Genomic DNA, 56,225 nt, shown 5'->3' on the forward strand with positions numbered 1-56,225 from the left:
AAATTAAAATAACGATGGTTCATAGGGTTATCCAATCAAAACCGGAAGGTTAAAACCCTAACTCTAATATACAAGGAAGCTTATGAAACGACTTGCGATTTTAGGTGCTGCTGGAACGATTGGGCAGCTGACACGCCAAACACTTTTAGAAAGAACCAATTTCTCCCTAGTACTCTATGCCCGCCAGGCAACGGAGCGATTGCAACAGATCGATGCTGCCCGTGAGACGATCATTGATGGTGACTTTCTCGATTTAGGACGACTCGTTCGGGCATTGCAAGGTTGCCAGTCGGTTTTTTTGACGGATATCCATGATCCTCGGGCAACGCTGCGGGTGATCGAGGCAATGAAATTAGCAGAGGTCAACCAATTGATCAGTGTCGCACCCGAAAAAAGACTTTGTACATCGGAGGCATTGAAGCAATTGGTGTCCGCAACTGATCTTTCCCTTTCCCCGAAAAAGCATCAGCTGCTCTTGCAGCAAAAAAATCGCTTGATGTCCTACCAATTGATTGTAGGCTCAGAGTTGGCTGTTCGCTTTGTTCATTTGCCATCAATGGAAGAATGCATGTTACAGCCAGGGGGATGGCAAGAAGCAGTCGCAGAAGAAATGCTTGCGATGTATCACTGCTATACAGCCTAAAGCCTGTGCATTTGTGATGAAAACCAACATGCTTTCTTGAAGTTCAGAATCATTTTTTTCATGTTTTCATGAAAAAAATGGTTCTTTCTTTTGAGCTTTTTTTGATAGAATAGACAGAAGCTTTTATCCATAAAATTAGTTGCCAGATTGAAAGGAGAACGTTGATGGAATCACTTATCAAAAAAAATCTTGCTTTATTGCTTGGGGTGCTGTGGATCTGCATCGCATTAAACTTTTTCCTTTTGCCTCACAGTATTGCTTCTGCTGGTGTCGGGTCGATCGGCTACCTGATCGAAACCGGCTGGTCGATCAATCGTCATATCGTTGTCTGGGGGATTAATTTGTTGATGCTGGCATTGGCATTTTTGCTTTTAAAGCGAGAGGTCTTTGTCAATACGGTTATCGGCAGTCTGGCATTTCCCGTTCTTCTGGCGCTTTTACCAGAGATCATGCTCTTGCGTTTTTATTCTGTTTCCTTGATTTTAGGTAGTTTCTTCTTTAGCTTCGGTATTTTTTCACTTTATAAAATCGGTGCTTCCAATGGTGGGGTCACGATTCCGCCGCTGATTTTGGAAAAATACTATGGCATTCGAAAGTCTAGTGGTGTCTTCTTAACCAATCTGATCATCATCTTGTTGAATCTCCTGATTTTTTCTTGGCAAGAAGCCCTCATTTCCGCTTTCTCTATCTATTTGATTGCCTTTTTCATGCGCTTCTTTATGCGGATCGAGCAAAAAACACAGGCAAAAAAAGCAGTGAACGTTCAAGAAACAGCAGAACTAGAATAAACTAGCAGAAGCAAACCATCGGTGCAACAGGTAGTGACCCCCACGAGTTAGACGAAACGTCTACCTACAGGAGGTCAGTACAACATTTGCACCGATGGTTTTTTAATAGTTTCTTTTTCTCAAAACAGCAATAGCCCCCGCTAGGCAGCTGATGATCAATAAGCAACTCAGCAGCAGCGCTGGCAGTAGTTCTCCTAGTTTGATTTGGTTGGTTAAGTAGTTAGGAAATTGGCTAGAAAGAGAATAAGGGTTCCAATTTGTTAATTGGCTCCACAAACTACCTAACAGTCCGATCAGATAACAGGCGCCAATAAACAACAGTCCTTGATAGATGCTTTTGGCAAAGCTGGAGCCTAGCAGCAGGATGCTGATTGCTAGTAAACCGAAAAGCCAATAGCTGACCAAAGCGCTAGGGACTTGAGCAGCGCTGGAATCATCGAAATAAATCATCGCATAAAAAGCACTGACACTGGCACTTATGAGGTAACTCAAAGACCAAAGAATCATTAAATAGCAAGCTTTTGCTATGACGATCGTGGTTTTTGGTAAGCCTCTGGTGATCAGCTGAATAAAGGTACCCTGATTTATTTCGGCTGAGAGCGTATCGGTAAAAAGAATCACAAATACTAGCAGGCCAATCGTGCCGATGTTGCTGTAAAACTGAAGCCACGCATCGATCGATGTCGGATCAGCAATCGTGATTTCAATCGATTCCGGCATCATACTGGCCATCAGTTCTGGCATGATTTTGGCAGTAAAGGGAGAAAGCATACCAATCAGGGCAAACAGGATCAAGCAAATCAGTAGTTTTTTGCTGCGAAGACCGCCGAGAAACTCTTTTTTTAAGAAAACAAGAAACGCATTCATTTAATCACCTCCAAATAAATCGACTCTAACGATGGTTCGATTCTTTGAAAGGATTCTGGGACAATGTGTTGTTCGTTCAGCAATTGTAGCAGCTGTGAACCGATATTGGTTCCAGTTTGTTCATCGATCAGTAATTGATTGTTCTTTCTTTTTGCCGATATGCCGTGGATTGCTAACACCTTGGCAAATTTTAAATGGTCACCTTCGTCGGTAAAGACAATCCCAAAGACGGTTTTTCGATAACGGTTTTTTAAGGAATCCATCGTTTCGAACGCACGGATCTGACCTTTGTGCAAAATCGCAATATAATCTGACAGCTGTTCGACATCTGCGAGAATATGAGAGGAAAAAAGCACTGTCGTTTCTTCTTTGATTTTTTCCAATACATCAAGAAATGCTTTGCGTCCTAGAGGGTCTAGTGCGGATGTTGGTTCATCACAAATCAAGATGGCGGGGCGGTTGATCAGAGCTTGGGCTAACCCTAGACGTTGCTTCATGCCGCGAGAAAAGCCAGCGATTTTTTGTTTCGAAGCTTTCAGGCCTACCAACTCTAAAACTTCCATCACTCGCTGAGGCTGAAAAGATTCTTTATTTGGCTGAATTTTTCCGCAGAAAGTCAAATATTCTACAGCTGTCATAAACGAGTAAAACTGCGGTACATCTGGTAAATAGCCGATCCAGCGATTGGTCTTGGCTGAGCCGAATTGCACCACTTCGCCGCAAACGGTGATTTCGCCTTCATCAATGGGGAGCAATCCTAAAATCGCCTTCATGGTCGTTGTTTTGCCAGCACCATTTTCCCCGACAAACCCCACAACGCTGCCCTTTGGAACCGAAAAGGTTAGGTCTTGCAGCACTTGTTTGCGCCCAAAACGCTTGGATAAATGGTTGATCTCGATCATCTTCATTGTTGGTCCTCTTTTCCGAAAGCAAAATAAAGGATAGGACCGATCAGGCTAACAAAACAGGCGATGAAAAGCCAAAGAATGCGGGAGCCGAATTTAAACTGTTCTTGTTTTAAAATATCGCGAACCGCCAAGACGATCAAGACCAATTGCAAAACAACCAAGGGGATCAGTACGGGCAAATAATCAGACATATTTTCTGGTATATTTAGTGAAACACTATTCATGTGAAGCCCTCCTTTGTGGCTCATTTTCTTGTTCGGACAGTTTTTGCAGCTGCTGAAATAATTCTTTAAATAGTGGTTGCTTCAGATAAGGTTCAAATAATGGTGTGAACTGCGCGATTTCGAGAAATTGTTTTTTGACATTGTCTGAGTTCCGCGGGATCTGACTACCTAATTCTAATTCGCTGATCCACTCATCGATGCTGTTGAAATAATCGTCTCCTTTCAAAACGATTTCCTCAGGCGTGTCTGCTAATGTTTTCACATACAGCGTTAATGCTTGCAGCAATAAGCTTTCTTTTCCCAAAGCGGCAAAAGAAACCATCCCAGCGGCTAGAAAATTCAGTAAAGAAAGGGGATGCAGCTGGGCCAGTTGGAAGCTCTCGCTGAGTGCCAGCCCACGTGCAAAGGTTTTTTCCAGTTGCTCCTCGTCTTGTGTGAGCATTGCCAAATAATTTGTCAGTAAGCTCATAAAAAGAATCAAGTATTGGTAAATCGCACTTTGCGTCACAATCTCAGCTTGTTGCAACTGATTTTTTTGCTGAAATGCGGCGGCAATCAACGGTTCGCTAGGTAAAAAAGAGAGAGTTTTCGTGCCAAGGATCGCCAAGACCTCATCGGGTTTGTTTCTCATCAGCAGACAATAGGCTTCGATTTGTTGCGCTTGTTGTGCCAACGCATTGTCACCATGCGCAATGATCCGTTGATAAAGGATTTCTGCTTCTTTCAAATAGGTAGTTTTCTTCGCTTCCATCAAGGCTTCTTCAGAGGGGTGCCCTTCTGTGCTATCTGCTACAGGGACATCTGGCAAAAGATCCCAATGATTTAAGTAAAAGGAGCCCATCTGTAACAAGAACGGGTAACAAGAGTAATACCGTTTGGTAAAACTTTGTGCCAGCGCGAGGACTTCGCTTGGTGTTTTTGTTTGAAAGGCGTCTTTTAGTAATTGATAGATGCGTTGGATCTCTTTAGGGGATAGCTGCGAGTCCAAAATCAATAATTCATCGACGCTGCAATCAAAATACGCTGCTAATAAGGGCAGCGAGGTGATATCTGGATAAGACTGTCCCGTTTCCCATTTCGAAACGGATGCTTTGGACACATTCATAAACACTGCTAATTCTTGCTGGGTAATACCTCGTTGTTTTCTTCTCCGAGCGATTTCCTCGCCAATTGGTAAGTCCATAGTGCACCTCCGATAGGTTTGTTTGGTATACTTCTATCATAAGAGGAGAAGAGATGACTTACAATGGATTGCTAGTTAATTTTTGGTTGATTTAATTAACTAAAAGTTGATTATAAGGCGAAGTATTCCAATCTTTGGGAAAGAGATGATCGTAAATGAGAGGTAGAAAAATGAAAGTTGTAGCAGCGATCGATTCCTTCAAAGGAAGTGCCACTTCCGCAGAACTAAATCAAGCGGTCTTAAGCGGGTTTTCAGACCAGTGGGAAACACGCAGTATCCCAATCGCTGATGGGGGAGAAGGGTCAATGGCAGCAGTCATTGCTGCGCTGGGAGGCAATTACGAAACGGTTTCAGTGACCGCTCCATTAGGCGGTAAGTTGCAAGCCCGTATGTTGGTCACAAAAATCAAAGAAGAAAAAATTGCCCTGATTGAATCTGCAGAAGTGATTGGGTTGCAACTCGTGGAACCTAGTGACGAGACCACCCGCAATAGCTCTTCTTTTGGTTTAGGCCAAATGGTCTTAGCAGCTTGCAGGCAAGGTGTGAAAAAAATTTACCTGACCCTTGGCGGTAGCGGCACTTCTGATGGGGGCGTAGGCTTTTTACTTGCGCTAGGAGCAACCATTCAAAGAAACGAGCGAATGGAAAACAATCCTTTGCTGCAGGCAGAATCTCTGGCGCTCAGCCAGTTGAACCCTCTGCTGGCACAAATTGCCCTGTTTGCTTTAACCGATGTAACAAATCCCTATTTTGGCAATCAGGGATTTGCGCCAGTTTTTGGTCCGCAAAAAGGGGCATCCCAAGAAACGATCCAGCAGTTGGATCAGCAGGCAAAGCGCTTGGCTGAGCACATCAAGCGGACCACAGGGATCGATCTGGAAGTCCCTGGCGCTGGTGCGGCAGGTGGGATTGGTGGTGCTGTTCATTTGGCAGGTGGTCAATTGGTTCTAGGATTTGCGACGATCGCTTCATTGATTGGATTTGAGGAAAAAATCAAAGAAGCAGATTTGTTGATCACGGGTGAAGGACGCATCGATGGGCAAACCGCTGGGGGAAAAGTACCCTATGGCGTCGCGTTGCTCGCCCACAAACATCAGGTCCCGGTCGTTGCCATCTGCGGCTCCCGAAGCGACGATCTAGGAAAACTGCCGCAACTACTATCTGCCGTCTTTTGTATCCAGCAAGGTCCGGTTTCGTTGACAGAAGCGATGGAGAAAAAGCGAACCTTAGTGAATGCTCAACAGACTGCTCAAGCCATCGCTGGTTTTGTGGAGCAGTGGCAAAAAAAAGACTGAATAAGAAGATAACACCAAAAAAACTTCGAATTGGCTACTGCCTTTTGTACGAAGTTTTTTTGGTGTTTTTCTCTGTGCTTAAGCCATGGTAGCTTGTGCTTCAATCTCTACTTTAAATTCAGGGGCAACCAAGCCGGCAACGATGACGAGACTCATGGCTGGTTTGTTTTCTGCCAAAATAACTGTAAACGCCGTACGGACAGCAGCTAAGTAGGCAGCATCTGTTAAAAAGACGGTCATTTTGACCACTGATGACCAGGACAGTTGATTGGCTGATAGAAGCTGTTCGATCTTTTTCAAAACGATGGTTGTTTGCTCTTGCGGGTCCTCAGGTGTGGCTCCGTCTTGCGAAGGCGTTTGACCAGAAATGAAAAGAAAAGGTCCTTGAGCGATTTTTGTATCGGTATAGATTGCCATTTCTTTGGCTCCTTTCGTCTATCTTGCCTTTGGATGATGGGACAGATAGAAATTGGTTGGGTGTGTCCTAGTTTACTTGATTCCACCTGCAAAAACAATCAACTTACGTTTTCATTTAGTTGTATGAAACCGCGCGACCAAGCCGCTCTTCCCCTTTAATAAAAACACTCATTTTTTTCAGGCTCGGCTGAAATTATCGCCAGAATTTTATGGTTTTAATGTCTTATACTATGTTCAGATCAAATAAATAAACAAGGAGGAAAAAAATATGAATTGGTACAAAAACACAACAGAAGAACTATTACACACGTTGCAAACATCACGGCAGGGCCTTTCCTCCGAAGAACGCAACCAGCGTTTAGCAAAGCAAGGTGAAAATAAAATTACTGAGGCAGCGCAGATCCCCACATGGAAGAAAGTCGGCAAGCATTTTACCGACTTACTGATGTTGGTCTTGATCGTCGCAGCCGTCTTAAAAGGGATTTCTGGTGATTATATCGAAAGCGGCATTATTATGGCGGTCGTCGTCATCAATGGATTCGTCGGCTACTGGCAAGAGCGCAAAGCCCAAGAATCACTGGATGGATTGAAGCAGTTCATGGGGCAAGAAGCAACGATTTATGTTCACGGCCGCAAGAAGAAAATTGCTGTTTCTTCCTTAGTATATGGAGATTTAGTCGTTTTAGGACCAGGAGATGTTGTACCAGCAGATATGCGCTTGATCGAAACCCATGATCTTGTGATTGAAGAGTCGATTTTAACTGGCGAATCTGAGCCTGTTCAAAAAATGACCGAGCCTATTACTCAAGAAAGTACAATTGGTGACCAGCGGAACATGGCGTTTTCTGGTACCCATGTAGAAAGCGGAACTGCCAGCGGGATCGTCGTTGAAACAGGCGACGATACACAAATCGGCCAGATCAATCAAGCAATTCAGTCTGTGAAAGCGCAAGAAACCCCGTTGATCAAAAAAATGAAGCAATTGAATCACCAAATCTTTAAAGGCATTATCGGATTAGTGATTTTCTTGATCTTCTTTACTACCTTCCGCTACGGCTTTGATCTTGATCTCTTGTTCTCATCAGGGATCGCCTTAGTGGTAGCAATGATTCCTGAGGGTTTGCCAGCCGTGCTGACCATGATTTTATCGATGGGTGTCAAGGAAATGTCCGAGGAGCAAGTAATCATCAAAACGATGCCATCAGTGGAGACACTAGGTGCCATGACGGTGATTTGTTCAGATAAAACAGGAACCTTGACCAAAAATGAAATGACGGTCGTCGATGTTTTAGTTGAGTCAAACGTGGATAAAGCAACGGTGCTTGATATCATGGCAAATTGTCAAGACTTGAAGCAAGACGAAGGACAAAAGGCTGCGGATCTCGTTGGGAACCCAACCGAAAAAGCCTTGTTACAATACGCAGAATCAGCGCAGCAACCATTGCGTAAAACAGTCGATAAGATTCCTTTTAGTTCCTCTTACAAGTACATGGCAACACGCCATCAAAATCAAGAAGAGCCGAATGCCTCGGTAGTTTTTGTCAAAGGTGCGCCCGAAGTGTTGCTTGAGAAAAGCCAACTGACTTCAGATCAAAAGCAATGGTGGTTAGATGAAAGTGCAAAATTAGCAGCGAAAGGGCAGCGGCTGATCGGCTTTGCGCATCTGACGCTGTCGGCACAGGAGTCCTTGTCCCACGAAGGGCTAACCAATTTAACCTTTGTCGGGATCGCTGGTATCATTGATCCTCCGAAAGACAGTGCCATCAAAGCGGTAAAAGAGTGCTTGCAAGCGGGCATCCAAGTCAAAATAATCACAGGAGACCATGGCAAGACTGCTCAAGCCATCGGCAAGCAAATTGGCTTGAAGCACACGAATCACGTGTTGGAAGGGTTAGAAATCGATCTGCTGTCGGAGGAAGAATTGCAGCAAGCCGTCCAAAAGACAGATATCTTTGCTCGAACGACCCCAGAGCATAAATTACGGATCGTTAGTGCCTTGCAGGCCAATGAAGAGATCGTCGGAATGACCGGTGATGGCGTCAACGATGCACCAGCGCTGAAAAAAGCCGATATTGGGATCGCTATGGGGATCAAAGGCAGTGAAGTAACCAAGCAAGCAGCCGATATGGTTTTGGCAGACGATAATTTTCATACGATCGCCAATGCCGTCCGAGTGGGTCGTCGAATCTACGATAATTTGAAGAAAACCATCAACTTCTTCTTACCAACTGCGGTTGCCCAAGGATTGATCGTTATTGCGGCACTCTTGTTGAACCGACCACTGCCACTAACACCTGTCCAAATTTTATGGGTAAATATGGTGACAACCATCACGCTTTCTTACGCACTCGGTTTTGAAAAGGCAAGTGCGGATGTCATGAATCGACCACCACGGCCAATCAAAGAAGGTATCTTATCTTGGTACAGTCTGTTCCGCATCTTCTACGTCTCGCTGTTGATCATGATTCCTTCCTACGTCTTAGCGATTCAGTTTGAAGGAACGGTCCTTCAGCAAAGCATGCTACTGCAAAGTATCGTCTTTGCCCAAGCGGTCTACTTGTTGAACTGTCGTGAGCTGGTCAAGCCAGCCTTGAATCGCCAACTGTTTGCCAACCGAGCGCTATTCGTTTCTCTTTCACTGCTGATCGTATTACAGGCAGCGATTTTCCTAACCCCTCTAGGACACCAGCTTTTAGGGATCGGTTCTTTGACCTTGATGCAGCAGTTGAGTATCGCTGCTAACGGCGCACTCCTTTTCGCAGTCGTTGAGGGTGAGAAATTTATTACGAATAAGCTGCAAGGACGGCAAAAAGCCGCTCCAGTGAAGCAGTAGCGGCAGCTTGATGATTCTAGCGATAGCTTAAATAATAGGTTTGGATGAGCTCAGTCACTTGATTGAGCTCATTTTTCGTTGGTACCATCGATAAGTAAAAAACTGGAGCAGATACTTCCTCTAAAGGGAAATTTGAGAGAATAAAATCAACCTCGATTTTCGCCAACGCTTCAAGTTGACCAGGCTCGATCGCCGATAAAAGGATGCGGGCACCGAGGAAGTCATTCAATTCTTGCAGGAGATAAGCTTTCCAGGCAGGCTCACCTTGGAAAACAAAATACCCTTTTGCGCGAATGGGATTGATTTGTAAAATCGCTTGTTGGATCAGTAAGGTGGTGGTTGACCATAATGGAAAACTCATTTCCGATTGACTGGCTGTTTGCTCTTCTAAAAAGTCATGGATCGTCGCTTCGATCGGTAGCGAATAGGGTTGATTTAACCGTTGGATCTCGTGAAATTCGAGCCCGAACAATTCTGAGAGCTTGGCTGACTCTTGCGATTTGATCAAAAGCAACAGTAGATTCTCAATCAGTTGTGTATCACTAGCTAAAGACAACTGCAACAAGCGGTCTAGTTTTCCAACAAAATGGGTCGTTTTCTGATAAATGGTTTGGTAGGATTCAAGGGTTGCTTGGATCGTTGCGGACCAGTCGTTATTGTAGTTCCAACTTTCTAAGAAGCAGTAGAAGCTAAAGAAGTGTTCGCTGCGTTCTAAATAAACGCCTTCTTTTTGATACAGCTGACTTAATGGCTGTTGGAAAAGGCGATAAAGGGGATCGTCCCCCTGAAATTCAAAGGAATCGATACGGCAATTGGCTTTGATGCGAATCGTATTGATAAAAAACCAGCAGGTACCGTAGATTTGTTCCACTTCGATCTGCAGCTTGGCTTTTGCTAAGCGATCCAAGAAATGATAATAGTGGGACTCATGAATCGTATATTCCTCAAAAAAGTAATTGTTATGGGTGTATGGCAGTAACAGGCGATGAAAAAAAACACGGATGTTGATCTCACTTCCTTCAAAGCGGATCATGCGATTGGTGATCCGAATCCGCAACGAAAAATCAGTGAGACTTTTGTTCAATTTTGTCACATGTCGTCGCAAGGTCTCATAGGATGTCCCTGTTTGGCTAAGAATATCTTGCGTACGGAGTTCGCTGGAAAAAAGCAATGCTTTCATCAAAGAAACACCGATCGATTGAGGGAAAAACGTTTCCCAGAGCTGACTCATCAACAATGGCCCATCATGGGTCAGAGCAAAGCCGCTACTGGCAGCTTCGATCTGCCAACCATCAGGCAATTGTTGGCGAATATAGGTTAGATCGGAAAAAACGGTTCGCTCCGTCGTATCGATCAATTTTGCTAGTTGCTTGGCAGTGATCATTTTGTGATTCGCCAGTTGTTCCAAGAGAAGGATCTGACGTAATAAATCCTTCTCCGTAATGATTTTTTTCATCATCCCATCCATGACAAAAACTTCCTTTCCGAGTCTTGAAGGTCAAAAGAGTCACATTGACTGTTTTGATGAATGACAACTCTTTCGTGTTCTTTTTGATTTTATACGAAAAAGGCAAGTTTTGCTATTTCCAATTCACTGGATGATGTTTTTTTTATTAAAAAAGATGGGATCGACAACCTTCTGAGTAACTGTCTAAAGGAATGCGTTTGTTTTATGTGTTTTAACGGTTAGAGGTCTATCATGTGTTCGTATTTCTTCATTCGCAAATACATAGAATAACTTTCTTTCGACAATTTTATTTTTGAGGAAAAAAGACTCTTTTTGCGAGAGGCGTAGAGTTTTCGATGGAGCGCAGAATTGATGATCCATTCAATTTCGGCTTGTTCTTCCTCGGATAATTCGACTTTTTTCTCATTGGATTGAATGAGAGAGTAAGTAAATTCTAAGCAGCTCATTTTATAAATAAAGGTGGAAAAATATAATTTGTCTATGTGCATTTAATCACCCTTTCTTACATTCGGTTCAATCATATAGAAGAATATTTCAAATAACAATTCTGTTTTTTCATGATGTTATGAAAATTTTGGAAAAATGTCGATTTTTTGGCAAAATTATAGCAAAGTTTTCACTCTTTGATCTTCACGTAAGGGTTATAAAAAAACAAATATTATTTAAATAGAGTAGCAGCTATAATTAAGTACGCTGAAAGAAGTGAAGGAGATTTTTGTCCTAAAGAATGTCTTTTTATTTTGGTTAAGGCAACCCATTGTAGGTTGTTTTCTTGTATTGTCAAAAGGAGACAAAAATAGAAAATTCGCTTTTTTCTGTTGACAGATCAGCAAAAGCCACGTAATATAGCTACCAATAACTAGTAAAGACCAAACAAAAGAGAAGTATGAGGACGTTCGTCTTGCAGAGAGCTGATGGTGGTGTAAATCAGCAGATTGACGCTTCAGAAATGGACTTTTGTGTCGAAAGGCTGAAATCAGTAGGCTTTTTTCGGGATCTCCCGTTACAGAGAACGATCGTTGATAGACGATCTAGAGAACCAATTGAGGTGGCACCGTGAGTAATCGCCCTCATGCAGACGAGTTTGTTTGCATGAGGGCTTTTTTGTTTTTCTTGCCCTTCAACCAATAGAAAAATAAACGTAAAATCAAACTAAGAGAAGTACTTGAGTCTTTTTTGGTTACAGAAAGTCGGCGGTGATGAGAGTCCGATACCAAGAAATCAAGGAAATGGCCTTAGCCGATCATTTTTTGAACCCTTTTTTTGGCAGTAGGAAAATGCGGGAACTCCCGTTATAGAGGAAGACCGTTGTTAGACGGTTGATAGAGAAGAAGTTGTTTTTTTAGGCAACTTTCAATTGAGGTGGTACCGCGGTCATTCGCCCTCAAGCAGACGTTTTTATGATGTTTGCTTGAGGGCTTTTTGTTTACAAAGAAAGGAGCAGCTTATGTATCGAATGGAACGAATCAACAGCGATTGTTTGACACCTGTCTCAGTGTTTTTACGGATTCAAGGGGCGCATAAATGTTTACTGGAAAGTATTCCCAGAGAAGAAGATACGGGACGCTATTCGATCCTCACCTTTGATCCTGTTCAGAAACTGACCTTTAAGGATGGTGTTTTTCAAGTGGAGGATATTTTGGAAAAAACGGTCAACAAGTATCCCTGTCAGGACCCTTTAAAAGAAATGGAACGGTATGTAGTCAAAAAAGAAACCACCGCTTTACCGAATCTGCCGTTGCAAAGTGGGGCGATCGGGTATGCGGGCTATGATATCGCAGCTTGCTATGAAGATATTGGACAACTGCCCGCAGATGAATTGCAGGTGCCTGATATGGCCTTTTGGCTTTTTGAAACCTTTCTCGTTCTGGACCATCAAAGGGAAACCTTGACGATCATCCTTGAAAATTGCTACAGCCAAAGGGGGGCCGCCGAGATGGAGCAGGTACTCCAAGCGGTGCAGCAGCAATTAAGGACACCGGTCGCAGCTGAGACCCGTGGGTTATCGAATGAAAAGCTGCATTTTATAAGTAATGTTACTCAACATGCCTATGAAACGATCGTTCGTGAGGCAAAAGCCCGAATTACGGCAGGGGATATGTTTCAAGTTGTTCCTTCCCAACGTCTGCAAGCAGCATTTACGCAAGATCCTTTTGACTATTACCGAAAACTGCGAGTGACGAATCCGTCTGCCTACCTCTATTATCTTGATTTCGATCACGGATTCAAAGTGATCGGCAGTTCACCTGAAAGCTTGATTCGGGTTCAAGGAACAACGATCACCACAAATCCAATCGCTGGTACCCGTAAACGAGGGGCAACCAAAGCAGAAGACGAAGCTTTGGCGGCGGAACTATTAGCAGATGAAAAAGAACGTGCAGAGCACCAAATGCTGATCGATCTGGGGCGCAATGATTTGGGTCGAATCGCTGAACATGGCACGGTTCATGTTCCTTTATACATGGTGATTGAGAAATACCGCTATGTCATGCATATCGTTTCGGTGGTGGCTGCCAAGCGCAGAGCAGGTGTGACGGCAATGGATGCCTTGAAAGCAACCCTGCCAGCAGGCACGGTCAGCGGGGCACCAAAGATTCGTGCCATGACTCGCATCTATCAATGGGAAGCTGTTCGAAGAGGGGTCTATGCGGGAGCCGTTGGGTATTTTTCTCGAAACGATCAAGCGGATTTTGCCATCGGGATTCGGACAATGGTTTTGAAAGACGCGATCGTTTATGTCCAGGCAGGGGCGGGTGTCGTTTATGATTCTGATTCCTCATCTGAATACCACGAAACCTTACACAAAGCCAAAGCACTATTGGAGGTGTCAGCCAATGATTTTAATCGTCGATAACTATGATTCGTTTACTTACAATCTTCTCCAGCTCTGTCCAGAAGAAACAGTCGTCTTGCGAAATGATGATCCAGACCTTTTCCTTGTTGCTGAAGAAGCAGATGCCATCATTTTTTCTCCAGGACCAGGACGTCCCGCAGAGGCAGGATTCATGATTCCTTTGATCAAAACATATCACAATAGCAAGCCGCTTCTAGGGATCTGCTTAGGTCATCAAGCCATTGGAGAAGCGTTTGGTGCCAAAGTGGTCCAAGCACCAGCCATTATGCACGGCAAGCAATCGAGCCTTACGTATCAGAAAAAAGGCGTATTCGAAACCTACCTAGGAGACATGACTGTCATGCGCTATCACTCGCTGGTCATTGAGCCAGCGACCCTTCCTGCACAATTTGAGGTATTGGCTGAAACAAAAGGGATCATCATGGCGATCCAGCATCGACAAAAGCCGATCGTAGGCCTTCAATTCCACCCTGAATCAATGGGGACAAACGAAGGGGCGTTTTTTATCCAGCGGTTTCTTGAACTCATTTCAGAGAAATCAGCAAAAAGCAGCAAATGAAAAAGGAGGAACATTTATGGAAGCAGTCAAAATACAGCAGCCGCAGCAAATCACCCAGCAGCTTTTTAATGGCAGTCATTTAAGTTATCAGGAGATGCGCCACTTTGCTCAAGGAATTTTAAGCGGGATGTTTTCAGAAAGTCAATTGGGGGCAGCGTTAGTTGCGATGAAGATCAACGGCATCACAGCCGCCGAATTGACCGCTTTAGCGGAAATCATGTTAGAGCATGCCGTGACCATTCCTTATGAAGGAGGAGACGCCATGGACAATTGCGGTACTGGCGGCGACCACTCCAATAGTTTTAATGTCTCCACTACGGCGGCTTTCGTGTTAGCAGCCGGGGGAATCACGATGGCAAAACACGGCAATCGCAGTATCTCTAGTCGTTCAGGCAGTGCCGATGTCTTAGCCTGCTTGGGGGTATCGATCCAAGCATCACCAGAAAAAATCGCTGAGCTATTAACGACTGTCGGCATCGCGTTTCTCTTCGCTCCCTCGTTGCATCCAGGCATGAAAGCAGTGATGAAGATACGGCAAGAATTAGCAACGCCAACGATTTTTAATCTATTAGGCCCCTTGATCAATCCTGTTCCGTTGACTACGCAACTGATTGGGACTTACGCAGGCGAGAGCTTGGCCGACACCGCTCAGGCGTTAGGCAGTCTTGGTCGGCAAAGAGCAATGGTGATCCATGGGTGCAATGGAATGGATGAAGCCAATTTGGCAGGTGAAACTGCGATCAGCTTTTATCAAGGAGGAGAGGTAGCCAATTTTTCTTTGGATCCACAAGCGTACGGCTTTACGCCAGCGCCAATCGAGGCGATCGTCGGCGGGGATGCCGCTCAAAATGCGGCGATCTTAACTGCGGTGTTGAAAAATCAACCCTCCGTTTATCTAGAAACGGTGGTCTTAAATGCAGGGTTAGGCTTTTACGCTAACGGCAAAGCCACCACGCTAGCAGAAGGGTTTGCGATGGCACGGGCGTGTATCGCTTCGGGTGCCGCCTATGACAAACTGCAGGAGTTGATCCGCCAGTCAAATAGCCAATGACTACGAAAGCTGTAAGGAGGAGAATCATGGATTTTTTAGAAACGATCATCCAGAAAAAAGTTAAAGAAGTTGCCGCGATGCCACAAGAAACCGAAAAGGTCGTAGCGAAACGCCCATCATTTTATCAGCTAGTCAAGGAACGACCACAAAAGATGCACCTCATTGCTGAAATCAAGCGAGCTTCACCTTCAAAAGGAGACATTAATCAAGCGATCGACCCAGTCACGCAAGCGCAAGCTTATGAAACCGCGGGTGTCAGCGGGATTTCCGTTTTGACCGACCAGCAGTTTTTCAAAGGCTCGCTGGCAGATCTTGAAGCAGTCAGTAAGGCTGTTTCTGTGCCTATACTATGCAAAGACTTCATTATCGACAAAAAACAATTGATTCGCGCCAAGAATGCGGGTGCCAGTATCGTTTTATTGATCGTGGCTGCGTTGGAGCCAGCCCGTTTGGTCGCGCTGTATCAAGAAGCCGAAGCACTAGGGTTGGAAGTACTCGTTGAGACCCATAATGCGGCTGAATTTCAACATGCCCAAGCATTAGGTGCCAAAATCATCGGCGTCAACAATCGTGACCTAAAAACCTTTGACGTTTCCTTGGATGTCAGTGTTGCTTTAGCACCTCAGCCGTCAGAGGCGGTTTACATCAGTGAATCTGGTATTCGAACGGCCGCAGATGTGCTGCAGCTTGCACCGTTTTATCATGGAGTCCTCGTTGGAGAAACGTTGATGAGGAGCAATCGAATTGTTGAAACAGCGGCAGATTTGCAGGTGAGCCGTCGATGACCAAAGTGAAAATTTGTGGACTCACCGAACGCCTGCATGTCGAAACTGCCATCAATGCAGGAGCAGATTACCTTGGCTTTGTTTTTGCCGAAAGCCGTCGGAGAATCGATCCGACCCAAGTCCGCAAGATAACGGAGCAAGTTCCCGAAAATGTAGGAAAAGTCGGGGTTTTCGTTTCTCCAAGTGTTGAAGAAGTGCAAGCGGCAATTCAAACCGCCCAATTGACAGCGATTCAGCTCCATGGAAAGGTTCTGCCATCTTTGCAAACAGCCATTCAGAAGGGGGTTTTTGCTCATCAAAAGATCGCAGTGATCCAAGCCTTTGATGGAGAAGCAGAGACTTTAGAGCAAGATTTCCTGAGCTGCGATGCAGATTTCGGTTTATTGGACGCTCCAGTAAGAGATCACCCTTATGCTGGCGGCAACGGCCAGTCCTTTGATTGGCAAAAAGCGGCGAGAGAACCGTTGCCGTTGTCTGAGCGATTTTTTATTGCTGGCGGGTTGCACGTGGAAAATGTAGAAGAGGCGATCCAACTTTTTAGGCCTTATGCTGTCGATGTTTCTTCAGGCGTTGAAACCCAGGGCAAGAAAGACAGTCGGAAAATCGAACAATTTATTCATTTAGTAAAGGAGAAAAAAAGATGACTCAGTATCCCACAAAAACAGGATTTTATGGTTCTTTTGGCGGACAGTTTGTGCCAGAGACATTGATGTATGCAGTCAAGCAATTGGAAACTGTCTATCGTGAAGCACAAACGGACGCAAGTTTTCAAGCTGAATTACAGGAATATTTACAAGAGTATGTAGGAAGAGAGACCCCCCTTTATCATGCCCAGCGCTTGTCACAACACTTAGGCGGTGCCAAAATTTATCTGAAGCGAGAAGATTTGAATCATACGGGTGCCCATAAAATCAATAATGCACTTGGCCAAGTCTTATTAGCAAAACGGATGGGGAAAAAGAAAGTGGTAGCAGAGACCGGTGCTGGGCAGCATGGCGTCGCCACAGCAACTGCGGCCGCGTTGTTCGGTATGGAATGCACGATTTTTATGGGCGCGGTAGATGTTCAGCGGCAAGCACTAAACGTCTTTCGAATGGAATTGTTGGGAGCAAAAGTGGTTTCAGTCACATCAGGCAATCAGACATTGAAAGATGCTGTCAATGAAGCGCTGCGCTACTGGGTAGCAACCGTCGAGGACACTCATTACGTGATGGGTTCGGTACTCGGTCCGCATCCTTTTCCAGAGATCGTTCGAGATTTTCAAAGTGTAATTGGCAGTGAGACACGGCGGCAACTATTAGAAAAAGAAGGACAACTACCAACGACAGTCGTTGCTTGTGTTGGCGGCGGCAGCAATGCGATGGGAATGTTTTACCCTTTCATCAACGATCAAACCGTTCGTTTGATTGGCGTTGAAGCAGCTGGAAAAGGCGTGGATACTACCGAGCATGCGGCGACTTTGACGAAAGGCAGTATCGGTATTTTACATGGTACCAAAATGCATTTGCTGCAAGACGATGATGGGCAAGTGATTGAACCCTATTCGATTTCAGCTGGTTTGGATTATCCAGGGGTCGGTCCCGAGCATTCTTATTTGAAGGAAATTGCACGTGCGGAGTATTTCGCGGTCACTGATGAAGAAGCTGTTGACGCCTTTTATCTCTTGTCTCAAATCGAAGGCATTATTCCCGCTTTGGAAAGTGCTCATGCCGTTGCCTATGCTTTAAAGTTAGCGCCAACGATGACAGCAGAAGAACGCTTAGTGATCTGTTTGTCTGGGCGAGGGGACAAAGATGTTCAACAAATCAAAGATCGGAAAGGGGAAGCGAAATGACCAGCAAAACATTGACGATGAAACTAAAAGAGCGCCAAAAACAAGGCAAGCCTTTGTTTGTACCTTATATCATGGCGGGTGACAACGGACTGGAACGCCTGCCAGCAGAAATCGAACTGTTGACGACACATGGCGCAGCCGCCATTGAAATCGGCGTGCCCTTTTCAGACCCAGTCGCAGATGGAGCGGTCATCCAAGCGGCTGGAATGCAGGCATTAGCCAATGGCACCACTTTAAAAAAGATCATTGCTGCGCTGCAAACGATCCATTCTGAGGTTCCACTGGTATTGATGGGGTATGCCAATTCATTCTTTCATTATGGGATTGAACAGTTAGCAAATGAGTTAAAAACGACAAATGTGAAAGGGTTGATTATTCCAGATTTACCTTTTGAACATCGATCGCTAGTAACGCCTACGTTTGATGCGGCGGATCTCGCGCTGATCACACTGGTCTCTTTGACCAGTCCTCCAGACAGAATTCAGACGCTGATCGAAGAAGCGGAAGGATTCGTTTATGCTGTGACAGTGAACGGTGTCACTGGAGAAGATCGTCAATACAACGAACAGCTGGATCAGCATTTGCAAGCCATTTCGGAAAAAAGTCCCATTCCTGTACTAGCTGGTTTCGGTGTCTCGACCCACGCAGACGTGCAGCGCTTTGCCCGAGTGTGCGATGGGGTAGTGATCGGTTCAAAAATCGTAGCAGCCTTACAGAACGAGCCACTGCCTAAAGTCAGTGAGCTATTAGCAGAACTTGTTGGTATTTCATAGAAAATCAATGTGAAGGAAAGAACCCGAGTTGGGTTCTTTTTTTTATGAGAAAACTAGTATTCGAGATACTGATGGGCTGCTATGGAAAAAGAACACGCTGTGTGAAGAGGAAAAAAAGGCTGATGGAAGATCAGCCTAAATTGTTGTGATTATGCCAGTGTATCGGTGTCGATGGTGACTGTCTCGCAAAAATGCCCTCTGCCCCCAACGTAAACACGTTGGATTTCCTTTCGCGAGGACGTAGCTAGTTTGACAAAGATTTCAGAAGGTTCACCTAAATTGCTGCCTTGTTCAAAGCGATACACTTCTTCTTCAAGGGAACATTTTTGATGCAAGAAGCAAGCCAAAGCGGCATTGGAAGTACCTGTGGCAGATTCTTCATTGATGTCAAACAATGGGGCAAAGTTACGGCAAACGATTCGTTCTTTTTCCATTGCATATAAGTGCATGCCAACTACTTGTTGCAGCGCACTTACTTTTTTTATTTCCTCAAAATCAGGTACAATATGCTGCAACTGGGCCGTTGTTTTGATTGGAACAAGGATATCCTTTAATCCAGTAGAAACGATTTGAATAGGAATTTGATCATCAATAGCATTGGTATCGAAACAGTCAGCTAATTGTTCTAGTGAAAGCACATCTGAAAACAGTGGTTTGTTCTGTTCCATGAAAATGACACCGTCTTTGATGGTGATCGACAAACGTCCGGCGTTGGTGTCGATGCGATACTGTTGCTTGGAAAGTTTGTTCAAATACGACAACAGAGCAAAGGAGGCAATTGTTGCATGTCCGCATAAGTCAACTTCTTCTTTTGGCGTAAAATAGTCAAATCGGAAATCGGCCTCCGGGGATTTCGATAAAAAAGCTGTTTCTGAAAAGCCTAACTCTTTTGCGATGGCTAACTTTTGTTGTGGTGTAAGGGGCTGTTCCAGCAAAACGACTCCAGCCTTGTTGCCACCTGTTTGATTTTTACTAAACCCGCTTGCGATATATACCGTTATCTCCATAGGACACCTGCTTTCTTTATTCTTGTCAAGCATAGCATAATTTTTGCAGGGGGAGGATAAGAAAAAGGATTGGTTGAGCGTGTTATACTGAAGGTACGACAGAGGAGGGACTTCATGAAGAGAGGGAAAGTAATTGTAGTCAGTGGTGTTACAGCGTCCGGCAAAACGACATTGGTTCGTGAATTGAGTAGATTGGCAGATGGAATAGTGATCTCCTTTGATGATTATAGTATCGATGGATTGCCCTCAGCACCATCTTTTGATTATTTTTTACAAGATCCCCGCGCAGCGATCAATCAATATGACATCAGTCTGCTACTAAAAGATCTGAAGAGAGCGATCAGCATTCAACCAATCATTTTTGTGAACTTTCCCTTCGGATATGAGCACCAAGATTTGCGTCAGTTGATCGATACGGTGATTTATTTGAAAACACCACTAGATATTGCTTTTGCTCGTCAGATTAACCGGGATTATACGAACGAATCAAAAGAAGCGATTTTGACTTGGGCAGATACTTATCTTTCCTATGCAAGGGAGCTATTTGTTTTACACGAACAGATCATTGCTGAAACAGCCGACTATGTACTGGATGGTGCTCGACCAGCTGATCAGCTAGCAGAACAAGTAAAGTATTATCAAGTATTTTAAGAAGCGCTTTTAAGTAAGATTTAGTCTACTGAGTTTTGTTTAAACTCCCTTACTATCTGTTTCAAAGGTCAAAAATGCCGCTGCTTCCTCTAAAGAGAGCGCTGCTCCATGGAATGTGGGCCACGCATTGATACCGTCACATTTTTTTCTCGGAATCAAGTGAAGATGAAAGTGAGGGACTGATTGACCCGCTGCTTGATTTGCTGCGCTTAGCAAATTAATCCCATCAAATCCTAAGCGAGTGACACAATGATCTGCTATTTTTTGAACCGTTTGAATGAGGTGAGCAAGAAGAACGGGGTCGCAGTCTAAAATACTGGTGTAATGTTTTTTAGGAATAACCAGCATATGATAATCCACGTCTTTGGCATGATCAAGGAAGGCGCAAACACTGTCATCTTCATAGATTACATGGCTTTTTATTTTTCCAAAGACGATACGGCAAAAAGGACATTCTTCCATCAAAATTCCTCCTATGGAATAAATTTTGTTAGTTGTGTTCGAGAAGTATAATATCTAAAAACGTGAAGCTACTGGATTATGGGAAACCATAAACGAGCTTTGCAATTAAGCCGCTCTTTGAGAGGATAATATCATATTTATTTAGCAGTTAAAACTATATGTGATAATTAATGATGTTTTAGATAATTAGTTAATAGGTTGTTTGCAAAAGAAAAGCACCGTGCTGCTGATTTGTGGTAAAAGTGACGTTTGAAAAAAGTGGCTTTTAAAAAATTTGTCAAAAAAAATCGCTAGGAATCAAGATTCCTAACGATCTGCTAGCGCTATGCACGATAATATAACGTTCCAGGAGGGATTCGAACCCCCGACCGTTCGCTTAGAAGGCGAATGCTCTATCCGGCTGAGCTACTGGAACAAATAAATTTCAGCGAATGCTCACTTCGCCTAAGCTGTTGAAATCAATCAGCAACAAATAACATTATAGAAAAAGGGCGCAGCAATGTCAATCTCTTTTCGCCCTTTTCTTATTTTTTCTTTGAAAAAAGGAAGCGCAGCTGCCCTCAACCTTTCTCAGGTTCCTCAAGGATTACGCTATCTGCTTCTTTCGTAATGAGAATCACGCCATCTCCTAAAGGGACGAGGGTGGAGGTCAGCTGAGGATGGTTCATCACGGTATCCAAGAAAAGATTCAATTTGCGATGGATCGCTCGCTGGTTGCGAGGGATGTCTTCGATGGGTTGTAGAATCGTTCCAGCTTGAAACACGTCATCCACCATCAACACGCCGCCTTTGCGTAATAGACGCAGACATTCTGGTAAAAATTCAATGTATTTCGATTTGGCGCTGTCCATGAAGATAAAATCATAAGGACCACTCAATGTAGGCAGGACATCTGCCGCTTGTCCTTCTAAAAGCGTGATTTTGTCTTCATTTCCTAAGCGAGCATAGGTTTCTTTGGCTTTGCGGATCATGACGTCAAAGCGATCGATCGTTGTGACATGCCCCTCTTTCACACATTGCGCCATCAAGCTTGAAGAAAAACCGATCGCTGTGCCGATCTCAAGGATTTCTTTTGGCTGAAGCTGTCCCAATAAAAACTGCAAAAAGACCACAGTTTCATGTGGGATGATTGGCACTTCTTTTTCATGAGCGGCTTGCTCGATTTCACCAAGTTCGCCGGGTAATTGTTTTTGTTTTTCACGCATAAACGCCACTAGTTCTGGTTTGACTACTGGACGATGCATCATTTCGTTGCGCATCTTCATCCTCCTCATTTATCGCTGCCCCTTATTATACGAATAACTCACCTTAAGTTCAATCTTTTCGAGTCTTTGGAACAACAAAAAAACCAGTCATACGACTGGCAGGATAAAGGGGTGAAAAATATTTTTGGGATATTTCTATCATAACGGTGTTATGTGGAGGTTTGGTTAAAATCCTGTGAAGATCTCGTCAGGTTCTGCTTAAATTTTCATCAAGGAAGAAAAGCAACCCATCATCAAGGCGAAAACGAACTTTTTATCGAAATATTCAGAAAATTCAGGGAAAAGTGTTGACAGAGGAACCTGCTGTTTGGTATCTTCATAACAAGATAAAAAAAGTGATAGGTGACGACGATGGATAAACGATTGAAACAAACAGCTGCATTTTTATTATTATTATCGTAAGGACTCTTTTTCTATGACCCGCCTTTTTAAGGCATCATTTGAAGAGTCCTATTCGCATTGCATGAAGGAAACCCTTTATGGAGTGCTTTTTTTATACCATTTTTTCAATTTGTTTGAATGAGGTCGCGCCAAGCGTGCCCCTACCACTGCCAAGGAGGAAATAGTGATGAGAAAAATCCAGTTTTTTGACACCACATTGAGAGACGGTGAACAGACGCCGGGAGTCAACTTCAATACGAAAGAGAAGGTTCAACTGGCGCTGCAATTAGAAAAATGGGGGATCGATACGATCGAAGCAGGCTTTCCGATTGCATCAGAAGGAGACTTTCAAGCAGTCCAAGCGATTGCTGGGGCGGTGACGAAAATGACCGTTGCAGGACTTGCCCGTTGTCAGAAAAAAGACATTGATCGTGCCTATGAAGCTCTTCATCAAGCCGTCGATCCCCAGATCCATGTCTTTCTAGCAACGAGTGAGGTACATCGCCAGTACAAGCTGAATATGACGAAAGCAGAAGTACTCGCTTCCATCAAAGAACATGTGGCTTATGCCCGTGAACGCTTTGAAAAAGTTCAATTTTCGCCAGAAGATGCCACCCGCACCGATAAAGCCTTCTTGCTTGAGGCGGTTCAAACAGCGATTGATGCCGGCGCGACGATCATCAATGTGCCCGATACAGTAGGGTTTACCAATCCTACGGAATATGGAGCGCTTTTTGCCTATTTGATCGCCAATATCAAAAGCGAGCAGCAGATCACTTTTTCTTCCCATTGTCATGATGACTTGGGAATGGCGACAGCCAATGCGCTGGCAGCTATCGAAAATGGTGCTGATCGGGTGGAAGGAACGATCAACGGGATCGGCGAACGAGCGGGCAATACCGCATTAGAAGAAGTGGCGCTGGCGTTGCATATTCGCAATGATTTCTATCAGGCTACCTCCAACATCAAGTTAAACGAAACAAAACGCACCAGCGATCTGGTAGCACGTTTGTCTGGGATCACGGTACCGAAAAACAAAGCGATCGTCGGCGGCAATGCCTATGCCCATGAATCTGGGATTCATCAAGATGGCGTCTTGAAAAATCCTGAAACTTACGAAATCATTACCCCGCAACTGGTAGGCGTACAAACCAACTCACTGCCTCTAGGCAAACTTTCTGGCCGCCATGCGTTTGTCGATAAAATGCAGCAGCTGGGCTACCAGTTTGACCAAGAAGAAACCAATGAATTGTTTAAACGCTTCAAAGAGTTGGCAGATAAGAAAAAGCAAGTGACCGAACAAGATTTGTTAGCGTTGGTGGCTGACCAGGGCCGCAGCCAAGAAGATGGCTGCGAGTTGGAGTCAGTTCAGCTGCAATACGTGTCCAATGGCCATCAAGGAGCGGTGGTTTCTATCATCAAAGATGAGGAAAAACAAGTGGCATCAGCTATCGGTGCCGGCAGTATCCAAGCAATCTACAACTCGATCGATCAGATTTTCCAGCAGCAGCCGAAGTTGTTGAACTATGAGATCACTGCCTTGACCAGTGGGGAAGATGCGCAAGCGGAAGTGCACGTGGTTATTGAATGTCAGGAAACGAATGAAAAAATCAGCGGGATCGGCTTAGACTTTGATGTCTTGCAGGCGTCAGCCAAAGCCTATGTACAGGCTAGCGCAGCTCTAAAGAATCGAGGTGTCCTTGTTTGAAAAAGATCGTGGTTTTAGCAGGAGATGGCATCGGACCAGAAATTATGGCCAGTGCGCTTGCGGTATTGAAAGCGGCTTGTCCAGACCATCTCCAACGCTTTCATTTTGACCAGCGGCCATTTGGTGGTGCGGGGCTGGCAATTACTGGTGAGCCATTGCCGCAAGAAACACTACAAGCTTGCCAGCAGGCGGATGCGATCCTTTTAGGAGCCATTGGTGATCCAGTTTGGGAAAACGCACCAATAACACCCGAGAAAGGACTTTTGAATTTGCGTCAAGCGTTAGGGCTATACGCCAATATTCGACCCATCAAAGTAGTTGATGCGGTGATTGCTTTGTCTCCCATTAAAGAAGCGATCCTTCGGGGGACAGATTTTGTCATCGTTCGTGAGTTGACTGGCGGTATTTATTTTGGCGAAAAAGCAGAAAAACCTGAAGAAGCCTACGACATCAATCATTATCATCAAGCAGAGATTCGACGGATTTTGCGTAAAGCTTTTGAGATCGCCCGCACGCGGAAGAAGCGGGTTCTCTCTGTCGATAAAGCAAATGTGTTGGCGACTAGCCGACTTTGGCGCCGATTAGCGGAAGAAACGGCACAGGAATTCCCAGATTGTCAGTTGACTCATCAATATGTTGATTCCGCCGCTATGAAAATCATCCAAAATCCCAAAGACTTTGATGTAATCGTGACAGAAAATCTCTTTGGCGACATTTTAAGTGATGAAGCCTCGGTTTTGCCAGGGTCATTAGGGGTGCTGCCCAGCGCAAGTCATGGCGCAGAAGGGGTTTCTTTATATGAACCGATTCATGGCTCTGCACCTGATATCGCTGGGCAAAATTGCGCCAATCCGGTTTCCATGATTTTATCTGTCGTCATGATGCTAAGAGAGTCCTTTCAAGAGGAAGAGCTGGCGGATACCATCGAAAATGCTTGTTACGAGGTAATGAATGCGGGGATCTTGACCCGTGATCTAGGTGGTACAGCAACGACAACTGCCTTTACAGAAGCGGTTATTGCACAGTTAGGAGTGAGCAATTATGGGGAAAACGCTGTTTGATAAACTATGGGATCGGCATGTGATCACAGGAGAAGAAGGACAAGCGCAGTTGCTTTATGTCGATCTGCATATGATCCATGAAGTGACGACACCGCAAGCCTTCGAAGGATTACGGCAAGCGGGACGGACCGTCCGTTGTCCCGAAAAAACCTTCGCAACGATGGATCACAACGTGCCTACCAAAGATATTTTTACCATCACTGATCTGGTTGCAAAAAAGCAAATGGACACGTTACGTAAAAACTGTCGTGATTTTGGGATCGAATTGTGTGACAATGGCTCTGCCAACCAAGGAATCGTCCACATGGTTGGCCCAGAAGTTGGCTTGACCCAACCAGGGAAAACGATCGTTTGCGGGGATTCCCACACTGCTACCCATGGTGCTTTCGGTGCGATCGCGTTTGGGATCGGTACGAGTGAAGTGGAGCATGTCTTTGCGACACAGACGATTTGGCAGACAAAACCGAAACGCATGGGAGTTGAGATTACCGGTCACCTGCAGCCGGGAGTGTACGCCAAAGATATTATTTTGGCATTGATCGCGACCCATGGCACTGATTTTGGTGGTGGCTATGCCGTAGAATTCTTTGGCGAAACGATCCGCAACCTGACGATGGAAGAACGCATGACCATTTGCAATATGTCGATCGAAGGTGGGGCGAAAATGGGCTTGATCGCACCTGATGAAACGACCTTTGCTTATGTGAAGGATCGACGCTTTGCGCCGCAAGCGTTTGCCAGTGCGGTGTCTGATTGGCAAAGCCTTTATACCGATGAAGATGCTAACTATGATGCCCTGATCACCCTAGACGCAACAACCTTAGAACCCTATATCACTTGGGGAACCAATCCAGAAATGGGGGTACCAGTCAGCGAAGCGTTTCCTGAAGTGCGGGATCACAATGATCAGCAAGCCTATGAATATATGGCGCTGCAACCTGGACAGACAGCTGCTGATATCCCTATTGAATACATTTTTATTGGATCGTGTACCAATGGTCGGTTGTCTGATCTGCAAGAGGCAGCGGCGATTTTGAAAGGTCAAACCATCAAAGAAGGGGTCACTGGTATCATCGTTCCTGGTTCACGCCCTGTCCGTAAAGCAGCGGAAGCGATCGGTTTAGACAAAGTCTTTATTGACGCTGGTTTTGAATGGCGGGAGCCTGGCTGTTCCATGTGCTTAGGAATGAATCCTGATAAAGTACCAGAAGGCGTCCATTGTGCCTCCACATCAAACCGCAATTTTGTTGGACGGCAAGGGAAAAACGCGCGGACGCACCTGTGTAGTCCAGCGATGGCGGCAGCAGCTGCGATTCATGGGCGCTTTGTCGATGTACGAGAAGTGGTTGGAGGTGTTGGTTAATGGAAGCTTTTACTCAATTTGAAGGTACGACGCTGCCTTTGATGAATGACAATATCGATACCGATCAAATCCTACCGAAAAATTATTTGAAACGCGTTGAAAAAACGGGCTTTGGCGAATTTTTATTTGACGATTGGCGCTATTTGCCGCAACGCAAGCCTAATCCAGCATTTATCTTGAATGATCCAGCATATCAGACCGCTCAAGTCCTCGTCACTGGTGATAATTTTGGTTCTGGCTCTTCTCGAGAGCACGCGGCATGGGCGCTGTTGGATTACGGCTTTAAAGCCGTGATTGCTGGCAGCTTCGGTGATATTTTCTATATGAATGCCACCAAAAACGGGCTGCTGCCCATCGAGCTGCCATTGGATGTTCGCCAAAGGATCGCCTCGCTGTCTGCTTCTGAAAAAATCAGCATCGACTTGCCGAGGCAATGTGTGATCGTTGCTGGGGAGGAGCATTTCTTTGCAATCGATGCTACCTGGAAACACAAATTGATCCACGGTCTCGATGAGATCAGTATCACGTTGCAGGAAGAGGCGAAAATCACCGCCTATGAGCAGACGATTCCAGCGTATTGGCAGTAGGGCTAGGGGACTGGTCGTTATTCGTCGGCTGGTATTTGTGAGAGGATGTTTCTTAACCCTCGCCAATCGGCTTCGATTTGCGGAGTCAACGTTCGATTGTAAAAGATCGCAGCGGGATGATACATCGGCACGATCAAATATTCTTTTTCCGACCATTGATAGCCATCTTTTGTTGGATTGCTTTCTTGTATTTTGGAACGGATCACTTCGCCATGGTGATCTTTGATATAATAGGCGTTGCCTAATAATCGCTGCAGTCCGATATTGCCAACAGTTGCAATGACGGGCGGATCTACAACGGACAACTCGTAGTCAAGCAGCGGTGCGTGTAGCAAGACTTCTTTTTTGGTAGGTGTCCGATTGGGATGGACGATCTCATGGGCACCGCTGCGCTTGTTGATCCGTTCTTTGACGGAGTATGGGCGACTGCGAACAGCGCTGGTGATGTAGACATCCTCACGGATCAAACCGGCTAAAGCCAACGATTTCATCAATTCTTTTCCTGCTTGTCCGCTAAAAGGAATAAAATTCTCGATTTCGGTTCGTCCAGGGGCTTCCCCAACGATCATCAATTTGGGCTGCAGCGGTCCTTGACCGGGAACAAATCCTTCCAACGGATAACTGCGGGACGCCTGTTGAACGGCAGTGGCTAATTCTTTGGGGTATTGCATGAAAACTCCTCCAATTCTGTTTCACTTGTGCTCTTTCTTCTATAGTAATAGAAAATAAAAAATGCACAAAAGGAAATGACTAGTAGCAAAAGAATTCTGTCTTTTCCTTAATTAGTGATTGACTTTAGGAAAACATTTTGATAAAGTTAATCTGTTGTAATTGTGGACTCCACAGCTACAACCGCACAGAACAAGTAGTAAGTACGAAAGTCACTTGGGATGGCGAGTCTAAGTATATTATAAGGAGGTGCTGTAGAGCATGTACGCAATTATCAAAACTGGTGGGAAACAAGTAAAAGTTGAAGTGGGTCAAGCAATCTACGTTGAAAAATTAGACGTTGAAGCTGGACAAAAGGTTACTTTTGATGAAGTTATCTTAGTAGGTGGCGAATCAACAAAAGTGGGTGCCCCAATCGTTGCAGGAGCAACTGTTGAAGGGATTGTTGAAAAACACGGCAAACAAAAGAAAGTCGTAACTTTCAAATACAAACCTAAAAAACATTCACACCGTAAACAAGGTCACCGTCAACCTTACACAAAAGTTGTTATTGACGCGATCAACGCTTAATTCTTACGAAAAGCAGGGTAACGAATATGATCAAAGGGACATTCAAACGAAATGACTCTGGTCGGATTGTTTCTTTTGAACTAGCTGGACACGCACAAGCAGGAGAATACGGCAAAGACATCGTCTGTGCTGCAGCATCCGCTTTAGCGATCAGTGCAGTCAATGGGATCGATGCTTTGGCTGGCGTTGCGCCAAAAGTTGAAGCAGATAACGAAAATGGTGGGTACTTATTAGTCACACTGCCTTCTCGTTTGACCCAAGAGCAGTCGAATATCGCACAAATTCTTTTAGAAAATTTGTTGATCGGCTTGCAATCAGTTCAAGAAGAGTACAACGATTATATCCAAATCAAAACTACTAAAGAAAACTAGGAGGTGCATCTCATGTTGATGAAAATGAATTTGCAATTCTTCGCTCACAAAAAAGGTGGGGGTTCTACTTCTAACGGACGTGACTCTCAATCAAAACGTTTAGGTGCGAAACGTGCTGACGGTCAAACCGTTTCAGGCGGATCAATCCTTTATCGCCAACGCGGTACTAAAATTTACCCAGGGGTAAACGTAGGTATCGGTGGAGATGATACATTGTTTGCAAAAGTTGACGGCGTTGTTCGTTTCGAACGTAAAGGTCGCGACAAAAAACAAGTATCTGTTTATCCAGTAGCGCAAGAAGCATAAGAAAATGACATCCAGATTACGTAAAAGTAACCTGGGTGTTTTTTTATACACCAATGAAACCGTTTTAACGAAATAGTTATTTGTAATGGCTTAGATAAGGAGAGAAGCAATGATTCAATTAAAAGAAATCACGAAGGAAAACTATCGTGCGTGCATGAATTTGAAGACAACGAAGGAGCAAGAAGACTTTGTTGCGCCCAATTGGTACTCAATGTTAGAGGCGATCTATGAGGAACCTCGTCAGGCATTTGCCCTATACAATGGTGAGGAAATGGTCGGCTTTATCCTATTTAGTTTTTACGAGGCGGATGAGGATTATCCAAAAGCTTCGTGGTGGATCGAGCGGTTTATGATCGCAGAAAAATTCCAAAATCAAGGGTTAGGCACTCAGGCGTTTCTTGCTGGGTTAGATTGGTTCAAAACCCATATCCAAGCGCAAGAATTAAGGATCTCCGCTGTGGATGGCAACGAGATCGCAACGAAGCTTTACGAACGCAATGGCTTTGTTTTGACGGGTGAAATGATTGAGAACGAGCATGTACTCTTGTTGCAGCTGCCAACGGATCAAGGGTAAATGACTTTTTTTACAGTAAGAGAATGAGGTCAAAAGCAGAGGTTCTTAAGGGAATCCTCTGTTTTTTTTTGTGTTGTTTCGTTAAAAAAAGTGTGCGGTCATCTTCTGGTTAGACGTTTCAAGAAATTTTGTGCACTTGGGGTAAGAATTACGAGTATGTCCATGCTTTGTTGTTCACAAAGTTCCTTTTGCTGTTAACAGAATCTTTACACGTTGACAACACAAACCTTATATTCATTTGATACTCTGAGGAAGTAGAACAAATGGAAAGAAACTTTCGAAAAACGTTGATTATTGAGAATGTGCTCACGAATGATCCCGGTCAAAACACGAACATTATCAAAAAAGAAAACGTTCGTAATTCGAAAAAGATTGTTTTTAATTCGTTGGTTTTTTATAATCAAAAAGGAAAGTTCGGAATTCCATGAGTTCGATTTTTTTAATGAAAAGGAGAAAAAGTGATGAAAGTTTGGAAGAAAACGGCAATGTTTGGTTTAGGTTTGGTGGCAGCAGTTACGCTGGCGGCATGTGGCTCAGGTGGAGCAAGTACTGACTCGGCGGCTGAGGACGCAGGATATGTACCAGAAAAGTTGACCGTTCAATTTGTCCCATCACAAGCAGCAGAAACATTAGAAGCAAAAGCAAAACCACTTGAGCAATTGTTAAGTGATGAATTGGGGATTCCAGTTACAGTGAGTGTTTCCACTGACTACAATACAATCGTCGAAGCAATGGCTTCGAAACAAGTAGATGTCGGCTTTTTACCGCCGAATGCCTATGTTTTAGCAAATGAGCAAAGCAATGTAAAGGTGTTATTACAAGCACAGCGTTATGGCATCAAGCAGCCTGGTGGCGAATCAACGGATGAATTGGTTGATAGCTATCGTTCAATGATCGTCGTAAAAAGCGGCAGCGACATCAAAGAGTTGGAAGATTTAAAAGGCAAAACGATTGCCACGCAAGATGTTACTTCTTCTGCCGGTTATGTTTGGCCAGTAGCAGAAATGAAAAAAGCAGGCATCGATATCAATACGGATGTGACGACTGTTCAAGTCAAAGGCCATGACCAAGCGGTCTTATCTGTCTTGAATGGCGACGTTGATGCGGCGTTCGTTTTTGAAGATGCCCGTAACACGGTCAAAAATGATTACCCTGAAATCATGGATGAGGTAGAACCAATGTACTTTACCGAACCGATTCCGAACGATACGATCAGTGTTCGCAGCGATATGAGTGAAGAGTGGGACAAAAAAATCCAAGATGCCTTTATCGCGATCGGAAAAGATGAAGAAGGAAAACAAATCATCTCTGATATTTACTCTCATGAAGGATACGTTGTTTCACAAGACAGCAATTTCGACATTGTAAGAGAGTATGCGGAACAAGTCGGACAATAAATAATAGATGAATAGATCGGGAGGGTACCGGTAGTTGAGGTACCCTTTTCGAATGGACAGCAATTTTTACCTAATGGAAAGAAAGTAGGAGAATCATGGCTCTAGAGAACGAAACGATTATTTCATTTCAGAATGTGACCAAGCAATACCCAAATGGGGTGTTGGGGTTGAAGGACTTGAACATCGATATCAAAAAAGGGGAATTTGTCATCGTAGTGGGCTTATCCGGTGCAGGTAAATCGACGATGCTGCGCTCCATCAATCGACTGCACGAGATCACGAGTGGCGAGATTTTAATCGATAACAAGTCGATCACAAAAGCAAAAGGAAGAGAGCTGCGCTTGATTCGTCGAGACATTGGCATGATTTTCCAAAGCTTCAATTTGGTGAAACGTTCGAGTGTCTTGCGAAACGTATTAACGGGGCGTGTGGCTTATCATCCCACGATCAAAATGCTGCTGGGTCTGTTTCCGCAAGCGGACAAAGAGTTGGCGTATCAATCACTGCAGCGGGTCAATTTAGCAGAAAAAGTCTATACCCGAGCCGATGAATTGTCTGGCGGTCAGCAGCAGCGGGTTTCGATTGCCCGGGCGTTGACGCAAGAGCCGAAGATTATTTTAGCGGATGAACCAGTTGCTTCATTGGATCCGTTAACCACTGAAAAAGTCATGAATGACTTAAAACGGATCAATCAAGATCTCGGGATCACCATCGTTGTCAATTTACATTCTGTCCAATTGGCAAGAGAATACGGCACGCGGATCATCGGGTTGCGAGACGGAGGCTTGGTTTTTGATGGGCCTGTCAGTGAAGCGACCGATCAGCGATTGAAACAGATTTATGGCAGCGAGATCATGGAAGAGCAGGAAGGGGCGGGACAATGACGACAAATACGTTGCCGAAACGCAGCGGACTATGGAAAAATGTTCTTTGGCTCGTCATTTTTTTAGTGATATTGTTCGTTAGCGGCTTTATTTCAGGTGTTGATTTGGCACGGTTCTTTAGCAATAGCAGTCAAATGAATGTCATCTTACAAAAGATGGCTCATCCTGATTGGGCATATGCCAAAATCATTGTTGAGCCGATTTTGCAAACCATCCAAATGGCGATCATCGGCACAACCTTTGGTGCACTGGCGGCCTTTCCGTTTTCACTTTTAGCAGCACGAAATATCATGACGAATCATTGGATCAGCGGTTGTTTCCGTTTTGTTTTGAATATCATTCGGACGGTACCTGATTTGATGCTGGCGGCTCTATTTGTTGCCATTGTCGGAATTGGTCCCGTTGCAGGGGTGATCTCCATCTCTGTGTTTTCTTTTGGGATGATCACCAAATTGTTTTATGAATCGATTGAAACGATTGATGAAGGTCCGATCGAAGCGATCACGGCTTCTGGAGGATCGAAGTTTGATATCATCCGCTATGCAGTCGTACCGCAAGTCATGAGTCATTTTCTTAGTTACTTGCTTTATGCCTTTGAGATCAATGTGCGGGCATCGACGATTCTTGGGTATATCGGCGCAGGCGGAATCGGTGTTTTCTTACAACGATCTTTAAGCCAATTTCGATATGACCAGACGTCGATTATCGTCTTAGTGATTTTTGCAGTTGTTTTGGTGATTGATACCATTAGTAATAGATTAAGGGAGCGATTATTATGATGTTGCCAGCAGAACCGAAAAAGAAAAAAATACGGAATTGGCTGATCGCAGTAGTCGTTATCCTCCTTTATATCTGGGCTTTTGCAGGCGTGCCTTTTGCTGGTGTTAAAGAAAATGTCGGTCAAATTGTCGGCTCGATCTTTTATGGCCTGATTCATCCTGATTGGGGCTATGTTTATACCGGTGATGGCGAAGATTTGATCAGTCTGATGATCGAAACCGTCGCGATTGCCTTTGTTGGGACCTTTTTGTCATCGATTTTAAGTATTCCTTTTGCCTTTTGGGCGGCGCGCAGCAAAAACAGCCCTCGCTGGTTATCGGGATTTGGGAAAATCGTGCTGACGGCGATTCGAACGTTTCCAGAAATCGTCTTAGCCATCATGTTTATCAAAACGGTAGGTCCGGGCTCCTTTGCTGGCGTCTTGGCGGTCAGTGTCCATTCCATTGGGATGCTGGCAAAGCTTTACAGCGAAGCAATCGAAAACATGGACCATGGTCCCTCGGAATCCGTCATTAGTGCGGGAGGAAGTCGCTGGGATGTATTAGGTTTTGCAACATTGCCGCAACTAATACCAGAGTTTCTTTCTTTTACCTTGTATCGATTTGAACTGGCTGTCCGTTCAGCTTCGATCTTAGGGATCGTAGGGGCAGGTGGGATCGGTACACCAATGATCTTTGCCATCAATGCGCGTTCATGGAGCCGTGTAGGGATCATTTTATTAGGGATCGTGGTGACGGTCACGATCATTGATTTTATTTCTGGGCGTTTGCGTAAACGATTGGTTTAATAAAATGAAGTGAGTACTCGAAAAAACACAGTCTGATTAGGCTGTGTTTTTTGTAGGAGATAGGCGGAGGTCGTTTAAGACAGGTTTCGTGAAACTTGTTATACTGGATTCATAGAAAATGAACCCAAACAAGGAGGCTGTTTTATGAAAGCATTATTGATCGTCAATCCAAGCTCTGGTGGGGAACAGGCCCAAGAATATGAGCAGCTGGCAGAAGAAAAGTTGCGGGAAGCTTTTTCAGAAGTCGTGGTCAAACATACCGAAAAAGAAGGAGATGCCACACGTTTTGCCTCTGAAGCGGTAGCAGAATTTGACAGTGTCTTTGCAATGGGCGGTGATGGTACCGTCAATGAAGCGGTCAATGGCTTAGCCCCTCATGACAAACGACCAAATTTTGGTTTCTTCCCGCTGGGAACAGTAAATGATTTAGCCAGAGCATTAGCGATTCCACTAGATCCTAAGGAAGCCATCGAATCATTTGCAGTGGATCACACCCGAAAAATCGATATTGGTCAGGTCAATCAAGACTATTTTACCAATGTGGTGGCGATCGGTATGATTCCAGCAGCGATCAACAACGTAGAGGTCGAAGAAAAAACCAAGCTGGGAAAAATGGCCTATTTTGTTTCTGGTCTGCGGGAAGTGCGGAAAAATGAAAGTCATCCGTTTGAAGTGACCGCCGAAAATAATGGCGAAAAAACGACGATCGCTGTGGAAAGCAGTACGATGATCGTTGGGTCATCCAATACGATCGGCGGTTTCGAATCTCTTTTGCCTAAAGCGAGTACCGATGACGGCAAATTGCATCTGATCTACTTGAAGGATACGAATCTTTGGGAGACCGTCAAAAGTGTCCCAGAGCTTCTCAAAGGGGTGACAGAATCAAATGATGTGCTTGGCTATCAAACCTTTGATAAAGCTGCGATTCGTTTGACGGATGGGGCAACGATCGAAACAAATGTCGATGGTGATCCAGGACCTGAATTGCCAATCACAGTAGCGGTACTGCCGCAGCATCTTACCGTGTATTGCGGAGCTGAAAAAGCCCGCTAAATCATTTATCACTAGGAAACGATCCGTCAAAAGCGGATTGTTTTTTTTGTTCAGAAAGAGTATACTGGGAAAAAATTTACTGAAAGAAGGGATTCTATGACGATACGTTCTGCCACGATTGCAGATGCCCAAGCCTTGACAGCAATCTATGCTTATTATGTAGAAAATACACCGATTACCTTTGAAACGGAGGTGCCATCGGTTCAAGAATTCGCGGAACGAATCGCCAAGACCTTGAAACGCTACCCGTATCTCGTTGCGGAAGAGGCTGGTGAAATCGTCGGTTATGCCTATGCGTCAGCCTATAAAGAACGGGCTGCGTACGATTGGACCGTTGAAGTAACCGTTTATTTAGCGCCGGATGCCAAGGCAAAAGGGCTCGGCACCGCTCTTTATCAAGCGCTTGAAGAAAAATTAAAAGCGCAAAACGTGGTCAATCTGACTGCCTGCATTACAGGAGGCAATCAACAAAGCGAGGCTTTTCATGAGAAACTTGGGTATCGGAAAGTTGCTGATTTTGCGCAGGTCGGCTATAAGTTCAATCAATGGCACGATGTGATTTGGATGCAAAAAGAACTGCAATGGTTTCCTGAGAAGGTACCAGCGTTCATTCCCAATGAAAAAGCCTAACGCATCCTGACTTTTGAATATCTTTTTTTGGCAAAATGCTTTATGCTGAGAGTAGCATGTGATAGGACGTTCTATTGCTCTTTCGAACAAAGTATTTTGCTTTTTCTGTACGGAAAAAAAGTTGCTTTTTTATAGAAAAATGAGTAAAGTATTCAAGTGGAAAAAACAAGGAGGCGAAGCTGTTGGGCAAGCGAATCGAACGGATTTATCAATATATCGTCGAAAATACGATGAGCGGCTTAGGGGAAAAGAAAGGGTTGTCTACTTCAGAAGTTGCCGATCATTTAGCCATTCAGCGCAGTAATGCCAGTAAGGATTTAAATAAGCTTGTCAAAGAAGGGCGCGTCGAAAAAAGCGACTCGCGGCCTGTTCGCTACTGGGTGGCAGGGGTCGATCCCAGCAGTAGGGAAAAGTATGTGCCAAGCTACAAAGAAAGTCGCCCGCAAAGAGAAAAAGCCTTCCCTCAACGGGTACAAGGAAAACCCTCTGACCGAGATATTTTTGCGACGATCATCGGTGCCAACGGAAGTATGAAAAATGCCGTTGAGCAGGCGAAAGCAGCCATCTTGTATCCGCCAAAAGGGCTAAACTGCTTGATCACAGGGCCTACTGGTTCTGGGAAAACCTACTTTGCCCATGCAATGTTCCAGTTTGCCAAAAGCAATCAAGTAATTGCCGATGACAAAGAATTGATCGTCTTTAACTGTGCCGACTATGCAAATAACCCAGAGCTTTTGATGAGCCATTTGTTTGGTTATGTACGGGGGGCCTTTACGGGTGCCGATCAAGAGAAGATCGGTATTATTGATCAAGCGGATGAGAGTATGTTGTTTCTCGATGAGATCCATCGATTACCGCCAGAAGGGCAAGAAATGATTTTTTACTTTATGGACCATGGAACGTTTAGTCGTTTAGGGGAAACGGGCAAAAATCATCAAGCGAATGTCCGAATCGTTGGAGCCACTACCGAAGACCCCAACTCAACGTTATTAGATACCTTTACCCGACGCATTCCTATCAATATTCAACTGCCCTTCTTTGAGAAACGACCCGCATCAGAAAAAGTCGATCTCGTTCGGGTGTTAGTCGGGCAAGAGGCGTCCCGTATTCAGCGGACGATCACCTTGACAGAAGATGTAGTCAAAGCGTTGATCGGCAGTGTCAGTTTTGGGAATATCGGTCAATTGAAATCCAATGTCCAGCTCGTCTGTGCTCGGGGCTTTTTGAATCATATGCAACAAGATGAGATTGAGATCGATTTGGTCGATTTGCCAGAAGGAATTCGTTCGGGATTGATCGTTTTGGGGAATCGCCGCAATGAGCTGGCGGAGCTTTCTAAAATCCTTGAACCGAAGATCAGCATTCAACCGAATCAAAACTTAAACAATATTCAATCAGATTCCTATGAATTGCCTTACAATCTCTACGACATCATCGGGGATAAAGCAGCCTTATTAAAAGCAGATGGTTTGGATCAAGAAGCAATCAATCATTTTATTTCAACCGATATCAATGTTCATTTGAAATCTTTTTATAAAGATCACGGCTTCTCTTTTAATTCTGTTAATAAACTAAGTGAGTTTGTCGATCAGAAAGTGATCAGTGTAACAAATCAAATTTATGAGATGGTTCGGAAACGGTTAAATTACGATTTCCAGCAAAACTTTATTTACGCGATGAGTTTGCATATCAGTTCTTTTTTGAAAAAGATCCATTTGGGAGAAGAACGGCAAACCAACGACAACATTCGTCAAATGGTGGCGGATTACCCCCAAGAGTTCGAAGTTGCCAAAGAAGTCCGCGACTTCATCGGCGACAGCTTTCACGTGGCGATTCCTGAAAGTGAATCCTATTACTTGGCAGTTCTATTGGTTTCACTGCGTACGACACATTCCTCTGGGAAAATTGGTGTCGTTGTGGCAGCTCACGGCAACAGTACGGCTAGTAGTATGGTACAAGTAGTCAAGCAGCTGTTGGAAGTCGATCAAGTGACAGCGGTGGACATGCCATTAGATATGCCACCGGCTGTGGCGTTGAAAAAAATCGTGGATAGTGTACGAGCAGTCAATGACGGCAGTGGGGTGATCCTCTTAGTCGATATGGGGTCCTTAGCGACCTTTAATAATGAAATCCAGCGAGAAACGGGTGTGGCTGTTCGAACAGTCGATATGGTGACTACCTCCATCGTCCTCGAGACGGTCCGTAAAGCATCAGTGATCGGCACGGACCTCGATCAGCTCTATGATTCATTACGGAAGTTCCGCGGATACGGAGCGGTCACTGTGGAAGAACCAGTGTCACAAAACCACCACCCTAAAGCGATTCTAGCGGTCTGCGCTTCGGGAAAAGGGACAGCGCAGCGCATCAAAGAATTGATCCAAAGCTCATTGTCAAAACGCCAAAATCAAAATGTTGACGTAGTGACCTTATCGGTGGCGGATCTGAGAACGGACTTGGATCAGATTCAACAGCGCTACCGGCTGATTGCCGCAACGGGGATCATTGATCCGCATATCGATGCACCGTTTATTTCATTAGAACGTTTTATCGACCAAGATGTTGATCTTTTGTTGGATGATATCTTATTGGAAAACGATTTGAGTTTTGAAGATGAAGTGCAGCTAGATGATCGGCAGGCAAAGGAAATCTGTGTTCGGTATTTAGAGGAAAACTTTACCTATATCAATGCGAAAAAAGTGGTAGAGCCGTTGTGGAAATTTGGCGAAGAGATCATTCACGATTTGGATTTGGTAGGGGCGCAGCAAGGCTTTCAGATCAATTTTGTGATGCATGGCGCAGGTATGCTGGAGCGGATCTTATTGCGTCAACCATTGACTGTTTCTGAAATTGATTTAGCAGCAATGGAGGAGAATCCTCTTTACGGCCAATTGCATGTGCATGTCCAATCATTTTCGCGCTTGATGAATATCGAAGTGCCGAAGACAGAAGAGTATTACCTGCTGGAGTTGATCAAAAACCATCACGAAAAAGAAATGTATTTTTAAATCCTGCAAATAATACAGATACACTAAAAAAGATACAGTATTTTTTAGTGTATCTTTTTTAGTGTATTGTCCGAATGCTGATTCTTAAGGTTTTTTCAAGAATAGTGTATCGAAAAAACTTGGCACGCTTCTTGCTTCTATATAAGTGGATACAGGAGGTGATTGAAAAAAGAACAGATCCTCAATATGAAAAGCGGATCGATGGATGTAGGAGGCTTGCACAATGGGAATGGATATACGTCTTGCCCGAATCGACGATCGGTTGATTCATGGTCAGGTCGCCACAGCTTGGTCGAAAATGACTGGTATCAATCGAATCATCGTGGTCAGTGATGAGGTCGCAAATGACCAATTACGGAAGTTTCTCTTGAAAGAAGCTGCTCCACCAGGAATCAAATCCAATGTGGTGACAGTAGCAAAAATGCTTGAGGTGGCGCATAACACATTATTTAATACGCAAAAAGTCATGTTATTATTTACCAACCCTCAAGATGTCGTGACTCTGGTCAAAGGAGGCATTGACATTCGTTCCGTCAATATCGGCGGCATGAGCTTTTCAATGGGAAAACGGATGATCACTAATTTCGTGTCAGTCAATGATCAAGATCTTGCTTCGCTGCTTTATTTGCAAAATCAAGGCATAGAAGTAGAGATACGGAAAGTTCCAGCTGATCGTAAAATCTTTTTGAAGGATATTTTGGAAAAAGAAGGTAGTCACCCTTAATTTTTTCGATGTTGTTTTTTCTTTCGTATTCGTGTCACATTTTTCAATTTTGATATAGGAGGTAAAAAGATGGTAGGAATTATCCTAGCAAGTCATGGAGAATTTGCTAACGGCATTTTGCAATCTGGTTCAATGATCTTCGGCGAACAAGAAAATGTTAAAGCTGTTACATTGATGCCAAGTGAAGGTCCAGATGACATCAAGGCAAAAATGCAAGAAGCAATTGCTACATTTGACGATCAAGAAGAAGTATTATTCTTAGTTGATCTTTGGGGTGGTACTCCTTTCAACCAAGCAAACAGCTTGTTTGAAGATCACAAAGACAAATGGGCAATCGTTGCTGGTATGAATTTACCAATGGTGATCGAAGCCTATGCTTCACGTTTTTCAATGAACACTGCGCATGAAATCGCTGCGCACATCGTTGAAACAGCTAAAGAAGGGGTTAAGGTCAAACCAGAAGAGCTTGAACCAGAAGAAGCGACAGCACCAAAAGCTGTGCAAGACGATCAACCTAAAGGATCACTTCCTCCGGGAACTGTTCTAGGCGATGGCAAGATCAAAATCGTGCTTGCGCGTGTGGATTCTCGTTTGCTACATGGTCAAGTCGCTACAGCTTGGACAAAATCAGTTAATCCATCTCGGATCATCGTTGTTTCTGATGCAGTGGCAAAAGATGATTTGCGTAAAAAACTGATCGAACAAGCAGCTCCTCCAGGAGTAAAAGCGAACGTCATTCCAGTGGATAAAATGATCGAAGTTTCTAAAGACCCTCGTTTCGGGAATACGAAAGCTTTACTATTATTTGAAAACCCACAAGATGTGTTGCGTGCAGTTGAAGGCGGCGTTGACATCACTGAAGTGAACGTTGGTTCAATGGCTCACTCTGTTGGGAAAGTTGTTGTAAGTAAAGTATTGTCGATGGGTACGGACGATGTGAAGACATTTGAAGATCTAAAAGGACGCGGCATCAAATTTGATGTACGTAAAGTGCCAAATGACTCTCGAGACAACATGGACGAAATCTTACGCAAAGCCAAAAATGAATTGGCGAATAAATAGAAACGTATTCAACTAAATAGGAGGTCTATCATGACTATTATATCTATGGTATTAGTAGTACTCGTTGCCTTTTTAGCTGGTATGGAAGGAATCTTGGATGAATTCCAATTCCATCAACCGCTAGTCGCGTGTACTTTGATCGGTTTAGTGACCGGTAATTTGGAAGCATGTATCATTTTGGGCGGATCATTACAAATGATCGCACTTGGATGGGCAAATATCGGTGCCGCTGTTGCACCTGATGCTGCATTGGCGTCTGTTGCATCTGCAATTATTTTAGTTTTAGGTGGACAAGGAACTGCTGGTGTTGACACAGCGATTGCCGTTGCGATCCCTCTAGCTGTTGCTGGTTTGTTCTTGACAATGATCGTTCGTACATTGGCTGTGCCAATCGTTCACTTTATGGATGCTGCTGCTGAAGAAGGCAACATTCGTAAAATCGAAATGTGGCATGTGATCGCTGTATGTATGCAAGGGGTTCGTATTGCGATTCCTGCAGCTGCATTGTTGGCAATTCCTGCTGCAACTGTTCAAAACTTCTTAGAATCAATGCCTGCATGGTTAACTGATGGTATGGCTATCGGTGGTGGTATGGTTGTTGCCGTTGGTTATGCAATGGTTATCAACATGATGGCAACTCGTGAAGTATGGCCATTCTTCATTATCGGTTTCGTTATCGCAGCTATTTCTCAATTGACATTGATCGCTATCGGTGCTTTGGCAGTAGCAATCGCATTGATCTACTTGAACCTAACTAAAATGGGCGGATCATCAAATGGAGGCGGCGGCAGCAACACTGGCGACCCTCTAGGCGATATCTTGAATGACTATTAGAATCGAAGGAGGAGAAAAAAATGGCAGAAAAAATTCAATTAAATAAAAAAGATCGTTTAGCCGTAGCATGGCGCTCTACCTTCATTCAAGGTTCATGGAACTATGAACGTATGCAAAATGGTGGTTGGGCATTCTCAATGATTCCAGCAATCAAAAAATTATACAAAACAAAAGAAGACCGTGCCGCTGCATTGAAGCGTCACTTAGAATTCTTTAACACTCACCCATATATCGCATCGCCAATCTTAGGGGTAACATTAGCCTTAGAAGAAGAACGTGCCAATGGCGCGCCTGTCGATGACGTAGCGATCCAAGGGGTAAAAGTTGGGATGATGGGTCCTTTAGCCGGTGTCGGTGACCCTGTGTTCTGGTTTACTGTACGTCCGATGTTAGGTGCTCTAGGTGCTTCTCTTGCTTTAGCTGGAAACATCTTAGGTCCAATCATCTTCTTCGTTGCATGGAACATCATCCGTTGGGCATTTATGTGGTACACACAAGAATTCGGCTATCGTGCTGGTTCAAAAATCACTGATGACCTTTCAGGCGGATTGTTGCAAGATGTAACAAAAGGTGCTTCAATTTTAGGGATGTTCGTATTAGGGTCACTCGTTCAGCGTTGGGTATCGATCTCATTTGCGCCAGTTGTCTCAAGCGTACCGCTTGATGAAGGTGCTTATGTCGATTGGGCGAACTTGCCTTCTGGCTCTGCTGGTTTGCAACAAGCCTTCCAACAAGTTGCTGAAGGCCGTGCGTTGACTGATACAAAAGTAACAACATTGCAAAACAACTTGGATCAATTGATTCCTGGTCTAGCTGCACTATTGCTTACTTTATTATGTATGTGGTTATTGAAGAAAAAAGTTTCTCCAATCATCATTATTATCGGTCTATTCTTAGTCGGTATCGGTGGACACTTGATCGGATTGTTATAATCTTTTCAATGAAAGGTGCTTGGGGCAACCCAAGTACCTTTTTATTTATTCGCCAAACCTGCTGCAAACACGTATAATAAGATAATAAGACGATATAGAATGGAGTAAGCGCAAATGGTACAATCTCTTAATACAAAAGTGGATTTGACGATCGATGCTACGTCTTTTTTAGGGATCAATGAGTACGGCAAAATCATGATCGGCGATAAAGCCTTTGAGTTTTACAATGACCGTGACAAACGTAAGTTTATTCAGATCCCATGGGAAGATGTCGACTATGTGATCGCTTCGGTCATGTTCAAAGGCCGTTGGATACCACGCTATGCGATCCGCACCAAAAAGAATGGCACGTATACCTTCTCCTCAAAAGAACCAAAAAAAGTTTTGCGAGCGATTCGTGAATACGTCGATCCAGACCATATGGTGCATTCATTAGGCTTTTTTGATGTATTGAAACGAGCCTTCACTCGCAGAAAATAACAAGAGAGCATATATTTTTCCAATTGATTCTCAATATGGTACCCTTTTTATAAGAAAGTTTAGGAGGGGTTAGTATGCACTTTTTATGGACATTGATCGTAGGAGCGGTCATCGGTTCAATCGGTGGTGCCATTGCAGGCGAAAAACGCGGTTGTATTTTTGATATCGTTGCAGGACTTGTAGGCGCATCGATTGGTCAAGGCCTTTTTGGCACTTGGGGACCGCAAGTAGCAGGAATGGCCATCGTGCCAGCGATTATCGGTGCGGTCATTTTCGTGGCAGTCGTATCGTTCTTTTTGGGACGTAAAAGATAATTATCAAAAAAGCAATTCATTGATTGAATTGCTTTTTTTTGTGCACGGAAGCCATCATTTAGAAGAGAACAACGAAAGATCACACGCAATCTTTTTAAAGTACTCTATCGTTTATTCATATTGCTTGATTTTTTAGAAAACTTTTCGCTTGCTTTCCGCTTTTTCTGGAAGTTTGTTATAATACTATCGTATAGAACAAGAAAGTAGGGAACGATACATGTTAAGAGTTGAAAAATTACGTGAAGCAATGAGAAAAGATTCGATTGATGGGTTCTTGATCACCAGCCCATACAATTTGCGTTACTTGACAAACTTTACTGGGACAACTGGTTTAGCAGTCATTACGTTGGACAAAGCTTTTTTTGTAACAGATTTCCGATATACAGAGCAAGCAGCTGCCCAAGCTCAAGGTTTTGAGATCGTAAAAAATAGCGGACCGATTTTCGATGAAGTTGCAACCATCTGCCAAAAGGAAGAAATCAATGTCTTAGCTTTTGAAGAAAGTTTCGTCAGCTTTGCCGAATACTCCGTCTTAGAAGACTTGATCGAGGAATCATCCCTTGCCCCTGTATCGGGGATGATCGAGGCTTTGCGGGAAGTCAAAGATGAGGAAGAGATCGCATTGATCCAACAAGCCTGCCATATCGCTGATCAAGGATTCGAACATATTTTGAAAATGGTCCGCCCAGGAATGACAGAAATCGAAGTGGCGAATCAGTTAGATTTCTTTATGCGTTCATTAGGTGCCACAAGCGTATCTTTTGAAACGATCGTTGCTAGTGGGCTGCGTTCAGCAATGCCCCATGGGGTTGCCAGTGAAAAAGTGATCGAACAAGGCGATCTGATCACGTTAGACTTTGGCTGTTACTATCAAGGCTATGTGTCTGATATGACTAGAACCTTTGCAGTAGGAGATCCTGGCGATAAATTGAAGGAAATCTATCAAATCGTACTTGAAGCGCAAGAAAAAGTCTTGGCCGCAGCAAAACCTGGAATGACCGGAATTGAACTAGATGCGATCGCTCGGGATCACATTGCTTCCTTTGGCTACGGAGATGCCTTTGGTCATTCAACAGGCCATGGGATTGGTTTAGAGATCCACGAAGGACCAAATGTATCCTTCCGCGCTGATAAAGCATTTGTTGTCGGAAACGTCATTACAGATGAACCAGGAATCTATCTTCCAGGAATTGGCGGCGTTCGTATCGAAGATGATCTTTTGATCACCGAAACTGGTAATAAAGTGTTGACACATTCACCGAAAGAATTGATCATTCTCTGATTCATCGACCTTGTTTTTCAGAAAATTCATTGAGAATAGTGGGTTATTATAGATTCTCAGTGCAGAAAATGATAAACTTAGAGCGAGAAGAAACACTGTGCCATGGATGTTATTGATTGAATCAAGCGTTGGTTTGCTTCAAACGGAAAAAACGAGCGGTTTTTTTACAAACAATACGGTACAGCTGTTTAGAATGGAGGCAAAAACGTATGAATGAAGATAAAAACCTTGTATTAAATGCAAGTCCTGAATTAGGCGAGATCGTCATCGCGCCAGAAGTGATCGAGATCATTATTGGGATCGCTGCTTCTAAAGTGGAAGGTGTCTATGGGATGCGAGGAACACTGGCAAACAGTGTCACTGAATTATTAGGTCGCGCAGCTCATGGCAAAGGGGTCTACTTAACGATCGATGAAACAGGGATCAAAGTGGACATCTATTGCTATATCACTTATGGGATGTCAGTGCCTAAAGTGGCAATGGAGATCCAAGAACGGGTCAAACAGCAAGTCTTATTTATGACAGATGTACAACTGGCTGAAGTAAATGTTCATGTTGTGGCAGTCGTGCCAGAAAAAGTAGATTTACCAGACATCGAAGAATTATTTGGAAACGATGAGGAAGAAAATGAGTAAAGAATTATCACGGCATGAAATACGGAAAATGGCGTTACAAGCTTTATTTCCACTAGACTTTAATAAAGATTTAACGAAACAAGATGCCATCATGCATGCCATCGAGTTGGAACACCATGAATTGATCGATGAAGAACAAGAGCATTTTGTGCCTGTTTATTTAGATCAATTAGTGGCAGGTGTCTGTCATTACAAAGAAGCCTTGGATGAAGTCATTCAAAATCATTTAAAAGCTGGTTGGAAAATCCAGCGTTTATCAAAAATGGACGTGACGATTTTACGAATTGCTTTGTATGAAATGATCTATGTGGATAATGTGCCGAATCGTGTGGCTTTGAATGAAGCGATCGAATTAGCGAAAACCTTTAGTGACGATCAGTCCAGAAAGTTTGTCAACGGTATTTTATCGACAGTCAATCAAGAGCTAGAAACAAAAACCAACCAAGTAAGTGAGTAATTTTCAGCCCTAACACGATCGATCAAAAGAGATCAGCTTTTTTTCGATCGAGTCAGAAACCGAACGATTTATGAGCAACCGCCTTGTTTTGACGGTCCTGCTTGAGCGTTCGGTTTTTTTGCACGCACTTTGTCGGTTTACCCTCGTTTTTTCCGAAAAAAGGGAGCCTTAGACGGTGTTTTTCTTTTCAGAAAATGCTATGATAGAAAACATGAAGAAGCATATCGACAAACGATTGGTGCGTTTCTTTTTACAAAATAAGTCAGTATAATCAGGTTGGAGGAGTTGTCAGAATGGGTACATTGATCAATGGAAAAGAATTGGCTGAAAAAATGCAAGCAGCGTTTCTTTCAGAGACAGCAACACTAAAAGAGCAGGGTGTGACACCAGGATTAGTTGTTTTGCTTGTTGGAGAAGACAAAGCGAGTCAGACTTATGTGAAAAATAAAGAACTAGCTGCGGCGAAAATCGGTATCAATTCCCGTGTTGCCCGCTACCCTGAATCCATTACTGAGGCAGAATTATTAGCAGAAATCGAACAGTTCAATAACGATGATGCCTTTCATGGAATTTTGGTTCAACTTCCTTTGCCAAAACATATCAATGAAGAAAAAGTACTGTTAGCCATCAAACCAGAAAAAGATGTCGACGGCTTTCATCCAATCAATTTAGGAAAATTATTCGCAGGTGTACCTGACCGAATTCCTTGTACCCCTTATGGCATCATGAAAATGTTTGCTGCGTATGGGATCGAATTGGAAGGGAAAAATGCCTTAGTGATCGGTCGCAGCAACATTGTCGGAAAACCAATGGCGCACTTGCTCTTGGGGGCAAATGCCACCGTGACTATTGCTCATTCAAAAACCAAAAATCTGCCCGAGTTGGCAAAACAAGCGGACATTTTAGTCGTGGCGATCGGCCGCGGTCATTTTGTCACAAAAGACTTCGTAAAAGAAGGGGCTGTGGTGATTGATGTTGGGATGAATCGTGATGCCAACGGCAAGTTGATCGGCGATGTGAAATTTGATGAAGTCGAACCGATCGCTAGCTATATCACCCCGGTACCTAGAGGTGTAGGTCCAATGACGATCACGATGTTGATGGCCCAAACGATCGAGGCAGCAAAGGAGACAATGAAAAACTAAATGGCGCAAGAATATTTAACGGTAACCGCATTAACAAAATATATCAAGCGTAAGTTTGACGTCGATCCGTATCTAGAGCGGGTTTATTTGACGGGGGAGATCTCCAATTTTCGTCGTCGCCCCAATCACCAATACTTTAGTTTGAAGGATGATGGTGCAAAGATTTCGACCGTCATGTTCAAAGGCGCTTTTGACAAGCTGCGCTTTCAACCAGAAGAGGGCATGAAAGTCATGGCGGTTGGGCGTATCACTCTGTATGAGGCAAGCGGAAATTACCAGATGGTGATCGATCATATGGAACCAGACGGTGTCGGCGCTCTTTATCAAGCCTATGAACAATTAAAGCAGAAATTGGCAGCAGAAGGTTTATTTTCTGCACCGAAGCAGTCCTTGCCGAAATACCCGAAACGCATCGCAGTTTTGACCAGTCCTAGTGGGGCGGTGATCAGAGATATCATCACGACGACACAGCGGCGTTACCCCATTGCTCAGATCGTTTTGTATCCAACCGTGGTACAAGGCAATAAAGCTGCGGATGATGTGGTGAAAAATATCCAACGAGTCGAAGCCGATGGGACCTTTGATACGATGATCATCGGACGTGGGGGTGGATCGATCGAGGACCTCTGGCCTTTCAATGAAGAACGAGTGGCAAGAGCCATTTTTGATGCAAAAACCCCCATTATTTCTTCAGTGGGGCATGAAACCGATACGACGATTGCCGATTTAGTGGCGGATGTACGGGCGGCAACTCCGACCGCCGCTGCCGAATTAGCGGTGCCAGTGCTGTCGGAGGAGATTTTGCGGATCGAAGAAAGACAAGCCCGATTAGAGCAAGCATTTATGCACCAGATCCAGTACAAACAAGAACGCTATCAGCGAGTGATTGGATCGTATGTTTTTCGACAACCAGAGCGCTTGTATGAGGCACAGTCCATCAAACTCGATCAGTTGCAGCAGCGGATGCAGCAAGGCTTGCAAACCTTGCTTTATGACAAGGATCGCCAGGCACAGCAATTGATTTCACGGTTGGCCCAGCAACAACCAAAAGCGCGATTACAAGCCAGCAATCAAGAGGTCAGCTATCTTTCTCAACGCTTAACGAAAGCCATGAAAGATATTTATGCAGCAAAAGAAAATCAATTTGCAAATGCAGTCCAATCCCTTGATTTGCTAAGCCCGCTGAAAATCATGGGGCGCGGCTACAGCTATACCACGAAAAATGAGCAGGTGATCAAATCGATTGATGCGATCGAGCCAGAAGATCAGCTGACGATCCATTACCAAGATGGCCAAGCGCTGGTCGAAGTTATTAGTACAGAAGGAGTTAATCATGGCAAATCCAACATTTGAAGAATCATTACAAGAATTAGAACAAATCGTAACCCGTTTGGAACAAGGTGATGTTCCATTGGAAGAAGCGTTAGATGCTTTTCAAAAAGGCATGGTTTTGAGCAAGCAATGCAAGGATACCTTGAGTAAAGCGGAAAAATCCTTAACAAAAATGATGACTGAATCCAATGAAGAAGTCCCCTTTGAAGAGGAAAGCCAATGAGTGCTTTGAAGGAATTTACGAAAGAACACGCCCCATTGATCGAAGAAGTTATGGAACGTTTTGTCAAAGAACACACTTCTGATCAACGACTATTTGAAAGCATGCAGTATTCGATCCAAGCTGGCGGCAAACGCATTCGCCCGCTTTTATTGGCAGCAACAGTCGCCGCTTTTCACAAACCCATCAATACCGCGGTGTATCAGTGTGCAGCAGCCCTAGAAATGGTGCATACGTATTCGCTGATCCATGATGATCTGCCAGCAATGGACAACGATGATCTGCGTCGAGGCAAACCCACCAACCATAAGGTTTTTGGTGAAGCTTTAGCGATTTTAGCTGGAGATGGTCTTTTGACGGCTGCGTTTCAATTAGTCGCTATGGCGGAAATCGAAGCCAATCAAAAAGTCTTGCTGCTGCAGCAGTTGAGTAAAGCAGCGGGCACGCAAGGGATGGTTGCCGGCCAAGCAGCTGATATTCAAGGGGAGAACCAAGCGCTTCGTCTTGAGGAGCTGATGTCAATCCATGAACGAAAGACTGGAGAATTGATCCGCTTTGCGGTGATTGCTGGTGGTGTCTTAGCCGACCAGACGGAAGAGGTTCTGCATGAATTGGATCGCTTTGCCCAGCATATTGGGTTAGCCTTTCAAATTCGCGACGATCTGTTAGATGCCACTAGTACAACCGAAGAGCTAGGCAAAGTTGTCCGCCGAGATGACGAGTTGGCGAAAAGTACCTATCCTGCTTTACTTGGCTTAGCAGGCGCGCAGCAAGCCTTGACTGAAGAATTGAGCAAAGCCAAAGAAATTCTGGCACAGTTAAGCCAATACGGTCAATTTACGCCGGATGTTTTATTGGCATTTGTGGAACGATTTGAGATTCGAGGGAACGCATGAAGAAAGAACGAGTAGATGTTTTAGCTGTCCAGCAAGGCCTCTTTGAGACCCGCGAGCAAGCCAAACGAGGAGTGATGGCTGGATTGGTGTACAAAGAAAAAAACAATGAGCGCCTAGATAAGCCTGGAGAAAAAATTGCCGCAGATACACTGCTGCAGATCAAAGGGAAGAAGCTGCCTTATGTTTCTCGTGGTGGTCTCAAGTTAGAAAAAGCACTCAAAGTTTTTGATTTTGACGTAACCGATAAAATCATGTTAGATATCGGCGCTTCCACCGGTGGCTTTACTGATGCGGCGTTGCAAAATGGCGCCAAAAAAAGCTATGCACTGGATGTCGGTTACAATCAGTTGGCATGGAAGCTGCGGCAAGATGAGCGAGTGATCGTTATGGAACGGGTCAACTTCCGTTATGCAAAACCAACAGACTTCCTGGATGGTCTTCCTGAAGCTGCTACGATCGATGTTTCTTTTATTTCACTTAAACTGATCTTACCTCCCCTTTACGATATTTTGGTAGCGGATGGCGAAGTGATGGCGCTGATCAAACCACAATTTGAAGCGGGCAAAGAAGCGGTCGGAAAAAATGGGATCGTTCGTGACCCCAAAACCCATGAACGAGTATTGGAGGAAGTACTGGCATTCGCTAAGAAAACAAAATTCGATGTATTAAACCTAAGTTTTTCACCAATCACTGGTGGCGAAGGGAATATCGAGTTTATCGTACATTTAAAGAAAAGCCTGCAAGAAGGCACCGCAGCAGGGATCGACATCCCGAAAGTTGTTGCATCAGCACATGAGACCTTTCATCAACCAAAATAAAGAATGGAAGAGAGTGGACATTTTACTTGTCGGCTCTCTTTCTTTCTTGCGCAAAATAGGATAAAATTAGTAGGAATTCATTCAGGAGGAACAAGAGATGAGAAAAAAAGAACGGCATCGCTTGATTACACGATTGTTAAGTGAACAAGATATTCAGAAACAAGAAGATTTTGTCGAGTTGTTAAAAGATCGCGGCGTCTCAGTCACACAAGCAACCATATCAAGGGATATCAAGGAATTGAAGTTAGTGAAAGTTCCTTCCCAAAAAGGCGGCTATCGCTATAGTATTCCACAAGAGACAACGGAAGACGTGAGTGGTAAACTAGATAAAATCCTAAAAACGGCGTTTGTTTCTGTCGATCGAATGGACAAATTTGTGATCCTGCGCACACTGCCTGGCAATGCTTCGGCTTTGGCGAATTTGATCGATAAGCGTTATGCCAAAGAATTATTTGGCACGCTAAACGATGATGACAACGTCTTGATGATCACCAGAACAGAAGCAGATACCGAGAACCTATTCAAGGATTTCCAACGTTACGTATAAAAGAGGAGGCAAGGGATGCTTTTAGAATTGTCGATCCAAAATTTTGCGATTATCTCCAACCTGCACCTGTCTTTTCATGAGGGGATGACGGCTCTAACAGGTGAAACAGGTGCTGGGAAATCAATCATTATCGATGCGATGGGCTTACTAGCAGGTGGCAGAGGATCCAGTGACTATTTGCGTCAAGGCGCAGAAAAATGCCGTTTGGAAGGGATTTTTGAATGGCCGAATCAGCAGGAGTTCAAAGAGCTGACCGCAGATCTGGGTATTGATGAAGAGGAAGTTCTGATCGTACAACGGGATATCTCTCAATCGGGTAAAACTATTTGTCGTGTAAATGGTCGAACCGTTACCTTGTCGGTTTTGCGCCAAATCGGCTTGTTTTTAGTTGATATCCAAGGACAAAATGAGCATCAAGAGCTGCTGCAGCCAGAAAAACATTTGGCGTTGATGGATGGTTTTGGAGATGATGCCTTTAAAGCGGAACTTGCAAGTTACCGTCAAGCCTATCAAGCCTATCGCTCCTTAGAAAAACATGTGCGGACCATTCAAGAAAATGAACAGCTCTATGTGCAGCGAATGGACATGCTGCGTTTTCAACAAGAAGAGATCGCCCAAGCGGAATTGATGGAAAATGAAGAAGAGCAGCTGATCGATGAACGAGAAAAACTGACCAATTATCAGAAAATCGTGGATGCTCTAGGGCAAAGCTATGGCGCTCTATCCGCCGAAGAAGTTAATAGCCTAGATGGAGTCAGTGTGGCATTATCAGAGATCCAGTCGATCGCCCATCTTGATCCTGCGTATGAAAAAATCAGTGAAGCGATCCAAAGTGCGTATTACTTGTTGCAAGATGCAGCCACTGATATTTCGCGGCAAGTCGACAACCTTGAATTAGATGAAGGCCGACTAGAAGAAGTCATTTCACGGCTGGAAACGATTCGTCAATTGAAGCGCAAATACGGGGAGTCAATTCCTGTGATTCTTGCTTATTATGACGAGATCAGCAAAGAAATCAGCGAATCAGCCTATACGGAAGGTCAGTTGGAGCAATTAGAAGAAGAGCTTGCCCAAAAAGCTGAAGCAGTTTGGCAGCTGGCGGAAGCCTTGCACGTCAAACGACGTGAACTGGCTCATCGTTTAGAAAAAGAAATCGTTCAAGAGTTAAAAGAGCTGTATATGGAGCACGCGCAATTTGAAGTACGGTTTGCATCTGGTTCAAAACAATTAAGCAGCAGCGGCTTTGATACCGTGGAGTTTTATTTGACCACCAACCCCGGTGAAGGCATGAAACCGTTAGTGCGAGTTGCTTCTGGAGGAGAGCTTTCCCGGATCTTATTAGCGCTTAAATCGATTTTCTCCCGCAAGCAAGGAATCACTAGTATTGTCTTTGATGAGGTGGATACTGGGGTCAGTGGCCGAGTAGCTCAGGCGATCGCCGAAAAAATCGCCAAGATCGCTGCGAATTCGCAAGTCTTGTGTATCACCCACTTGCCGCAAGTAGCGGCTGTGGCGGACAATCAATATTTTATCGAAAAAGCAATTCAAGAAGGTCGGACAGAAACCCATGTCCGTAAATTATCAGAAGAAGAACGAGTGGCTGAGATCGCCCGAATGCTCTCAGGTGCAGAAATCACCGATTTAACGATCGAACATGCACGAGAACTATTGGCGCTGGCTCACCGATAAAAATTGGAAACACTTATAGAAAGATTCAGGAGATGATGGACCCGCAACTTTCGTCTGCCATCCTTTCCTGATCTTCTTTTTTGCAGGAGGACATGATGAGAAAAAGAACAAAAGTCTTGATCGGTGTATTGATCACCGTTGTTATTTTAATTATTGCCGGTTGGGTCGGTTGGCAACAACTGCATTACCCAGCAGTGGATGCTGCAGTTACAGCTGCGAAAGAGGCAGATGATGAGGGAAATGTCCTCTATTTTGCTGGAGATGAAGAAAAGCCTTTGGTTATTTTCTATCCTGGTGCGCTTGTCGATGCCGAAAGCTATAGTGTATGGGCAGCAGGTTTAGCGGAAAAAGGCTATCCTGTCGCGATCGTTAAAATGCCCTTTAACATGGCTGTTTTAGCAGGCAATCGTGCAGAAGAGGTCTTGGAAGAAATTCCCCATAGCTCCTATGTCATTGGCGGTCATTCATTAGGTGGTGTCATGGCAAGCCGTTTTGCAGCGAATCAGTTGACTGAAAACGACAACGAGTTAAAAGGCGTCTTTTTCTTTGCTAGTTACCCAGATGAAAAAGGATCCTTAGCTGATCAATCGATTGCTGTGTTGTCACTCTCAGGCAGTCAAGACCAAGTAGTGAATCAAGAAAATTGGCAAGCTGCCCGCAGCCTCCTTCCAGAAACTACGACGTTCCAAACGATCGAAGGCGGCAATCATGCTGGCTTTGGTACCTATGGGTTACAAAAAGGAGAAGCAGCAGCGGATCTACCAAATGAAGCGCAGCAAGAAGCCATCATTGAGCAGATGGCGGCATGGTTAAGTGAATTAGAATAAAAAAAGACGGCAGAAGATGCATAGGAATGCTTCTTTCTGCCGTTTCGATTCAACAGACATTTTGGGGAAATGTTGATGAAATCGTGAAAACGCTGAACATAACAACATATTGTACTTGATTGGGGAAGCAAGATTAATAATTATGTTCTTTTTAAAATACGTTTCCTCTCACAGTATAGCACAGCATACCTTCTGGATGCACGTAATTTAATTAAGAAATCTTGTCATTTTATTTACAAAATAGTTATTTTGTAAAAGAAAAAAAGCGTTTTAAATAAAGGGACAGACTCAGCTCAAGAAAAAAAAGCAAATAATAATTTTCATTGATTTCAACTAATGGTAAAATGAAAATAATTGATTTTTATAATCAATGACTTTCGAAAGTACAAGGAGCGTTATGATGAAAAAATTAAAACTTCTAAGTCCTATCATCGGATTGGTTATTTTACTCTCAGGATGTGCAAGCTGGGCAGATCGAGGAGAATCGATCACAGCAGTCGGGTCTTCTGCCTTGCAGCCACTCGTAGAAACCGTTGCGGAAGAATTTCAAAACTCAAATCCTGGGCGATTTATCAATGTCCAAGGAGGCGGGAGCGGCACTGGGTTAAGTCAAGTCCAAGCAGGCGCAGTCGATATTGGGAATTCTGATTTGTTTGCAGAAGAAAAGCCAGGGATCGATGCGGATGCACTCGTTGACCACCGAGTGGCAACGGTGGGTATCACACCGATCGTCAACAAAGGCGTCGGGATCACGGATATTTCAACAGAGGACTTAAAAAATATCTTCTTAGGAAATATTACAAATTGGCGTGAAGTTGGCGGAAATGATCTGCCCATCGTTTTGTTGAATCGGGCGACTGGAAGCGGCACGAGAAGTACGTTTGAAAAATGGATCATGGATGGCGAAACAGCGATTCCTTCCCAAGAGCAAGATTCTAGTGGGATGGTCCGTTCGATTGTTTCAGATACACCAGGCGCCATCAGTTATGTTGCATTTTCTTATGTGACAGATGAAGTCAACGTCCTTTCGATCGATGGGGTTCAACCAACGATTGAAAATGTAACGACCAATGATTGGAAAGTTTGGGCTTACGAGCATATGTATACAAAAGGAGAACCAACGGGATTGACCGCTGAATTTCTCGAATATATGCTTTCTGATGAAGTACAAGAGCATATCGTCGGGGATCTGGGTTATATTCCAATTTCCATCATGCAGGTGGAAAGAGATTGGGAAGGCAACATCGTCGAGTAATCTTTACACAAAATTTACACAAGCTTTAACAGAAATTGATGTTGAACCGATAAACTAATGGTTATGAGTTTAGTTTGATTTTTGAGGAGGAACCCTCGTGGAAAATGTAAAAGAAGTGTTAACAAAAAAATCCAAGCGCGCAAGAATGGAACAAAGAGGAAAGCTGGTTAGCTTTCTATGTATTGCGTTGATTGTATTGGTTGTGATCTCCATTTTTTATTTCGTTGCTAGCCGTGGATTAGCGACATTCTTTGTAGACAAAGTCAATGTTTTCGACTTTTTGTTTGGTACGCAATGGAATCCAAGTGCTGTTGGTCCTGATGGACAACCATTAGTAGGTGCTTTACCGATGATCCTTGGTTCGTTCTTCGTAACCTTCCTATCAGCGATCGTCGCAACACCATTTGCGATCGGTGCAGCAGTCTTTATGGTGGAGATCTCCCCTCGTAACGGAGAGAAGATTTTGCAGCCCGTCATCGAACTATTAGTCGGTATTCCTTCTGTAGTTTATGGTTTTATCGGTTTGTCTGTCATTGTACCAGCAGTCCGTTCTGTTTTTGGCGGTACAGGGTTTGGGATCTTGGCGGGGACCTTTGTCCTATTTATCATGATTTTGCCGACAGTGACTACGATGACTGTCGATGCGTTACGGGCAGTCCCTCGGCACTACCGTGAGGCATCCTTAGCTTTAGGTGCAACACGCTGGCAAACGATCTATAAAGTTGTTTTACGAGCAGCTGTCCCTGGGATTTTAACGGCAGTTGTTTTCGGAATGGCTCGCGCATTTGGGGAAGCATTGGCGATCCAAATGGTTATCGGTAATGCGGCATTGATGCCGACGAGCTTAGTGACACCTGCATCAACATTGACATCGATCTTAACCATGGGTATTGGGAATACGATCATGGGAACAGTCCAAAACAACGTTCTATGGTCATTAGCCTTGATTCTCTTATTGATGTCCTTACTATTTAACATTGTCATTCGCTTTATTGGGAAGAAAGGAGCATTGAAATAATGAATGCAAAACGTTCAGATAAAATTGCTACCGGCGTCTTGTATGCTGTTGCTGGAGTCATTGTTTTGATTTTGGCTTCCTTACTATTGTACATTTTGGTACGTGGTATTCCCCATATCAATTGGGAGTTTCTGACTTCTTCTTCAAAAGCGTACCAAGAAGGTGGCGGGATCGGCATCCAATTGTTCAATTCCCTTTACTTGCTTTTAGTGACAATGATCATTAGTTTTCCGATTTCTTTAGGAGCGGGGATCTACTTATCAGAATATGCGAAGAAAAACTGGTTGACGGATATCATTCGGACATCGATCGAAATCTTGAGTTCACTGCCTTCTGTGGTTGTCGGTCTTTTTGGTTTCTTGGTCTTTGTTATCCAGTTTGGTTATGGCTTTTCGATCATTTCAGGTGCCTTGGCATTGACTTTCTTCAATTTGCCACTATTGACTAGAAATGTGGAAGAATCTCTACAAGCGATTCATTATACGCAGCGTGAAGCGGGCTTGTCTTTAGGCTTATCCCGTTGGGAAACTGTCACACGCATCATTGTCCCAGAAGCAACACCAGGGATTTTGACTGGGGTCATTCTAAGTTCTGGTCGGATTTTTGGTGAAGCGGCAGCGCTGATCTACACTGCAGGACAAAGTGCACCGGCCCTTGATTTTACAAACTGGAATCCATTGAGTGTTTCCAGCCCGATCGGTCTTTTCCGACAAGCGGAGACGCTGGCAGTCCATATTTGGAAAATCAATACAGAAGGTACGATGCCTGATGGCGCTCAAGTTTCAGCCGGGGCTTCGGCGGTATTGATCATTGCCGTCTTGCTATTTAACTTTGGCGCCCGTGCAGCTGGCAAACGGTTGTACAAGAAAATGACGTCAGCATAAGGAGAATGACAGTATGAACGATTACAATTGGGACGATCGAAATATCATTACCTTCGATAAACCAGAAGATGTGGCGCTTTATACCACTGACTTGCATGTATGGTATGGATCAAATGAAGCCATCAAAGGCATTGATCTACAATTTGAAAAAAATAAAATCACCGCATTGATCGGACCTTCCGGTTGCGGTAAATCAACGTATCTGCGTTCTTTGAATCGAATGAATGATGGGATCGCAAACACGAGAGTCACAGGAAACATCATGTATAAAGGAGTCGACGTCAATACAAAAGAAGTCGATGTCTTCGAAATGCGTAAGCGTATCGGCATGGTTTTCCAACGACCAAACCCTTTCAGTAAATCGATCTATGACAACATCGCCTTTGCTTTGCGACGTCATGGAGAAAGAAACAAAAAGAAATTGGATGAAGCAGTCGAAACCAGCTTGAAACAAGCCGCACTTTGGGATCAAGTAAAGGACAGCTTAGACAAAAGTGCTTTGGCATTGTCCGGTGGACAGCAGCAACGTCTGTGTATCGCTCGAGCAATTGCGATGAAACCAGATATCTTACTTTTAGATGAACCAGCTAGTGCCCTTGATCCAATCTCAACAGGGACAGTGGAAGAAACTCTTATCAACTTGAAAAACGACTATTCAATCATCATCGTGACCCATAATATGCAGCAAGCTGCTCGGATCAGCGATTATACTGCCTTTTTCTACTTAGGAAATGCGATCGAGTACGATGAGACCCGTAAGATATTTACTCGTCCAAAAATTAAAGCAACAGAAGATTACGTATCCGGTCATTTTGGCTGAGCCGATTCGATCAGTAAACGGAGGCAAAACAATGGCAGAAGAAATTATTACATCGAAAGAT

General features: G+C 44.1%; 59 protein-coding genes, 1 tRNA gene and 3 other annotated features (1 of these 63 running past the window's edge). Of the genes, 49 read left to right on the plus strand and 11 right to left on the minus strand.

Features of this window, described 5'->3' with window-relative positions; genetic code table 11:
* The first annotated feature begins 82 nt into the window (after positions 1 to 82).
* A complete protein-coding gene (locus ACI3E5_RS03595; protein ID WP_208770130.1) occupies positions 83 to 643 on the plus strand; it encodes an NAD(P)H-binding protein in 561 nt (186 codons plus the stop codon).
* A gap of 164 nt (positions 644 to 807) precedes the next feature.
* Positions 808 to 1,431, plus strand: a complete 624-nt coding sequence (locus ACI3E5_RS03600; protein WP_016610336.1) for a YitT family protein — start codon at positions 808 to 810, stop codon at positions 1,429 to 1,431.
* A gap of 102 nt (positions 1,432 to 1,533) precedes the next feature.
* Here the strand turns inward: ACI3E5_RS03600 and ACI3E5_RS03605 are convergent, their stop codons facing one another.
* The 4 genes from ACI3E5_RS03605 to ACI3E5_RS03620 are packed head-to-tail and all read right to left on the minus strand — an operon-like array spanning position 1,534 to position 4,613.
* On the minus strand, positions 1,534 to 2,298 hold the full coding sequence (locus ACI3E5_RS03605) for an ABC transporter permease (RefSeq protein ID WP_201688919.1): 765 nt from the start codon (positions 2,296 to 2,298) through the stop codon (positions 1,534 to 1,536).
* Complete coding sequence (locus ACI3E5_RS03610; protein WP_010747961.1) at positions 2,295 to 3,206, minus strand: ABC transporter ATP-binding protein; 912 nt, start codon at positions 3,204 to 3,206, stop codon at positions 2,295 to 2,297. The genes ACI3E5_RS03605 and ACI3E5_RS03610 overlap by 4 nt, the downstream gene beginning before the upstream one ends.
* Positions 3,203 to 3,430, minus strand: coding sequence for a PLD nuclease N-terminal domain-containing protein (locus ACI3E5_RS03615; protein WP_201705929.1), 228 nt, complete (start codon positions 3,428 to 3,430; stop codon positions 3,203 to 3,205). Before ACI3E5_RS03615 ends, ACI3E5_RS03610 begins: the two co-directional genes overlap by 4 nt.
* Positions 3,423 to 4,613: a helix-turn-helix domain-containing protein gene (locus ACI3E5_RS03620; RefSeq protein WP_231472453.1), complete on the minus strand. Its 1,191-nt coding sequence runs from the start codon at positions 4,611 to 4,613 to the stop codon at positions 3,423 to 3,425. The genes ACI3E5_RS03615 and ACI3E5_RS03620 overlap by 8 nt, the downstream gene beginning before the upstream one ends.
* Before the next feature lie 170 nt (positions 4,614 to 4,783).
* On the opposite strand from ACI3E5_RS03620, the gene ACI3E5_RS03625 reads away from it, so the two are divergent.
* Positions 4,784 to 5,908 carry a glycerate kinase family protein gene (locus tag ACI3E5_RS03625; protein WP_498820793.1) on the plus strand — a complete coding sequence of 375 codons (1,125 nt, stop codon included), beginning with the start codon at positions 4,784 to 4,786 and terminating at the stop codon, positions 5,906 to 5,908.
* Between the two features lie 78 nt (positions 5,909 to 5,986).
* Here ACI3E5_RS03625 and ACI3E5_RS03630 read toward each other — a convergent pair whose 3' ends face one another.
* Positions 5,987 to 6,325, minus strand: coding sequence for a RidA family protein (locus ACI3E5_RS03630; protein ID WP_231472455.1), 339 nt, complete (start codon positions 6,323 to 6,325; stop codon positions 5,987 to 5,989).
* Positions 6,326 to 6,593: 268 nt separating this feature from the next.
* On the opposite strand from ACI3E5_RS03630, the gene ACI3E5_RS03635 reads away from it, so the two are divergent.
* Positions 6,594 to 9,158: an HAD-IC family P-type ATPase gene (locus ACI3E5_RS03635; protein ID WP_498820794.1), complete on the plus strand. Its 2,565-nt coding sequence runs from the start codon at positions 6,594 to 6,596 to the stop codon at positions 9,156 to 9,158.
* Between the two features lie 16 nt (positions 9,159 to 9,174).
* On the opposite strand, the gene mafR is transcribed toward ACI3E5_RS03635, so the two are convergent.
* Positions 9,175 to 10,626, minus strand: a complete 1,452-nt coding sequence (gene mafR / locus ACI3E5_RS03640; RefSeq protein WP_498820795.1) for a global transcriptional activator MafR — start codon at positions 10,624 to 10,626, stop codon at positions 9,175 to 9,177.
* 862 nt (positions 10,627 to 11,488) lie between these two features.
* Positions 11,489 to 11,701: a binding site (T-box leader), on the plus strand.
* A 66-nt stretch (positions 11,702 to 11,767) separates the two neighbouring features.
* Positions 11,768 to 12,015: a binding site (T-box leader), on the plus strand.
* A 58-nt stretch (positions 12,016 to 12,073) separates the two neighbouring features.
* On the opposite strand from mafR, the gene trpE reads away from it, so the two are divergent.
* From trpE to trpA, 7 genes are read left to right on the plus strand one after another with little or no spacing between them, the layout of a single operon-like run.
* Entirely contained in the window at positions 12,074 to 13,480 is a 1,407-nt protein-coding gene (gene trpE / locus ACI3E5_RS03645) for an anthranilate synthase component I (protein WP_498820796.1), read from the plus strand.
* Entirely contained in the window at positions 13,461 to 14,039 is a 579-nt protein-coding gene (locus ACI3E5_RS03650; RefSeq protein WP_421758489.1) for an anthranilate synthase component II, read from the plus strand. The genes trpE and ACI3E5_RS03650 overlap by 20 nt, the downstream gene beginning before the upstream one ends.
* A 16-nt stretch (positions 14,040 to 14,055) precedes the next feature.
* Positions 14,056 to 15,090: an anthranilate phosphoribosyltransferase gene (gene trpD / locus ACI3E5_RS03655; RefSeq protein WP_123834024.1), complete on the plus strand. Its 1,035-nt coding sequence runs from the start codon at positions 14,056 to 14,058 to the stop codon at positions 15,088 to 15,090.
* A gap of 26 nt (positions 15,091 to 15,116) precedes the next feature.
* The gene (gene trpC, locus ACI3E5_RS03660) at positions 15,117 to 15,875 is read left to right on the plus strand and encodes an indole-3-glycerol phosphate synthase TrpC (RefSeq protein ID WP_123834023.1); all 759 of its coding nucleotides are present in this window, start codon (positions 15,117 to 15,119) and stop codon (positions 15,873 to 15,875) included.
* Positions 15,872 to 16,519, plus strand: coding sequence for a phosphoribosylanthranilate isomerase (locus tag ACI3E5_RS03665; protein WP_123834022.1), 648 nt, complete (start codon positions 15,872 to 15,874; stop codon positions 16,517 to 16,519). Before trpC ends, ACI3E5_RS03665 begins: the two co-directional genes overlap by 4 nt.
* Positions 16,516 to 17,709: a tryptophan synthase subunit beta gene (gene trpB / locus ACI3E5_RS03670; protein ID WP_005225740.1), complete on the plus strand. Its 1,194-nt coding sequence runs from the start codon at positions 16,516 to 16,518 to the stop codon at positions 17,707 to 17,709. Before ACI3E5_RS03665 ends, trpB begins: the two co-directional genes overlap by 4 nt.
* Complete coding sequence (gene trpA, locus ACI3E5_RS03675; RefSeq protein ID WP_498820799.1) at positions 17,706 to 18,482, plus strand: tryptophan synthase subunit alpha; 777 nt, start codon at positions 17,706 to 17,708, stop codon at positions 18,480 to 18,482. Before trpB ends, trpA begins: the two co-directional genes overlap by 4 nt.
* A gap of 149 nt (positions 18,483 to 18,631) precedes the next feature.
* On the opposite strand, the gene ACI3E5_RS03680 is transcribed toward trpA, so the two are convergent.
* Positions 18,632 to 19,489: a PhzF family phenazine biosynthesis protein gene (locus ACI3E5_RS03680; RefSeq protein WP_498820801.1), complete on the minus strand. Its 858-nt coding sequence runs from the start codon at positions 19,487 to 19,489 to the stop codon at positions 18,632 to 18,634.
* A 114-nt stretch (positions 19,490 to 19,603) separates the two neighbouring features.
* Here ACI3E5_RS03680 and ACI3E5_RS03685 point away from each other — a divergent pair, with 114 nt between their 5' ends.
* The gene (locus ACI3E5_RS03685) at positions 19,604 to 20,140 is read left to right on the plus strand and encodes a nucleoside/nucleotide kinase family protein (protein WP_498820803.1); all 537 of its coding nucleotides are present in this window, start codon (positions 19,604 to 19,606) and stop codon (positions 20,138 to 20,140) included.
* 39 nt (positions 20,141 to 20,179) lie between these two features.
* Here ACI3E5_RS03685 and ACI3E5_RS03690 read toward each other — a convergent pair whose 3' ends face one another.
* The 3 genes from ACI3E5_RS03690 to ACI3E5_RS03700 form a co-directional block, all read right to left on the minus strand.
* Positions 20,180 to 20,602: an HIT family protein gene (locus ACI3E5_RS03690; RefSeq protein ID WP_144808519.1), complete on the minus strand. Its 423-nt coding sequence runs from the start codon at positions 20,600 to 20,602 to the stop codon at positions 20,180 to 20,182.
* A gap of 341 nt (positions 20,603 to 20,943) precedes the next feature.
* A tRNA-Arg gene (locus tag ACI3E5_RS03695) sits at positions 20,944 to 21,017 on the minus strand.
* A 145-nt stretch (positions 21,018 to 21,162) separates the two neighbouring features.
* Positions 21,163 to 21,861, minus strand: a complete 699-nt coding sequence (locus ACI3E5_RS03700) for an O-methyltransferase (RefSeq protein ID WP_005225745.1) — start codon at positions 21,859 to 21,861, stop codon at positions 21,163 to 21,165.
* A gap of 574 nt (positions 21,862 to 22,435) precedes the next feature.
* Between ACI3E5_RS03700 and ACI3E5_RS03705 the strand changes: the two genes are divergently transcribed.
* From ACI3E5_RS03705 to leuD, 4 genes are read left to right on the plus strand one after another with little or no spacing between them, the layout of a single operon-like run.
* Positions 22,436 to 23,956: a 2-isopropylmalate synthase gene (locus tag ACI3E5_RS03705; RefSeq protein ID WP_498820805.1), complete on the plus strand. Its 1,521-nt coding sequence runs from the start codon at positions 22,436 to 22,438 to the stop codon at positions 23,954 to 23,956.
* Positions 23,953 to 25,017, plus strand: coding sequence for a 3-isopropylmalate dehydrogenase (gene leuB / locus ACI3E5_RS03710; RefSeq protein WP_498820807.1), 1,065 nt, complete (start codon positions 23,953 to 23,955; stop codon positions 25,015 to 25,017). Before ACI3E5_RS03705 ends, leuB begins: the two co-directional genes overlap by 4 nt.
* Positions 24,998 to 26,380, plus strand: a complete 1,383-nt coding sequence (gene leuC, locus ACI3E5_RS03715) for a 3-isopropylmalate dehydratase large subunit (protein ID WP_325843157.1) — start codon at positions 24,998 to 25,000, stop codon at positions 26,378 to 26,380. Before leuB ends, leuC begins: the two co-directional genes overlap by 20 nt.
* Positions 26,380 to 26,967, plus strand: coding sequence for a 3-isopropylmalate dehydratase small subunit (leuD, locus tag ACI3E5_RS03720; protein WP_375826333.1), 588 nt, complete (start codon positions 26,380 to 26,382; stop codon positions 26,965 to 26,967). Before leuC ends, leuD begins: the two co-directional genes overlap by 1 nt.
* A gap of 17 nt (positions 26,968 to 26,984) precedes the next feature.
* Here leuD and ACI3E5_RS03725 read toward each other — a convergent pair whose 3' ends face one another.
* Positions 26,985 to 27,638, minus strand: a complete 654-nt coding sequence (locus ACI3E5_RS03725; protein WP_498820810.1) for a uracil-DNA glycosylase — start codon at positions 27,636 to 27,638, stop codon at positions 26,985 to 26,987.
* Between the two features lie 169 nt (positions 27,639 to 27,807).
* Positions 27,808 to 27,878: a sequence feature (ribosomal protein L21 leader region), on the plus strand.
* A gap of 19 nt (positions 27,879 to 27,897) precedes the next feature.
* Between ACI3E5_RS03725 and rplU the strand changes: the two genes are divergently transcribed.
* The 33 genes from rplU to pstB (ACI3E5_RS03890) all read left to right on the plus strand — a co-directional run.
* A complete protein-coding gene (gene rplU / locus ACI3E5_RS03730; protein WP_498820812.1) occupies positions 27,898 to 28,206 on the plus strand; it encodes a 50S ribosomal protein L21 in 309 nt (102 codons plus the stop codon).
* Between the two features lie 26 nt (positions 28,207 to 28,232).
* Positions 28,233 to 28,577, plus strand: a complete 345-nt coding sequence (locus ACI3E5_RS03735; RefSeq protein ID WP_005225752.1) for a ribosomal-processing cysteine protease Prp — start codon at positions 28,233 to 28,235, stop codon at positions 28,575 to 28,577.
* Between the two features lie 12 nt (positions 28,578 to 28,589).
* Positions 28,590 to 28,883, plus strand: a complete 294-nt coding sequence (gene rpmA, locus ACI3E5_RS03740; protein WP_003126181.1) for a 50S ribosomal protein L27 — start codon at positions 28,590 to 28,592, stop codon at positions 28,881 to 28,883.
* 109 nt (positions 28,884 to 28,992) lie between these two features.
* Positions 28,993 to 29,457 carry a GNAT family N-acetyltransferase gene (locus ACI3E5_RS03745; protein WP_081118057.1) on the plus strand — a complete coding sequence of 155 codons (465 nt, stop codon included), beginning with the start codon at positions 28,993 to 28,995 and terminating at the stop codon, positions 29,455 to 29,457.
* 461 nt (positions 29,458 to 29,918) lie between these two features.
* On the plus strand, positions 29,919 to 30,854 hold the full coding sequence (locus tag ACI3E5_RS03750; protein WP_015509497.1) for a phosphate/phosphite/phosphonate ABC transporter substrate-binding protein: 936 nt from the start codon (positions 29,919 to 29,921) through the stop codon (positions 30,852 to 30,854).
* Positions 30,855 to 30,949: 95 nt separating this feature from the next.
* Positions 30,950 to 31,738 carry a phosphonate ABC transporter ATP-binding protein gene (phnC, locus tag ACI3E5_RS03755; RefSeq protein ID WP_016610305.1) on the plus strand — a complete coding sequence of 263 codons (789 nt, stop codon included), beginning with the start codon at positions 30,950 to 30,952 and terminating at the stop codon, positions 31,736 to 31,738.
* Complete coding sequence (gene phnE / locus ACI3E5_RS03760) at positions 31,735 to 32,517, plus strand: phosphonate ABC transporter, permease protein PhnE (RefSeq protein WP_498820816.1); 783 nt, start codon at positions 31,735 to 31,737, stop codon at positions 32,515 to 32,517. The genes phnC and phnE (ACI3E5_RS03760) overlap by 4 nt, the downstream gene beginning before the upstream one ends.
* The gene (phnE, locus tag ACI3E5_RS03765; RefSeq protein WP_010747988.1) at positions 32,514 to 33,305 is read left to right on the plus strand and encodes a phosphonate ABC transporter, permease protein PhnE; all 792 of its coding nucleotides are present in this window, start codon (positions 32,514 to 32,516) and stop codon (positions 33,303 to 33,305) included. Before phnE (ACI3E5_RS03760) ends, phnE (ACI3E5_RS03765) begins: the two co-directional genes overlap by 4 nt.
* 144 nt (positions 33,306 to 33,449) lie before the next feature.
* A complete protein-coding gene (locus ACI3E5_RS03770) occupies positions 33,450 to 34,358 on the plus strand; it encodes a diacylglycerol/lipid kinase family protein (protein ID WP_016610303.1) in 909 nt (302 codons plus the stop codon).
* 96 nt (positions 34,359 to 34,454) lie between these two features.
* Positions 34,455 to 34,988 carry a GNAT family N-acetyltransferase gene (locus ACI3E5_RS03775; RefSeq protein ID WP_005225759.1) on the plus strand — a complete coding sequence of 178 codons (534 nt, stop codon included), beginning with the start codon at positions 34,455 to 34,457 and terminating at the stop codon, positions 34,986 to 34,988.
* Between the two features lie 182 nt (positions 34,989 to 35,170).
* Positions 35,171 to 37,993 carry a sigma-54-dependent transcriptional regulator gene (locus ACI3E5_RS03780; protein ID WP_498820819.1) on the plus strand — a complete coding sequence of 941 codons (2,823 nt, stop codon included), beginning with the start codon at positions 35,171 to 35,173 and terminating at the stop codon, positions 37,991 to 37,993.
* Between the two features lie 229 nt (positions 37,994 to 38,222).
* Positions 38,223 to 38,717 carry a PTS sugar transporter subunit IIB gene (locus tag ACI3E5_RS03785; protein ID WP_026008065.1) on the plus strand — a complete coding sequence of 165 codons (495 nt, stop codon included), beginning with the start codon at positions 38,223 to 38,225 and terminating at the stop codon, positions 38,715 to 38,717.
* Between the two features lie 69 nt (positions 38,718 to 38,786).
* A complete protein-coding gene (locus ACI3E5_RS03790) occupies positions 38,787 to 39,779 on the plus strand; it encodes a mannose/fructose/sorbose PTS transporter subunit IIA (RefSeq protein ID WP_005225763.1) in 993 nt (330 codons plus the stop codon).
* Between the two features lie 30 nt (positions 39,780 to 39,809).
* Entirely contained in the window at positions 39,810 to 40,613 is an 804-nt protein-coding gene (locus ACI3E5_RS03795; RefSeq protein WP_005225764.1) for a PTS mannose/fructose/sorbose transporter subunit IIC, read from the plus strand.
* 20 nt (positions 40,614 to 40,633) lie between these two features.
* A complete protein-coding gene (locus ACI3E5_RS03800; protein ID WP_005225765.1) occupies positions 40,634 to 41,545 on the plus strand; it encodes a PTS system mannose/fructose/sorbose family transporter subunit IID in 912 nt (303 codons plus the stop codon).
* 114 nt (positions 41,546 to 41,659) lie between these two features.
* A complete protein-coding gene (locus ACI3E5_RS03805) occupies positions 41,660 to 42,025 on the plus strand; it encodes a DUF956 family protein (protein WP_005225766.1) in 366 nt (121 codons plus the stop codon).
* A 74-nt stretch (positions 42,026 to 42,099) separates the two neighbouring features.
* On the plus strand, positions 42,100 to 42,339 hold the full coding sequence (locus ACI3E5_RS03810) for a GlsB/YeaQ/YmgE family stress response membrane protein (protein ID WP_005225767.1): 240 nt from the start codon (positions 42,100 to 42,102) through the stop codon (positions 42,337 to 42,339).
* 217 nt (positions 42,340 to 42,556) lie between these two features.
* A complete protein-coding gene (locus ACI3E5_RS03815) occupies positions 42,557 to 43,621 on the plus strand; it encodes a M24 family metallopeptidase (RefSeq protein ID WP_498820824.1) in 1,065 nt (354 codons plus the stop codon).
* 209 nt (positions 43,622 to 43,830) lie between these two features.
* A complete protein-coding gene (locus ACI3E5_RS03820; protein ID WP_005225770.1) occupies positions 43,831 to 44,256 on the plus strand; it encodes an Asp23/Gls24 family envelope stress response protein in 426 nt (141 codons plus the stop codon).
* Positions 44,249 to 44,713 carry a transcription antitermination factor NusB gene (gene nusB / locus ACI3E5_RS03825; RefSeq protein WP_034858046.1) on the plus strand — a complete coding sequence of 155 codons (465 nt, stop codon included), beginning with the start codon at positions 44,249 to 44,251 and terminating at the stop codon, positions 44,711 to 44,713. Before ACI3E5_RS03820 ends, nusB begins: the two co-directional genes overlap by 8 nt.
* A 293-nt stretch (positions 44,714 to 45,006) precedes the next feature.
* The gene (locus tag ACI3E5_RS03830; protein ID WP_005235351.1) at positions 45,007 to 45,858 is read left to right on the plus strand and encodes a bifunctional methylenetetrahydrofolate dehydrogenase/methenyltetrahydrofolate cyclohydrolase; all 852 of its coding nucleotides are present in this window, start codon (positions 45,007 to 45,009) and stop codon (positions 45,856 to 45,858) included.
* Positions 45,859 to 47,211, plus strand: a complete 1,353-nt coding sequence (gene xseA, locus ACI3E5_RS03835) for an exodeoxyribonuclease VII large subunit (protein ID WP_010747995.1) — start codon at positions 45,859 to 45,861, stop codon at positions 47,209 to 47,211.
* Positions 47,192 to 47,413 (plus strand): exodeoxyribonuclease VII small subunit, encoded by a 222-nt coding sequence (locus ACI3E5_RS03840; RefSeq protein WP_005225774.1) that lies wholly within the window; start codon positions 47,192 to 47,194, stop codon positions 47,411 to 47,413. Before xseA ends, ACI3E5_RS03840 begins: the two co-directional genes overlap by 20 nt.
* Positions 47,410 to 48,306, plus strand: coding sequence for a polyprenyl synthetase family protein (locus tag ACI3E5_RS03845; protein ID WP_288722258.1), 897 nt, complete (start codon positions 47,410 to 47,412; stop codon positions 48,304 to 48,306). The genes ACI3E5_RS03840 and ACI3E5_RS03845 overlap by 4 nt, the downstream gene beginning before the upstream one ends.
* Positions 48,303 to 49,124, plus strand: a complete 822-nt coding sequence (locus tag ACI3E5_RS03850; RefSeq protein ID WP_005225776.1) for a TlyA family RNA methyltransferase — start codon at positions 48,303 to 48,305, stop codon at positions 49,122 to 49,124. Before ACI3E5_RS03845 ends, ACI3E5_RS03850 begins: the two co-directional genes overlap by 4 nt.
* A 97-nt stretch (positions 49,125 to 49,221) precedes the next feature.
* Positions 49,222 to 49,671: an arginine repressor gene (argR, locus tag ACI3E5_RS03855; protein WP_005225777.1), complete on the plus strand. Its 450-nt coding sequence runs from the start codon at positions 49,222 to 49,224 to the stop codon at positions 49,669 to 49,671.
* A gap of 15 nt (positions 49,672 to 49,686) precedes the next feature.
* Positions 49,687 to 51,360, plus strand: coding sequence for a DNA repair protein RecN (gene recN / locus ACI3E5_RS03860; protein ID WP_016610293.1), 1,674 nt, complete (start codon positions 49,687 to 49,689; stop codon positions 51,358 to 51,360).
* A 95-nt stretch (positions 51,361 to 51,455) separates the two neighbouring features.
* On the plus strand, positions 51,456 to 52,187 hold the full coding sequence (locus tag ACI3E5_RS03865; protein ID WP_185080159.1) for an alpha/beta family hydrolase: 732 nt from the start codon (positions 51,456 to 51,458) through the stop codon (positions 52,185 to 52,187).
* A gap of 400 nt (positions 52,188 to 52,587) precedes the next feature.
* On the plus strand, positions 52,588 to 53,442 hold the full coding sequence (locus ACI3E5_RS03870) for a phosphate ABC transporter substrate-binding protein PstS (RefSeq protein ID WP_010748000.1): 855 nt from the start codon (positions 52,588 to 52,590) through the stop codon (positions 53,440 to 53,442).
* Between the two features lie 97 nt (positions 53,443 to 53,539).
* Positions 53,540 to 54,460, plus strand: a complete 921-nt coding sequence (gene pstC / locus ACI3E5_RS03875) for a phosphate ABC transporter permease subunit PstC (RefSeq protein WP_005225781.1) — start codon at positions 53,540 to 53,542, stop codon at positions 54,458 to 54,460.
* Complete coding sequence (gene pstA / locus ACI3E5_RS03880) at positions 54,460 to 55,344, plus strand: phosphate ABC transporter permease PstA (RefSeq protein ID WP_005225782.1); 885 nt, start codon at positions 54,460 to 54,462, stop codon at positions 55,342 to 55,344. The genes pstC and pstA overlap by 1 nt, the downstream gene beginning before the upstream one ends.
* Positions 55,345 to 55,357: 13 nt before the next feature.
* Entirely contained in the window at positions 55,358 to 56,164 is an 807-nt protein-coding gene (pstB, locus tag ACI3E5_RS03885; RefSeq protein ID WP_005225783.1) for a phosphate ABC transporter ATP-binding protein PstB, read from the plus strand.
* Positions 56,165 to 56,195: 31 nt separating this feature from the next.
* Positions 56,196 to 56,225, plus strand: the beginning of a protein-coding gene (gene pstB, locus ACI3E5_RS03890) for a phosphate ABC transporter ATP-binding protein PstB (protein ID WP_005225784.1). The gene runs 729 nt beyond the window's last position; the window shows 30 of its 759 coding nt (coding positions 1-30); the start codon lies at positions 56,196 to 56,198; its stop codon lies off the right edge, out of view.

Source organism: Candidatus Enterococcus avicola, assembly GCF_047470845.1.
Taxonomy (GTDB): Bacteria; Bacillota; Bacilli; order Lactobacillales; family Enterococcaceae; genus Enterococcus_D; species Enterococcus_D casseliflavus.

Excerpts from the sequence above, each read along its gene's own strand:
- ACI3E5_RS03620 (WP_231472453.1), bottom strand. The coding sequence starts at position 4,613 with ATGGACTTACCAATTGGCGAGGAAATCGCTCGGAGAAGAAAACAACGA.
- ACI3E5_RS03595 (WP_208770130.1), top strand. The coding sequence starts at position 83 with ATGAAACGACTTGCGATTTTAGGTGCTGCTGGAACGATTGGGCAGCTG.
- trpD (WP_123834024.1), top strand. The coding sequence starts at position 14,056 with ATGGAAGCAGTCAAAATACAGCAGCCGCAGCAAATCACCCAGCAGCTT.
- phnE (WP_498820816.1), top strand. The coding sequence starts at position 31,735 with ATGACGACAAATACGTTGCCGAAACGCAGCGGACTATGGAAAAATGTT.
- ACI3E5_RS03635 (WP_498820794.1), top strand. The coding sequence starts at position 6,594 with ATGAATTGGTACAAAAACACAACAGAAGAACTATTACACACGTTGCAA.
- ACI3E5_RS03815 (WP_498820824.1), top strand. The coding sequence starts at position 42,557 with ATGTTAAGAGTTGAAAAATTACGTGAAGCAATGAGAAAAGATTCGATT.
- ACI3E5_RS03795 (WP_005225764.1), top strand. The coding sequence starts at position 39,810 with ATGACTATTATATCTATGGTATTAGTAGTACTCGTTGCCTTTTTAGCT.
- ACI3E5_RS03810 (WP_005225767.1), top strand. The coding sequence starts at position 42,100 with ATGCACTTTTTATGGACATTGATCGTAGGAGCGGTCATCGGTTCAATC.
- pstA (WP_005225782.1), top strand. The coding sequence starts at position 54,460 with ATGAATGCAAAACGTTCAGATAAAATTGCTACCGGCGTCTTGTATGCT.
- ACI3E5_RS03800 (WP_005225765.1), top strand. The coding sequence starts at position 40,634 with ATGGCAGAAAAAATTCAATTAAATAAAAAAGATCGTTTAGCCGTAGCA.
- ACI3E5_RS03850 (WP_005225776.1), top strand. The coding sequence starts at position 48,303 with ATGAAGAAAGAACGAGTAGATGTTTTAGCTGTCCAGCAAGGCCTCTTT.
- ACI3E5_RS03775 (WP_005225759.1), top strand. The coding sequence starts at position 34,455 with ATGACGATACGTTCTGCCACGATTGCAGATGCCCAAGCCTTGACAGCA.
- ACI3E5_RS03625 (WP_498820793.1), top strand. The coding sequence starts at position 4,784 with ATGAAAGTTGTAGCAGCGATCGATTCCTTCAAAGGAAGTGCCACTTCC.
- ACI3E5_RS03745 (WP_081118057.1), top strand. The coding sequence starts at position 28,993 with ATGATTCAATTAAAAGAAATCACGAAGGAAAACTATCGTGCGTGCATG.
- ACI3E5_RS03805 (WP_005225766.1), top strand. The coding sequence starts at position 41,660 with ATGGTACAATCTCTTAATACAAAAGTGGATTTGACGATCGATGCTACG.
- trpA (WP_498820799.1), top strand. The coding sequence starts at position 17,706 with ATGACCAGCAAAACATTGACGATGAAACTAAAAGAGCGCCAAAAACAA.
- leuD (WP_375826333.1), top strand. The coding sequence starts at position 26,380 with ATGGAAGCTTTTACTCAATTTGAAGGTACGACGCTGCCTTTGATGAAT.
- argR (WP_005225777.1), top strand. The coding sequence starts at position 49,222 with ATGAGAAAAAAAGAACGGCATCGCTTGATTACACGATTGTTAAGTGAA.
- ACI3E5_RS03685 (WP_498820803.1), top strand. The coding sequence starts at position 19,604 with ATGAAGAGAGGGAAAGTAATTGTAGTCAGTGGTGTTACAGCGTCCGGC.
- ACI3E5_RS03865 (WP_185080159.1), top strand. The coding sequence starts at position 51,456 with ATGAGAAAAAGAACAAAAGTCTTGATCGGTGTATTGATCACCGTTGTT.
- ACI3E5_RS03845 (WP_288722258.1), top strand. The coding sequence starts at position 47,410 with ATGAGTGCTTTGAAGGAATTTACGAAAGAACACGCCCCATTGATCGAA.
- ACI3E5_RS03785 (WP_026008065.1), top strand. The coding sequence starts at position 38,223 with ATGGATATACGTCTTGCCCGAATCGACGATCGGTTGATTCATGGTCAG.
- leuC (WP_325843157.1), top strand. The coding sequence starts at position 24,998 with ATGGGGAAAACGCTGTTTGATAAACTATGGGATCGGCATGTGATCACA.
- ACI3E5_RS03830 (WP_005235351.1), top strand. The coding sequence starts at position 45,007 with ATGGGTACATTGATCAATGGAAAAGAATTGGCTGAAAAAATGCAAGCA.
- ACI3E5_RS03615 (WP_201705929.1), bottom strand. The coding sequence starts at position 3,430 with ATGAATAGTGTTTCACTAAATATACCAGAAAATATGTCTGATTATTTG.
- ACI3E5_RS03600 (WP_016610336.1), top strand. The coding sequence starts at position 808 with ATGGAATCACTTATCAAAAAAAATCTTGCTTTATTGCTTGGGGTGCTG.
- ACI3E5_RS03870 (WP_010748000.1), top strand. The coding sequence starts at position 52,588 with ATGAAAAAATTAAAACTTCTAAGTCCTATCATCGGATTGGTTATTTTA.
- pstB (WP_005225783.1), top strand. The coding sequence starts at position 55,358 with ATGAACGATTACAATTGGGACGATCGAAATATCATTACCTTCGATAAA.
- ACI3E5_RS03705 (WP_498820805.1), top strand. The coding sequence starts at position 22,436 with ATGAGAAAAATCCAGTTTTTTGACACCACATTGAGAGACGGTGAACAG.
- rplU (WP_498820812.1), top strand. The coding sequence starts at position 27,898 with ATGTACGCAATTATCAAAACTGGTGGGAAACAAGTAAAAGTTGAAGTG.
- ACI3E5_RS03840 (WP_005225774.1), top strand. The coding sequence starts at position 47,192 with ATGGCAAATCCAACATTTGAAGAATCATTACAAGAATTAGAACAAATC.
- phnC (WP_016610305.1), top strand. The coding sequence starts at position 30,950 with ATGGCTCTAGAGAACGAAACGATTATTTCATTTCAGAATGTGACCAAG.
- ACI3E5_RS03770 (WP_016610303.1), top strand. The coding sequence starts at position 33,450 with ATGAAAGCATTATTGATCGTCAATCCAAGCTCTGGTGGGGAACAGGCC.
- ACI3E5_RS03725 (WP_498820810.1), bottom strand. The coding sequence starts at position 27,638 with ATGCAATACCCCAAAGAATTAGCCACTGCCGTTCAACAGGCGTCCCGC.
- trpE (WP_498820796.1), top strand. The coding sequence starts at position 12,074 with ATGTATCGAATGGAACGAATCAACAGCGATTGTTTGACACCTGTCTCA.
- ACI3E5_RS03690 (WP_144808519.1), bottom strand. The coding sequence starts at position 20,602 with ATGGAAGAATGTCCTTTTTGCCGTATCGTCTTTGGAAAAATAAAAAGC.
- phnE (WP_010747988.1), top strand. The coding sequence starts at position 32,514 with ATGATGTTGCCAGCAGAACCGAAAAAGAAAAAAATACGGAATTGGCTG.
- ACI3E5_RS03665 (WP_123834022.1), top strand. The coding sequence starts at position 15,872 with ATGACCAAAGTGAAAATTTGTGGACTCACCGAACGCCTGCATGTCGAA.
- trpC (WP_123834023.1), top strand. The coding sequence starts at position 15,117 with ATGGATTTTTTAGAAACGATCATCCAGAAAAAAGTTAAAGAAGTTGCC.
- ACI3E5_RS03820 (WP_005225770.1), top strand. The coding sequence starts at position 43,831 with ATGAATGAAGATAAAAACCTTGTATTAAATGCAAGTCCTGAATTAGGC.
- ACI3E5_RS03650 (WP_421758489.1), top strand. The coding sequence starts at position 13,461 with ATGATTTTAATCGTCGATAACTATGATTCGTTTACTTACAATCTTCTC.
- ACI3E5_RS03630 (WP_231472455.1), bottom strand. The coding sequence starts at position 6,325 with ATGGCAATCTATACCGATACAAAAATCGCTCAAGGACCTTTTCTTTTC.
- ACI3E5_RS03735 (WP_005225752.1), top strand. The coding sequence starts at position 28,233 with ATGATCAAAGGGACATTCAAACGAAATGACTCTGGTCGGATTGTTTCT.
- ACI3E5_RS03610 (WP_010747961.1), bottom strand. The coding sequence starts at position 3,206 with ATGAAGATGATCGAGATCAACCATTTATCCAAGCGTTTTGGGCGCAAA.
- ACI3E5_RS03605 (WP_201688919.1), bottom strand. The coding sequence starts at position 2,298 with ATGAATGCGTTTCTTGTTTTCTTAAAAAAAGAGTTTCTCGGCGGTCTT.
- ACI3E5_RS03680 (WP_498820801.1), bottom strand. The coding sequence starts at position 19,489 with ATGGAGATAACGGTATATATCGCAAGCGGGTTTAGTAAAAATCAAACA.
- ACI3E5_RS03700 (WP_005225745.1), bottom strand. The coding sequence starts at position 21,861 with ATGCGCAACGAAATGATGCATCGTCCAGTAGTCAAACCAGAACTAGTG.
- mafR (WP_498820795.1), bottom strand. The coding sequence starts at position 10,626 with ATGGATGGGATGATGAAAAAAATCATTACGGAGAAGGATTTATTACGT.
- rpmA (WP_003126181.1), top strand. The coding sequence starts at position 28,590 with ATGTTGATGAAAATGAATTTGCAATTCTTCGCTCACAAAAAAGGTGGG.
- ACI3E5_RS03750 (WP_015509497.1), top strand. The coding sequence starts at position 29,919 with ATGAAAGTTTGGAAGAAAACGGCAATGTTTGGTTTAGGTTTGGTGGCA.
- ACI3E5_RS03790 (WP_005225763.1), top strand. The coding sequence starts at position 38,787 with ATGGTAGGAATTATCCTAGCAAGTCATGGAGAATTTGCTAACGGCATT.
- recN (WP_016610293.1), top strand. The coding sequence starts at position 49,687 with ATGCTTTTAGAATTGTCGATCCAAAATTTTGCGATTATCTCCAACCTG.
- nusB (WP_034858046.1), top strand. The coding sequence starts at position 44,249 with ATGAGTAAAGAATTATCACGGCATGAAATACGGAAAATGGCGTTACAA.
- trpB (WP_005225740.1), top strand. The coding sequence starts at position 16,516 with ATGACTCAGTATCCCACAAAAACAGGATTTTATGGTTCTTTTGGCGGA.
- xseA (WP_010747995.1), top strand. The coding sequence starts at position 45,859 with ATGGCGCAAGAATATTTAACGGTAACCGCATTAACAAAATATATCAAG.